Here is a 55,671-nt window from a genome sequence, read left to right as displayed (position 1 = left end):
ATTTCGCAATCACCCGCATGCTCTCGCTGGAAAACACCATCGGTGGCAAAGTGCTCTCACTGGACTACCAGCACCAGGCCCGCGCCTTTTGCGACGACCACGGGCTGCTGCTGCATCTTGATGGCGCCCGGATATTCAATGCAGCAGTAAAATCCAACTGTGACGTGACCGAGATAACCAAACATTACGATTCGGTCAGCGTCTGCCTCTCGAAAGGACTGGGCGCGCCGGTCGGGTCTCTGCTGTTGGGCTCAAAAGCCTTTATCCATCGAGCAACACGCCTGCGCAAAATGGTGGGTGGCGGTATGCGCCAAGCTGGCATACTAGCCGCAGCCGGGCGAATCGCCTTGGAGCAGGGGCCGCTCCGGCTGTTTGAGGATCATGATAACGCCGACTACCTGAGTGCTGGCTTGGCCGTGATTCCGCAACTGGAAATCAACCCCGCCAGCACCCAGACCAACATCGTCTATGCCCGCTGCCGATCCGGTAAGGCCCCGCAACTGCGCGACTACCTGGCTGACCAGGGCATCCTTATCACAGCAGGAAACCCCATCCGCTTCGTGACTCATCTGGATGTGAACCGGGTGGATGTGGACCAGTTGCTAGACGCCATTCGGCGGTTCTACCAATCGTGAACTGGGTATGATCGAGCCCACCTTCCACATGAATCCACGAAAGAACGTCGCTGGACTAGGACTGAAAACCGGAAGCAGAGATGTCTGCTAAGCGAAGGAACACATGACACTTTTTGAAATTATCGCCATCCTACTGAGCCTCTCCGCGTTGTTCAGTTATATCAATGCTAGGTTTATCGGCCTACCAACGAGTATCGCCGTGATGGCGTTTTCGCTAGCGTTCTCGCTGGTTTTGGTCGGAATTAACCACCTAGGCGGGCAGGATCTGACCCGCTGGGCAGAGCAGCTGATCGCGCAGGTTGATCTGAGTGAAACATTACTGAACGGCTTATTGTGCTTTTTGTTATTTGCCGGTGCCCTGCACGTAAATCTCGACGATTTGGCCGACCAGAAATGGCTGGTGGCGCTGCTAGCTACCCTGGGTGTTGTGGTCACCACATTTTTAGTGGGATGGGCCATGTGGCTGGTGCTGGGCTGGCTCACTATTCCGCTGCCGTTTATCTACTGCTTGCTCTTCGGCGCCGTGGTGGCGCCCACCGACCCGGTGGCGGTGTTGGCCATTCTTAAATCGGTGGACACACCGAAAGCGTTGTCTACCAAAATTGCGGGTGAGTCCCTGTTTAATGATGGCGTCGCGGTGGTCATGTTTATCGCTATTCTGGGCGTTGCACAGGGCGATAGAGAGGCTACGTTTCAGAGCATCGGCCTGCTGTTTCTGGAAGAAGTGGTGGGTGGATTGGTGTTGGGCTTTGTACTGGGGTGGGTGGGCTATAAACTGCTGCGAGGGCTCGACAATTACCAGGTCGAAATTCTGGTTACCCTTGCGTTGGTGGCGGGCGGCTACGCGCTCGCCAGCCGGTTGCATATGTCTGGCCCGTTGGCGGTGGTGGTCGCGGGGCTGATGATCGGAAACCATGGCCGACGGTATGCGATGTCGGAAAAAACCGAGCGCAACCTGGATACGTTCTGGGAGCTGATCGACGAGGTGCTGAACGCGGTCCTGTTTTTGCTGATTGGTCTTGAAGTTCTGATCGTAACCTTTGAGTTGCCGGTACTGTTGGCCGGGCTTGCCGCAATTCCGCTGGTGCTTTTGGCGCGGCTGGTGGCGGTGGGCATGCCGGTGATGGCGTTAAAACCGTTCCAAGAAGATACCTCTCATTCGATTCTCGCGTTAACGTGGGGTGGACTCAAAGGCGGCATCTCCGTTGCGTTGGCATTGGCGCTACCCGCAGGGCCAGAGCGGGATCTGATACTGCCGATGGCCTACGTAGTGGTGGTATTTTCCATCCTGTTTCAGGGCCTGACGGTAAAGCGGTTTTTGGGACGTGCGGCGGCAGAATAACGGGCTGCCGGTGCTCACTCTATTCCCTGTACTCTTCACACATTAACGAACAACTCACACAATAACGAACAACAAGGCAACGGTTATGGATTTCGTCAGAACCCCAGATGCACGCTTTGAACGGCTGCTCGACTACCCCTTTGAGCCGCATTACGTGGATGTGGCCGGCCTGCAGGTGCATTACGTAGATGAGGGGCCAGCTGATGCCAGCCCGATTCTCATGCTGCACGGGGAACCCTCTTGGTCCTACCTCTATCGCCACATGATTCCCGTATGCGCGGCGGCTGGCCATCGGGTGATTGCGCCGGACCTTATTGGCTTTGGCAAGTCCGATAAACCTACCGCCATCGAGGATTACAGCTACCAACAGCACATGGAATGGATGCAGCGGTTTATTGATAAGCTCGATCTGAACAACATCACCCTGGTATGCCAGGATTGGGGCTCACTACTGGGCCTGCGGCTCGCCGCCGAAAATCCGGATCGCTTCCGAGCCATTGTGATCGGTAACGGCATGCTGCCCACCGGAGACCAGAAAACGCCGCCGGCATTCAACCTCTGGAAGAACTTTGCGCTTTACAGCCCCTGGTTCCCTATTGGCCGAATCATCAACGCGGGCTCATTCCGCAAACTGGGCCCGGACGAACTGCGGGCATACGACGCTCCGTTCCCGAGCAAAAACCACAAAGCCGGCGCCCGTGCTTTTCCGCGCCTGGTGCCGGTTCGCCCGAACGACCCGGCGAGCGAGGCTAACCGCAAAGCGTGGACCATTCTAGAGCGCTGGGAGAAACCGTTTCTCACCACCTTCAGCAATGGCGACCCGATTACCCGTGGCGGTGCCGCTTATATGCAAAAACGGATTCCAGGTGCGAAGGCACAGCCCCATGTAACCCTTAAAGGCGGCCACTTTCTCCAGGAAGATTCGCCAGTGCCCTTTGCCCGGGCTATTAACGATCTGCTCAAGACGATGCGTGTTACTAAGTAGGTTAACCCCCGGACCAGACAGCACAGTTATGATCTTCGTCAAAACTCGCCCCGCCATTCAATGAGCTGAATCTTGCGCTGTTTTCAGCAGGGGCTTGCAAGGACAGATAGCCCTGATCATTGAATGAAGCCCACAACGGCAGAGTGCCATCACTGGGATTAGGATCACCGTTACGAGCAAACGAAGCCCAGTGACGTAACATGGCGCCAGCGAGACTTGCTGAATCCGCAGAAAAATCTTCCGTCACTGACTCCGCTGAGGCCAAAATATAAGGAATCTCGGTTGCGTGGGCAGCACCGAGTGCCGGTTCCACGCTTGCAAAAAGAGGGGACGGTAGCGGTGCATTTCGATCCGCAAACTCATACGCATAGACTGGAACATGCAGCGCCGCAGCCCTCAAGCACTTGATCGGCGGTAAATTGACCGCTCGCCAGAGCTGTTGCGACTGTCTGTTCTAGCACGCCGGGGCGCTGAATGATCGAGGCGTTGAAATCGGGCGTCCCAACCTGGGCGCTGAGCAATTCCGGAAGCGTAAGATTTCGCAGGCAGTTAGCCGCCTGTTCACTGGCGTCATTGAGACAGACGCCGGACATAAAGTTGCCCCTCGCGTCTCTGCTTGCTAGAGCGTCTCCTGGTTCGAAGATGGACCGCTTTGAATGATAGCGCGGTGGAAGAGACCCTCAGTGCGCGAGTGGAGGCCATGTTGACGATAGATCCCAGAGTTCGGCGCAAGTGCTATACCGCGTGTTTCGCCATAGATTGCTCACAAGGCGCTATCATCATGATCGATTTCAGCAGCCTTACACCAACGAAAAACCCACATCGGCGGGATATTCCGCATTTCCAGCGCACAGCTGGCAGGTGTTCCCATGATCGGGTTGGTAATCCGGGCTACATCCCGGCGGAACTGATAGGCAACGAAGCGCCCACCCTCCGTTAGGTTGTCCTTCACCGCATGCGCCACCCGGGAAGCAACGGCTTTCGGCATTTTCGAGAAGGGGATGCCGGAGATAATCACATCCGGTTTGCCCATATGGTACAACGCCAGAATCTCTGCGAGATCCTCAGCGCTGCCCAGGTGATTGGTGTAGCGCGGGTCTGCGATCTCGTCGAGAAACTCATGAAAAAAGGGACTCAACTCGATTGAAAGCAGTTGTGCATCCTGACTCAGGTGCCGCAGAAACGCTCGCGTGGTGCCGCCAGTACCGGGGCCCAGCTCCACTACCCGCCTGGCGGCGGACAGGTCCGACGCGTCGACGATCCGCTGCTCCAGGAATCGCGAACTGGGGATGACCGAGCCCACCTGACACGGTTTCCGCAAGAATTCACGGAAGAACGCCGCTGGACTCGTTCTCCGGTTTGAATCGTACTTCTGGCCATCAATTTCCCCGTCCATAGCGTTCTCTCGATCTTGCCGTCTGGATTGTCAACTGTTGATGCCAGTGAGACCTGTATACACAGCCGTCAAACACTACCCGCCCTCACGAACCGGGCGGCATCTCCGTTTCGTTGGCATTGGAGCTACCCGCAGGGCCTGACGGTAAAGCGGTTTTTAGGACGCGCGGCCTGAAATACTTTATTGCGCCCGGTTTCCTTGGCTTCGTAAAGTGCATTATCTGCTTGTTGTATCAGTAGTTCAGATGACATTTTCTTGGTTGGAACCAAGCTACAAACGCCTGCGCTGATGGTAACGACCGTCGCCACATCTGAGAATTCATGCACAATGCCAAGCGCTTGAATGGCGACCCGGCAGGCCTCAACAACCGCGGCAGCATCCTGGGTGTCTGGCAGCACCAGAGCGAACTCCTCACCGCCATAACGAGCGACCAGATCGGTGGGCCGTTGCACCACCTTTTCTAATGCTTGCGCAACCTGTTTCAGACACTGATCACCCCACGGGTGACCATAAGCATCATTAAATGCTTTAAAGTAATCGATATCCACCATAACCATCGAAATCGGATGACTCTGGCGTAAAGCCCTCGACCACTCCTGATCAAAATAAAGATCAAAATGCCGGCGATTGGCAAGCCCTGTCAAAGCATCGGTTAGGGAAATTTTCTCCAGCTCGCGCTTGGTTGTGTTCAGTTCGGCATTCTGCCGCAGGCTTCGCACCGCAAAGAACACCAGCAATGCGATGAAGGAAAAACCGAACCCGATGACAAGCCAAGGAAGATAGCCCCGCCTGGCACTCACAAATGTCTTCCCAGGCATGGCCTGAACCACCCAATTTCGGCCTGCTACGGGCGCAAGGGGTACTTCATGAACCATGTTTCTCAGCCAACGCGCGTCGCTGGAGCGGCCAGTGCTGTATATCACATCCCGCCCTCCCTCGGTGCGATCCACAACCTGAATCAGGATGTTGCTGTCGACCGCCGTCGGAATCGACTTGCTCACCAACTCACCTATCCGAAATACACCGTTCAGAAAGCCATAATGGCGCACCGCCCGGTCTTCCGCTGTGGTATCGGACGCCCCACTGTACAAAGGCGCAAAAACCAGCAAGCCGTTCCGGTTGTGCTGTTCCTGTACCAGCTCGATGGCAGCCGTCGCGACCATTCGCCCGGTTTCTCCCGCAGTTAACAGTGCCGCCCGCCGCTTTTCCTCGCTCGACAAGTCAAAACCAATAGCAGGCCGATTATCCGCTATAGGCTCGATGAACTGCACAGGAACGAGCCAGTGCCGATCTTCCTGTCTCACAACTGGAGCCCAGGCAAACGCCTTGATGGCCGGAGAGCGCTCAAGTACCGGCCCGGTCAGCTTGCCAAAAAGCTCTGCATCCATCTCCGGCATCATGCCCACAGAGGTCTTTAAGGCGAACAGGATTTCAAGGTTCAGCAGTACTTCACGTTCAAAGGCGGTCGCAAGCAGGGTGACATCCGCACGAAACTCTCCGGTGATGGTTTCGCTTTCCTCGAGGTACAAGCTACGGCTGAGAGCGGCACTAAACACCAAACCAATCAGCGCTAACAGAATCACCGCGAATGAAGGGTGCTGCTTCATGGTATCCGAGTCACTATAGGTGTGAGCTCATTCGTCGTTGTATTCAAAACACCGATCCCCATTTCCTTCTAAATTCTGCGGGCGGGCCAGGTTCGGCGCTCACACAAATCAAGATATTACCAAATGTAACCAAGCGGAACACGGTATCATTTACGTTTTTGATGATTTGTAACAACAACGAATCTAGTCGCACGTTACTGCGGTATCGCCCTGATACTGTACCCGTATCTGGTGACCAGCACCCTCGCCATGGTTGCTGTTGGCATTGTGCTAATGCTAATCCCCCGGTTTATTGAAATCTGAAGCGTTGTGGTTTGGTCGCAATTTGCATTGGAGGCCTAATAAAAAATTCCGAAGAATTTGATCTTTACACTCGCGATAATTATTGCTTCCTGGCTTACGGAAAAACGCACTTAATTCATGCTTACTCAAACGAAAGTCTATCAGTTTAAAAATATCTAAAATGTCATCAGCTTTTAAATCTAGAGCAATCCGAAGCTTCTGGAACACCATGTTATTATTCAAACTTTCTTCCGTTTTTGGCAGCTGGCCGTCGCGTTTTCCACGCTTAAAATTGATAAAACCATTAAGAAACGCTGCTAGCTCTGTGTCATTTAGTTTGAGAAAAGCATCATCCTCTTCCTTTTTCAACCAAGCCGAAACTTGCTCTTCGGTTGCGCTAAAATCTGCCAAAGAGAAGACCTCAACCATGGTTGGGTCTTTTAGATCAAAGGCATAACGTATACGGCGCAAAACATCATTATTGGTCAAAATTTAGTCCCTAGTTTTAAGTAAACCCACTACATGCCCGAAACGAAAAGCTAGCCTGCCAATAGGCTTTCAAGCAGTTCATCTATTTCCGTTTTAAATTCCTTATCGTCAATTTTATTCGCGTTAACTTTTGCATCTTGAAGATTCTTTATAGCCGCATCAGTTCGGCCTAACTCAACTTGCAATGTCGCCATGGAGAATGCGATCGATGACATATGATCTTTCGCATTGATGGCGATGGCCTTCTCTAGGGCTTTTTCGTAGCCCGCCAAAGCCTCTTCTGAATCTTCTGTAAAATCAGCAAGTGTTTCCCATTGCTCTGGATGGTCTTTATCGGTGTTCTCGTTGTCAGTGCAAATGGCTTTCAACTCTGCATAGCGCGAATCAAATGCCTCTTGATCCTCTTTTTTGTCCGCCTCCATGAGCTGTTCAGCCAAGCTATAGACAGACTTATATATTTTGGTATTAATCATTACTCGTTACCTTTTTTCATTAAAAATTAAATATTGTTCAATCTGTACCAGCCTCTTGCAGCGCCTGCACCAAGGTGTCGGGCTCCTGGGCACCGGAGATAAGGTACTTGCTGTTAATAATGAACGCCGGCACAGCCGTGACACCCGCTTGCTGATAAGTGGCCTCGTCTTCCCGCACCACACGAGCGTACTGATCCGATTCCAGCACACCTTTGGCTTTTGCTGGGTCCAGCCCCAGGACTTCAGCGCATCTGACGAGAACATCGTGGTCAGATACATCCTCTGCTCTGCCAAAATAGGCTTCGAACAGTGTTTGCTTCATCTGGGTTTGGCGGCCTTGCTCGCCAGCCCATTTGACCAACCGATGGGCATCGAAGGTATTGCAGGTTAATCGCTCCTGTAATTTTTCGAAGTTGACGCCGAGCTCCTTGGCGATCGTCATCATCTCGCTCTGACTCGATCGCATCTCCTCCTCGCTCCGTCCATACTTTCTGGCCAATGCTGGCAGAATCGGCTCACCTGCCCCGCTGTGATCCGGGTTCAGCTCAAACGCATGCCATTCAACAATGAACTCATACACTGGCGCCAACCGCGCCATGGCGAGCTCCAGGCGCGCATAGCCGATAGCGCACCATGGGCAGGCGATGTCGGAAACGATATCAATCTGTATCGTTTTCATAGTGGTCTCCAAATTAAAAGGCTGCAGCGCTTGGCATGGATAGCACCATGATCCAGCAATTTGTGCCGATTGTAATGGGTTTCTTGGGAGACCGGGGGTTGGCTCTTCATTACTAGGTCAGCTGCAAGGTCTATGGGCGCCTGCCAGTTGAGCTATAGCGTATGTGCCATTACCAGATAAGCGGCTGCAATGATTTCGTTGAATTCAGGCTCATATTAATTGGAGAAATCGGGACACTAGGGCCCCGATTTCTCATGCTGCTCCCCAAAATTTCAGGAGAGCGGGTATGGTTATCGATCAGAAGTTGTAACCGATACCTGCGCTGTATGCGAAGGCGCCATCATCAAAGTTGTCGTCGGCGCTGCTGGCGCTATCAAAGAAAACCTGATATTCCATCTGAACGGTGATGTAGGTTTTGTCCCTAACATAATACTTTACGCCGGCCTCAGGGCCTGCGAAGAAAGTTTCATCCACTTCATCGCCATAGATACCACCGAGGTTGGCACCGACAAAGGGCTGCCAACTACCTGCGTCAAAGTGGTAATCGACAAAGGCTCGTGAGGCGCCGGACCAACTCGAATTATTTTCCGAATCCGCAAAACCAAAGCTTTGGCCCTGGATTCAAGTAATAAGTGCAGCACCGCTCGTATCCAAGCCTCCTGAGTATTCGCCCCAGAAAACTTCTGCCGGTGTGCGATAACCCAGCCGTTTTCGTGGTCGGTTATTCAGTCTGTTCACCGCTTGCCTGGTTGCCTTTCTGGACACCTTGGCGAAGTCAGTGCCTTTCGGAAAGTATTGCCTCAATAGGCCATTCGTATTCTCGTTGGAGCCACGCTGACTGGACCGGTAAGGGTCACAGAAATACGACGTCAGCGACAACGCTTTGCTAAATGTTTGGTGGTCCGAAAATTCAGAACCGTTGTCCAGTGTCATCGTCTGTACGGCCCCTCTGATCGGCCTTAACTCACGGATGATGACATCTGTAACTAAGTGGGCTTTCAGCTTCGGCACACAGCCTGCGAGCAGGTAGCCGGACCGTCTTTCAACCAGAGTGACCGCGCCTGAATTCTTATGCCCGTGAAGGATTGTATCTCCTTCCCAGTGGCCTATATGCAGGCGATCATCGACGGCTTTAGGGCGGCACTCAATGCCTACGCGATCCGGGATCTTGCCTAACCCCGCTCGCTTGGCAAGATGGCGCTGATAACGTCTCTGGTAAGGCAAGCGACAATACCTCCAGAGGTCGCCACCTGCTATTTTGTCCCGGTAAATCAGATTGTAAATCCACTGATGGCTGACTTGGATACTGCCAACTCGCCTCATAAAACCGGCTATCTGATCAGGACTCCATTCACTCTGAATCTGCTTGGCCACCCAATCTATCAATGAGGGCGCTCGTTTATGAGATTTGCGAGCTCCTTTGCGCCGATGTATGGACAAACGACTGGCTTCCATCGGCTCGTATTCAGTCAGGCTTCGATTACGACGTAGCTCCCGACTGATGGTCGAGCTGTGGCAGTTGATCTCCCGGGCTATTTTCCGCTGGCTCCAGCCTACTCTCAAGAAGGCCGAAATCTGGTATCGTTGTGCCTGGGTCAGTTGTCGGTATCCCATGATTCTCTTCACTTTGGTAGGTAAAGCGAATGAGGGTACCGGCAAGGGCCCTCCTACCTCTACCTGTTCATCCAAAGTGCTGCACTTATTCTATGAATCCAAGGCGTAAGCCAGCGGCTAGGCGGTCGGTGAAGAACTTGCCCACGTCAAAGCTGACGGCAGCGGTGTTGCTGTCGAACCCTTTATCACTTGAATCCAGGAGCAAAGAGGCCGTCACCGGACTCGGGTTCAGCCGTAACCAGTGCGGGTGAAAGTGCCAAACAAATGATTGCCGCAGAGTGCATAAGTTTCATGGGTTTTTCCTCATATATTCCCGTTTTTATTCAAAATGCTACTGGTTTGCGAGCGACTACTGGCGTTTGCTCTCACACTCCCGGTACCAAATGGCACTAAATGCCGAATCAGTGCCGGGGAGAGCATTGCGACTGCGTTACAAAAAGCATAAGCCACATAATTGATTTGCAGAAGGCTAACGAAAATTTGTAATATTTCAGCGGTCTGGCGTCGAAATCAAATTCCGTGAATTAAGTACAGCAAACAGGTTCGATCAAACGAAGCAGTATAGACGAATTCGCTATCAAAACTTCAAGTTATATGTGATAAAATATGTATCTACTTATTTACTATTTTTTATACTTTATTATATTTACTCAACTTTTTTGGCATTTATACCACCACAATTTTATATCTTTACGGCATTAACCCAAAAATAGAGACATCTAGCCAACCATGCTAGACGGGCCGTTCGGCACGGATAAAATCCTGCGCGACATTAATAAATATTAATCAATGGCGAACAAAAACCGCCTAACCGAGTTGTTTCTTGAGTGATGACTCTGCCATTTTTTAACCCTAGTTCTAAATATTAAGGGGACTAACTTCGAATCAATCGAAAAGGTAGGTGTAACGAGTTCCGCTCTTCCTGAATCGACCTTACCAAAGTAAGATGCGGCAGATAAACTCAATAGAACAAGCCCGCTAGACCCGCGAAAAACACCAGCACAAAAAAGCAGCCTTCCGGCTGCTTCTAGTGTTAAGCAACTTGAATCAGTCAGTTGCTTTATCAATCGTTTTCTTGATTTTACCTTTAGTCTCTTCGGCGTGGCCCTTGGTGTTCTGGCCCTTACCCTCAGCTTCTGTCTTTTCATTGCCTGTGACTTTGCCAACGGTCTCTTTTACTTTGCCTACCGCTTTATCCTTCGTGCCTTCTGCTTTATCCGTGTTTGCGTCTTTCATAGTAACCTCTTTGCTCTATGTACATTGGACTAGCCTATAAAACATAGCGATTTGTCTAACGCCTGCGTACTTAAAATGATTTAACGTTCGGGCCAATGCCGGCAGAATCGGCTCACCCGCCCCGCTGTGATCCGGGGCCAGCTCAAACGCATGCTATTCAACAATGAACTCATACTCTGGCGCCAGCTGCGCCATGGCGTGCTCCAGGCGCGGCATAGCCGATAGCGCACCATGCTGAGTTATAACGTATTTGCGCTGACCGAATATACGCTTCAGTCATTTCCAGGCGACCTGCTTTTGTCGGTTACCCGGTTAAAAGGTGACAACGGCCTCTGTTTTTATGCACGGACACAGGTAGAGTCTGAGGTCTGGGTTGAGCCTGTACCGAAGGGATTATTCCTAAGCTATGGCTTTGAATAAATGCAAATTTCAGGGAAAGATACAATGATGAGTTTCAGGTCACCTGCGCCCGCAATGATGTTATCCCTTGGGTTAATTACATTCCTGATGTTTGCAGGCTGTGCGCCGCTGCCAGGAACCATCACCACGGTAGTTGGTACAGGTACGGTTTACAGCCAGGAGCAGAAGCACAAGTATCAGCGTGAGGTTGGAAAGGCTGTCGATCGTTACATCGCCGACCATGCCGAATCGCCCTGTGCCCATAACGAGGACAAAGTTCTTGAGTCAGCGGTCGACGTTCTGAAGCGTCATCACCTTAGTGGCTATGAAGAGGTCATGGCACGGCTTGAGGTGATCTATCAGGATCCAGCCCAGGAAGATAGTGTCCGTGCGGCGGCGCTTTACAATATGGCCGTTCTGAACTCGCGAAAGCTAGAGCCGAACAAACCCCGGGCGCGCGAATATTTCGAGCGACTGTATATTGAATTCCCGAACCACTATCGCTGCATTTTCGAGGCGTCCGCATGGCGTGACTCAATGATTGAGCAGCAGCTGCTTTATCCGGGCGAAACCGTCGAATCCTTTCTGGAGGATGCCAAGAAAGATGTTCAACGGCGCAGCGAAAGCGAGCCTTCCACCCGGGCTGATGAATGAAAACCTGAGCGCAGAGGGCTCAAACTTTTTCCGGCAGCTGTAACAGCTGGGTTTGATCACAATGACTGGCGCATAATCTGCTCAATGGTTGCCGCTGGCAAAACAACGGGGTTGGCCTTCATGGAGGAAGAGCTAACCGCTGCCTGGGAGGCCGCACTCATGTGTTCATCAGTCACACCGATTGAGGCGAGCCCGGGCAATCCACTCTGAATGATCCATTCACGAAAACGGGGCAGCGCCAGGTCGGCGGACGTCTCAAATACCTCAGCAATCCAGCCAATCACATGATCGATACGAGCCTTCTGGTCAGCGTCGACCACGCTATCACGGTTAGCGGCAATGCCCGCTGGTAACAAGGCGCCGCAAATAGCGCCGTGGGGCGCACCGCATAATCCACCTAAAGGGCCCGCAAGGCCGTGCACCACACCCAACCCCGAGTTGGCAAGCGCAAGCCCGCCGAAGAGGCTCACCTGAGCCAGAGCATCACGCGCCTCTTTAGACTCCGCGTCCATCAGTTGCTTTAGCGCCAGGAGCCCCTTGGGAATCGCCTCTTTACACAACATATCCGTGAATAGATTGGCGCGCGACGACAGGTAGGGTTCGATAACCTGGGTTATCGCATCCAGCCCAGAGTGTAAGCTGACCCGCCTGGGACAGTTATCAGTCATTGCCGGGTCTACCAGGGCAAGGTCGGGGAGCAACTGGTTATCCCGAAGGCTCACCTTGCGCTGGGCCTCCGGAATATCGATAACGGCGTTTCGAGTCACTTCTGCACCTGTGCCGGACGTGGTGGGAACCAGGATCAACGGCAGCCGCTTGGCTGATAATGGCAACCCGCTTCCTACTACCTCCAGATGGCTCAACAAACTTGTCTGGCTGGGCAGCATAGCCGCAAGTACTTTCGCTGAATCCATAACAGAGCCACCGCCGATCCCGAGTACCAGATCGATACCCAGTGCTTTACCCTCCTCAATAGCAACGGTCAGTGTGTTCAGGTCTGGTTCTTTTCCAACTGACAGGGTTTGGACGATATCGACGGTTTTCAAGGATTCGAAGACATCCGCGAGCCTGCCCGGACTTCTACCGTGCACAATCAGTGCTCGCGACCCCAGCTTTGTCGCCCGATCATTCAGTTGGGCTATCTGGCCCCGCCCGAAAACGATCTCGGCCGGGGTTACCAAGCTAAAAGTGCCTAACATAGAAAATATCGTCCTGAAGATAAATGGGCATCAACTCATCCCTATTTTTAAACTACAGAGGGCTATAAAGGGAAGCTTTCACGGAAATTAAAGACTGGAGCTCGCGGCTAGCCGCGATTTGAGATTGTACCGATCCGGAAGCCATAGAAAATAAATCTGTCTTGGTTTTACCCCTCGAACAAAGCCCCCGATTTCTGAAATAATGCAGTGAAACCCTTCAGAAGAGCAACTCCATGCCCTACCAGTTTGAAGACCTCAAAAAGAACTGCCCAACCGAATGGCGTGACTACATCGAGCACAGCTTTGTTCGGCAACTGGGTAATGCCTCACTGGCCCCGGAGGCGTTCCAGCATTACCTCAAACAGGACTATCTGTTCCTGATTCAGTTTGCTCGCGCCTTTGCCCTGGCCGCCTACAAAAGCCCGACCCTATCTGACCTTCGGCAAGCCAAAGACGGGTTGCAGGCCATCCTGGATACTGAACTGGACCTGCACATCCGTTACTGTAACGAGTGGGGGATTTCAGAGGACGAACTGGCGAACCTGCCGGAAGCCCGTGCCACCCTCGCCTATACCCGCTATGTACTCGACACCGGCAACCGCGGCGATCTTCTGGATCTGCACGTAGCCCTATCCCCCTGTATGGTGGGCTATGGCGAGATTGCCAACTGGCTGGACCGCGCGGAAACCATCCGGGGTGGTGCCAACCCCTACGATGCCTGGATCGCCATGTATGAAAGCGACGAGTTCCAGGACGCCATGCAGGCGGAGATTCGCTGGCTGGATGAACGACTGGCTGACGTGTCCCCTGCGCGGTTCGAACAACTGACCCGAATTTTCCGGGACGCAACCCGTCTGGAAATCGACTTCTGGGACATGGGATTGAACCTGAGAGACTGAACGCCTATGCCCGCAGATACGCCTGTCACTATGCCCATTGTCACATCGCACGAGCACAGCGTCTCCGAAGTTGAGATAGAGCAAGCAATCCGCTCAGGCATCGAGCACTACTTTGACGACTGCCGATATCACCAACAGTATTTCTTGCACGGTGTCGGGCGCGTTCGCGTTCCAAAAGTTCACCCCGGGTGGCATTGGGCTCGGGGTGGTACTACAGCTGGTTTCCACCGGAGCCTTTTCCGGCGTTATCAGTGCTGGGGACATAGGCCTCTTTAAATTCTCGCCCTCCGCGCGCACAATTGAAGGGCAACTTACTTCCAAGCGAACACGTACACGATGTCATTAAACGTAAAAACCCGGATTCTCTTCTACTCCAAACGCCTGAGCATTTACCTGGTGCGTTATCCAGAGGGCCACAAAGTGGTTCCCCACGTGGACATGGTATCCGAAGGCCGGCTGTACAAGCTCAACTGCGTACTGGTTAGGCCCAAAGCCGGCGGCGAGTTCATCTGCGAAAAAAACATATTCAATCTGTTTGGGAGAGTCATACTCTTCCGGCCGGATCTTCACCAACACCAGGTTTCGAAGATTGAGCGCGGCAACCGCTGGCTAATCAGTTTTGCGTTGACCCAAAGCTGAACGAAAACGAGGAACTATGGAATTCACCTTTCTGGGCACGTCTGCCGGGGCTGCTCGCCAGTGCCTCCATGCTGGGCCGCACAGAACCTCTGGACGTTATCGCCCCCGTCCAGACTCAGCGTTTCATCACCGCGACGCTCGAAAACAGCGACTCCAGCCCCGGCTATACCCTGAACTTCATCGATTCCGAAGCACCGGACTTTTGCTGGCAGGATCAAAACTTCGAGGTGACCAACGTGGCGCTGTCTCATCGAGTACCCTGCCGTGCCTACGTGTTTACTGAACACAACATCGAGCGACAACTGTTGCAGGACAAACTAAAGGAAGATGGCATCGAACCCGGGCCTAATTGGGGCAGCCATGTGCTGATTCACGAAGCCACCTACACCCAGGATGTGGCCGACCGGGTTGGGCCCTGACCACATAAGGGCCTACTACTCTTCAAAATGCCTTACGATAGTTACCCTGATAATCAAAGATCCGTTCCTGCACCTGCCAGTAGTGCTTTTGTTTGCGGGCAATGACAAAATCCGGTGCAGGCAACAAGGCTTGTATCTCAAGCACCTCCTCAATCCTGCTGAACGCTTGCGGGGCCTGGCTATTCGCTAAACGCCGTCCAAACAGTCTATTAAAGACGTTGCGCTGTGCCGGCTTGCTGAAATCAAAAGACTCGCTGAGTTCTTCCCCATCTTCACCGTGATAGGTAATTTTCAGTTTGCTCTCGTTTTTGCTGTCGGTTTTGCCTTTATGGGCGCTTAACGTGATCCCAGCGCAACGGATCACCATGGCATCTTTAAGTTTCAGAGCATCTTTTAGCTGATCATCCGGGTCGATGATCGCTTTTTTACACTGGTGACAGTTACGAGCCGCGATATCATTCTCGCCACCGCAGTGTGGGCACTCCTTGAAACGAAAGCGGAAATCGCACTGTTCAGGGCGCCCGTTCTGCGCTGCAGGCTCATCCTCTTCAGCAAGCCCTAACAGCCCGTGACAACGGCGTCCGTAGTGCTCGATAACATGGCCTTCACTATCTGTTTTGCCCCAAAAGATATTGGCAAAACCACAGCCTGGGCAGAATACCTGCACCGGCTCACTGTCGGGGTTCGGTTTCTTCTCCCCCACTTCCGGGTGGTAAAGATTGACTCTGTTGCCCGCGTAATCAATCACCAGACAATCCTGCTTACCTTCGTCCAGGCGAAGACCGCGACCCACGATCTGCTGATACAGGCTGACCGACTGGGTCGGGCGAAGAATGGCGATAAAGTCCACATGGGGCGCATCAAAGCCCGTGGTGAGTACGGATACATTCACCAGATACTTTAACTGCCGCTGTTTAAAGCGCTGAATCAGTGAGTCCCTTTCATTCTGATCGGTAGCGCCGGTAATCAAGGCTGTTTGGTGTTCCGGCAGATAGCCGGTGATCTCCCGCGCATGATCCACCGTTGCAGCAAAGATCATCACCGCCTTACGCTCAACGGCCAGCTCCATCACCTGTTCAATAATGGCACGGGTTACACGCTGATGTTTGCTCAGCAGCTGGTTAACATCTTTTTCGGTGTATTCGCCAAAGCGGTTCTGAGACAGCGCGGAGAAATCGTATTGCGCCACCGCCGCGTTAACCAACTCCGGCTTGGTGAGATACCCCCGATTAATCATATAGCTCAACGGCAGTTCATAAATGCAATGCCCAAAGGGCTTATTCTGCTCGTCACTCTCATCACTACAGCTACGGACAAAGCCCCGGTAGTGATAGCGATAGATCCAGCCCATGCCCAGGCGATAGGGTGTGGCGGTTAGCCCCAGCACTTTAAGGGAGGCATTCTGTTGCCGCAGCAGCTCGATGATTGTTTGATACTGACTGCTGTCATCACCACTCACCCGATGGCACTCATCGATGATGATCAATGAGTATTCATCCCTGAACTGATCCAGATTAGCCGATACAGACTGCACACTGGCGAAGGTTACCTGATACCGATGTTCCTTACGTTTTAACCCGGCAGAGAAGACGCCGGCCGTTAACCCATAGCTCTGGTATTTGGCGTGATTCTGCTCAACAAGCTCTTTTACGTGGGTCAGCACCAGAATTTTACGCCGAGCAAGGCGGGCCAACTCGGCAATGACCAGACTTTTCCCCGCACCGGTCGGCAGCACAATAACGGCAGAATCATCCGATTTGCGAAAATGTTTCAAAGTGGCGTCAACGGCTTCCTGTTGGTAAGGCCGCAGCTTAAAAGGAGCATTCATTTTGCAGTGTTTGACCGTTATCAGGATGAAAAGTCAGTCATACGTTTATGCCCTGTGCCCAATTTCTGACACAGAGTTCCACGGACGAATATTTTTCAACTGGTCCTCAAGAGCCTCTTCCGCAATCTCTGTGTCGTAGGCTGCCTGAGCCCGCAGCCAATACCCATTAGACAAACCAAAGAAGCGGCACAGTCGCAGGTCAGTGTCTGCGGTTATCGAACGCTTACCCGCAATAATCTGGCCTATTCTCTGGGCAGGCACGCCAATTTCTTTAGCGAGGCGATATTGAGAAATGCCCATCGGCCCAAGAAACTCTTCTTTCAGTAACTCGCCTGGCGTTACGGGATCAATGTTGCGCATGAATCACCTCCTAATGGTAATCAACAATTTCGACCTCTTCCGCACCGGCCCTGGTCCAGCGGAAGCAAACCCGGAACTGCCTGTTGATTCGAATGCTGTGCTGACCTTGGCGGTCACCATGCAACGGCTCCAACATATTGCCGGGCGGAACTTTAAGATCGTCCAGATGGCTTGCAGCCTGGAGTTGCCGAATTTTCCTCAAAGCAACGCGCTCGAAATTAGCAAAGCGCCTGACGCGGCGACCGCTTGCCAGCTTCTCGGTGTCCTTACGCTTGAACGATATGATCATGGGTCAATAGTGACGCAACACATTAATAACGTCAAGCGTTACTATGTGGGGAAGCTGATTGGAAGAAAGGCATAGCGCCAATAGACGCTCTTCTTCCACGTCGCCAAGGAACAGTAAGATGATGTGCATCTGCTCAACACTTTGCCATTTGGCACCTGACACCTGCCCTCACTAGGTGGCCTTTGATCTAAGCGGGAATCCCCAGTCCGAAGAATATTCTGCGCATGGCTTTATTCCCCATAACTCAAAAATAAATCTGTCCCGGTTTTCTATTATCCCCGGAAACCACCGCCGCAGATAAGGCGTGTTAACATTCAATCTCGCCATCCGAGCCAGTGAATTATTCGAGATGAGCGTTCGGGATAAGAACGTTTTTTACATCAAAAGCCCCGAGAAATAGGTCTGGCTGGGGCATGCGTCATTCCTGTTCCAGTATCGGGGCCTGAACGTACTTACCGACCCCGTGTTATCGGACCGTGCCAGCCCCTTCCGCTTGGTCGGGCCGAGGCGGTTCACGCCACCAGCCCTGACCGTGGCGGAAACGCCGCCGATTCACCTGGTACTGATTTCCCACAATCACTACGGCCATCTCGACGAAGCAACAGTGCGCCAGTTGCACCGGCGTTTTGGGGATAACCATTAAAAAATTCATTTGGCCCCACCGCCCAGGCAAAACATCTTCGACGTAGAAATAGAGCACGCCATCCGAGCGGGCATTGTACGAGTCCCTGGACCTCGTTGGCGTCCGCCGCCTCATGGTGGAGTTTGCGTATCCGGACCAGATTCTCCAGTGCTTCTTCATTCATTAACGCTTCCTTTCAACAATATGTACTGTCCTTCCAGGACTTTCCTCAAAAAAGGGCTTTTCTTAGCTCGACGTTTTTTAAACTCTTCGTGCTTGTAGAGGGTTGGGTTAATGGTCCGGGAAAGATTGATCTCTGCCGGCTCCAATGCTTCAAAGACTTCTTCCAGGGTAAGGGTATCTGATACCAACATGAGGTCGATATCACTATTGGCATGATCGGTCCTTTTGGCCACCGAACCATAAATCAGGGCCAGATCGATTCTATCGCTAATCGGCTTGAGAGCATCTTCAACTTGTTGTTCCGGACCGAGCAGCTTGGAGGCAAGAGAAGACAATTCCGGATAAACGGGCGAACCCAGGTTGGCTTTATAGCGTTTCTGGCGCCCCTGCAGGTTAACCTGCACTAGCCCACTATCAACCAGGCGGGCGAGTTCCCGTTGCACAGCACCCGAACCTGCTTCCGCCTGCTCAATGAGTTCTTTCATCGAAAAGTCCCTACCCGGCCGTGCGAAGAACAGGCGCAAGACCTTCTGGCGGGTTGCTGAGAATAGAGCATCCGCCAACCCAGTGCGATTTGACGTTGTGACTGCGGACATATTACCAGTGCCTTTCGAAACCCATTTTGGGTAATTATATACCCACAATGGGTATCATGAAACCGCAGACCCTGGTGAAACGAATGATTTCACCAGCCACACAGCCTTCGTTCACCTCCAGCGCTTCCAGAACCTCATCGCGCCCGACGTCACCGGCGTGAAGGACAAGTCCGAGCCTTTCAATCCGTCAGTGATGCCTACCCGGCCCATGCGCATGGGCGTGCGCTATCTCTTCCAGATTCGCGGCGCGTACTTCAAGGATTTCGATATCGAAGGTCAGGGTTTTACCCGCCATCGGATGGTTGGTGTCGACATCGGCAAACTTGAGGCCGACCTTCGCGACGATTACATGGCGCGGGCCCTGCTCGGTTTTCACCTGCGCGATCATGCCCGGCTTCCAGCGTTTGGCGCCAATCAAATTTTTGATCGGCACACGCTGCATGGCATCGGCCTTGCGCGGGCCGTAGGCTTTTCCCGGAGTGATGGTGACGCTGAAGCTTTCGCCAGCGTCGCGACCTTCCAGGGCATCTTCTAGGCCTCGGACAATGCCGCCGTGGCCATGCAGGTAGGCGTTCGGTTCGCCGCCACGGGAGTTTTCAACGACGTTGCCTTGGTCATCACTGACGCTGTAGTGAAACAAGACCACTTGATTCTTTTCGATTGGCATAGATAAGGTTCTCTGCGATGGTTCGAGGTACGCCATTATAACCAGCGGCGGCGCTGACTCCAAAGGAGGAAAACCGGGGCGCTGTTCGCTCTCAGGCGCTTACGGTTTACTTTAGTTACCGGAGTTTCCGCATGATTACGAGGAGTGCTTCAAGCTTATGAATGAAAACCTCAAAACCCAAGGCCCCGCGGTCCGTGCGGAACATTTGATCGATGTGTATCAGGCCAGTCAGGATGTACATTCGCCCTGGACCGTGATCAGCGATCAGGTGATGGGTGGCGTTTCCAGTGCCGAACTGCGACAGGACGACCGTCATAGCTCGCCCTGCACCTGTTTGGCTGGCCGCACCCGTCTCGAGAACAACGGTGGGTTCGTGCAGATGAAGCTTGAGATCGAACCGAGCCAATCGCGTGCTGACTATAAGGGCCTATTCATCGAGCTGTGCGGCGCGGCGCACGACTATAATCTGCACGTAAAAACGAATCAGCTGAACAAGCCTTGGCAATCCTTTCGCTGCACCTTGCCGGTGGAGCCGCAATGGACCCGTTTCATCGTGCCCTATGCGCAACTGCACGCCCACCGTACCGACGCTGAGCTGCAACCTGCGGAAATCAGAAGCGTTGCCGTGGTGGCCATTGGCACGGCATTCGATGTCGACGCCTGCGTGCGGCGATTCGGCTTTTTTCGCTGAATCTGTCCCGGTTTTCCCATTACCGCGAAACGAGGAACTATGGAATTCACCTTCTTGGGCACGTCTGCCGGGACACCGACACGTTCACGTAACGTAACCGCGCTGGCTCTGTCGCACTCTGGCCACAAACCCTGGTACTTGGTGGACTGTGGCGAAGGCACCCAGCATCAACTGTTGCAGGACAAACTGAAGGAAGATGGCATCGAACCCGGGCCTGATTGGGGCGAGTTGCAGAAAGGCATTAACGTGACGCTGGAGGATGGCCGCTTACTAAGGAGCCACGATTACACACAAATTCCGCGCGTTGCCCGCCGCCTGATCGTTGCCGGTGACAATGACGACCCTACTCTGCTGGCCGGTGCCTGCAAAGGCAGCCATGTGCTGATTCACGAAGCCACCTACACCCAGGATGTGGCCGACCGGGTTGGGCCCTGACCACATAAGGGCCTACTACTCTTCAATACGCCTTACGATAGCTACCCTGATAATCAAAGATCCGTTCCTGCACCTGCCAGTAGTGCTTTTGTTTGCGGGCAATGACAAAATCCGGTGCCGGCAACAAGGCTTGCATCTCAAGCACCTCTTCAACCCTGCTGAACGCTTTCGGGGCCTGGCCATTCGCCAAACGACGCCCGAACAATTTGTTAAAGACGTTGCGCTGTGCCGGCTTGCTGAAATCAAAAGACTCTCTGAGTTCTTCCCCATCTTCAGCGTGATAGGTAATTCTCAGTTTGTTGTCATTGCCGTTCAAGGTGACCCCGGCACAACGGATCACCATGGTATCTTTAAGTTTCAGAGCATCTTTTAGCTGATCATCCGGGTCGATGATCGCTTTTTTACACTGGTGACAGTTACGAGCCGCGATATCATTCTCGCCACCGCAGTGTGGGCACTCCTTGAAACGAAAACGGTAATCGCACTGCTCAGGGCGTGCGCGCCGCACCTCCGGCTCACCCTCTTCAGCGGCCTCCAGCAGGCCCTGGCAGCGGCGGCCGTAGTGCTCGATCACACGCCCGTCGTCGTCTGTCTTGCCCCAGAATATATTGGCGAAACCACAGCCCGGGCAGAATACCTGCACCGGCTCACTATCGGGGTTTGGCTTCTTCTCCCCGACTTCCGGGTGATACAGATTGATACGGTTGCCCGCGTAATCAATCACCAGACAATTCTCTTTACCTTCGTCCAAACGAAGACCACGACCCACGATCTGCTGATACAAACTGACCGATTGGGTAGGGCGAAGAATGGCGATAAAGTCCACATGGGGCGCATCAAAGCCCGTGGTGAGTACGGACACATTCACCAGATACTTTAACTGCCGCTGTTTAAAGCGCTGAATCAGTGAATCCCGTTCATTCTGATCGGTCGCGCCGGTAATTAGGGCTGTTTGGTTTTCCGGCAGATAGCCGGTGATCTCCCGCGCATGGTCCACCGTTGCAGCAAAAATCATCACCGCCTTGCGCTTAACGGCCAGCTCCATCACCTGCTCAATAATGGCCCGGGTCACACGCTGATGTTTGCCCAGCAGCTGGTTAACGTCTTTTTCGGCATATTCGCCAAAGCGGTTCTGAGACAGCGCGGAGAAATCGTATTGCGCCACCGCCGCGTTAACCAACTCAGGCCTGGTGAGATACCCCCGATTAATCATATAGCTCAACGGCAGTTCATAAATGCAGTGCTGAAAAGGCCTATCCTGTTCGCTGCGGACAAAGCCCCGGTAGTGATAGCGATAGATCCAGCCCATGGCCAGGCGATAGGGTGTGGCGGTTAGCCCCAGCACTTTAAGGGAGGCATTCTGTTGCCGCAGCAGCTCGATGATTGTTTGATACTGACTGCTGTCATCACCACTCACCCGATGGCACTCATCGATGATGATCAATGAGTATTCATCCCTGAACTGATCCAGATTAGCCGATACAGACTGCACACTGGCGAAGGTTACCTGATACCGATGTTCCTTACGTTTTAACCCGGCAGAGAAGACGCCGGCCGTTAACCCATAGCTCTGGTATTTGGCGTGATTCTGCTCAACAAGCTCTTTTACGTGAGTCAGCACCAGAATTTTACGCCGAGCAAGGCGGGCCAACTCGGCAATGACCAGACTTTTCCCCGCACCGGTCGGCAGCACAATAACGGCAGAATCATCCGATTTGCGAAAATGTTTCAAAGTGGCGTCAACGGCTTCCTGTTGGTAAGGCCGCAGCTTAAAAGGAGCATTCATTTTGCAGTGCTTGATCGTTATCAGGATGAAAGGGCGGTCATACTAGCAAATACCGATGCCGTCACCGGAGTTTCTGCGTGCGGCGATTCGGGTTTTTCCTTTAAAATCGGGACTGATTCATCCTGAAGGACCCTCAGAAAATAAATCTGTCCCGATTGTCTCACTTCGATACTGTTTGGTTAAGTCCGACAGGCTGCTAGACTGGGGCTTATGAAACAGCCCATCGCCGGCTACCATAAAGACCAAGAAAACCATTGGGTCGCTCAGCTGGCATGTGGTCACAATCAACACGTGCGTCATACGCCGCCGTGGGTGAACCGCCCTTGGGTCACTACGGCGGAGGGCCGGGAGTCGATGGTGGGGTTTGAGCTCGATTGCAGGAAATGTGAAGAGGGTTTGCCGTCGGATGAAAGGCCTTGACCATGTCACCCTTGGGGCTGAAAGCAAAAGGAGGTGACCTTGCGGGTTGCCATTACCGATCAACTTAAATGCGGCCTGGGACTGCTACGGTCCTTTGTCATCTATCGACGTCCCGGGCGCCAGAGAGCTTTACGCCGGCTCTACAGTGAATTCATCCGCCCCGGCAATCTGGTATTCGACATCGGCGCCCATCTGGGGGACCGCAGCTCCGCGTTTGCCGCGCTGGGGGCACGGGTGGTGGCGTTGGAGCCGCAGCCACGACTGCTGCGCTGGCTGCAGCGCCTGACCCGGCATCAGCCCGAGATAGTGTGCCTGCCACTGGCGGTGGGGCGGGCCCCGGGCAAAGCCGAACTGGCGCTGAGCTTGCGTAATCCGACGGTGGCCTCACTGGACAGCCGCTGGCGCGAACACCTGCGCACAACCAGTCCCGGTTTCCGGCATGTGCGCTGGGAAGACTCGGTCACCGTGACGGTCACCACGCTGGACGAGCTGATACGACAGTATGGCCAGCCCAGCTTCTGCAAGATTGATGTGGAAGGCTTTGAGGTGGAAGTGCTGGCGGGGCTGAGCCAGCCGCTGCCGGCACTGTCCTTTGAATTCGTGAACGGCACCCTGGATCAGGCATTGCTATGCCTGCAGGAGCTGGAGCGGCTGGGCCTGCACGAATTCAATGTTGTTGCCGGTGAGCAACGCCGTTTTATCTGGCCTTCATGGCAGGGTCCTGAGTCACTCCGGCAATGGCTTGATGCGGGAGCTGACGGGATCGCCTCGGGGGATATTTATGCCCGGCTTGTTACCTGAGTCTCAGTCACCGCCCGGCAGAACCGATCACCACTACGATCAGGCCCAGGATCAAAAAAATAAATCTATCCCGGATTCCCGCCCTGTTTGGGAATCCGGAGTACAGCGGTATAATGCAGCCATGAATTATCCCCAACGCGTTGTATGAACACACCCTGCCCCTGTGGCAGCAATGCCCCCTATGCAGAATGCTGCCAGCCTCTGCATCATGGCGAAGCCGCCTCAACGCCTGAGGCTCTGATGCGTTCGCGGTACGCCGCATTTATTGAGAATCTGCCGGACTACCTTCGGGCAACCTGGCACCCCAGCACCCGGCCGGGCTCACTTAGCCTGGAAGACTCTCCGGACTGGACGGCATTGCAGATTCTGGACAGTACCGAAAACCAGGCACAGGGCACCGTCCACTTCCGAGCCGTGTATCGTCTTGCCCAGGGTTTCAGGTTTCTCGAAGAACGTTCGGATTTCTTGAAGGAGGACGACCGTTGGTATTACCTGCAAGGCGAGACCAGCGAGGGTCAGTTCAAGCCCGGCCGCAACGAGCCCTGCCCCTGTGGCAGTGGGAAGAAATATAAAGCGTGTTGCCTGTAATCAGGAAATAGATCTGTCCCGCTTTTATGGAAGACATCATCCTGGTCTGGCTATTCGGCCTCCAGTTTTCTGAGCAACTTGGCTACTGGAACCTCCCTAGTTTTCCTGTTGAACAAAAGTGCCCAGAATACTCCGAATACGACGAATATCGATAAAGTCCAGGCAAGATTCTCGGCTCTCTCCGGGTTGCCGAGTACGAAACCATCGAAAGCCCGGACAAACTGAACCACACCAAAAGCAATGAAACCAGCAGCCATTATTCTCAACGGTGTGCCCGTGCGGCAACCTTCAAATATCTTAGCCTTCGGCTGCTTAATCACCAGTTGCTGCAACAGCGCCGAGGCTGCCAACCGGCATTGGCTCACTGGTTTAGGGTGATAGGATCGGCTCAATGCGTGAAAGGCAAACCCTTCCCCGTTCGTGTTGATTATTTCAACCTGGACCCGCTCCGAAGCCGTGGCAGCGTGAATGACCTTCAGATAGACCTTTGCGACTTCGGCGAAGGGGATAAAAACGGGCTCATCGAGGCGGAAGATCGCAAAGCCAGTATCGGTGATTTCGATCCGATAATCTCGTCCAAAATCCAGGTCTTCCCAGGCGTATTTTCCGGTTCCCAGATTTGAGGTGGTTTCGTTGCAGTTATCCATGTTCTGGCCACATTCCATCCATCACCCCCGGCGGCGCAACGAAGCGGCCCTGTTCCAGAACTGACTCAGCTTTCTGCCAGTCATCCTTGATGTTCATGCTTATTCCTTTTGGGTGACGCCGTTATGTTCGCGTTCAGGAGTTGAGCGCCATGCAAAAAATAGATCTGTCCCGGTTTTCCTTCAAGCCGCGCGAGGAGATCCGTTATCCTCACCAGCCTGCAAAGTCCAAGTCATACCCAAAGCACGCCCCGCTTTGACAAGCGTTGTGATGGTTACACCGGTGTGTCCCATTGCCTGCTGAATCTGCCAGACGATTACCCGCTTCAGCGCCTCAGCTTCTGCCTGCTCAAGTGTGCCGTCGGATTCAAGCAGATCATCGAGAGAGCTGCCAACGTGTTTATGCTGTGTCATTTCCTTGCTCCCATTCAGACAAGATTCTTCTTTCGATCTCTCGCCTTCGCCAACTCGTGATCTGGTGTTTTCTGAGTATTCTCTCCCAAAAACCAGAGTTGGCTTTGCCAGAAAACCCCCTGACCAGAGGCATGCCCGAGCGTACTTATATCGGTACATCTTGGCAGCCGGAAAACCGGCTGGCTATTTTGACCGCGCTGGACAATGTTATGGGGAAAACCGGGCACAATTACCCGGGCCTGTCTGGGCATTAGCGTCTCCTTGCTTGAGGAACACAGAATCCGTTCTGTGCTTTCGCCGACAATCTTAGCCGAATGGTTGGGCACTTTACACCGGCAACTCTGCCTCAGTCAGATTCAACCCGGAAGACGCTCAGAAAATAGATCTGCCCCGGTTTTTCCGCACTTGACTGGTGCAATGTTCCATCGGAAAATCAAACGCGATAACGTCATGAAGCGCATGAGTATGTTCGATTAAGGGTGATGAACTGCCCTGGTGGTGCTGCCGGGGTGCAGGATTTTTGAAGCATTGGCCGGAGGTTGATATTTTAAAACACTTGCAATGGCGCAACGACACGCCGCAGACCGCAGTTACGGGCTACCTCATGAGGATCGCCCTTACGGGACTGATCGGCTTTAGCGGAGCCCCGGCGATGGTTTCAGGTGACACCCACGCTGGGACCCCATTTGCCGACACCTGGGAAACACTCCTGACCGAGGCCAGAGCGCAGGCACGGCGGTGCGGCGGCGACACATACGCCAAGGGCTCACCGCTCACTTGGAACGCTCGCCTGGGCGCTGCGGCGCAAGCACACAGTGAGGACATGGCGCACATGAGCCAGTTGAGCCATGAGGGAAGCGAGGGTGAAGTCCTCGCTGACCGCCTCGGCGCCACGGGATATGAGGCGTCCGCCTGGGCCGAGAACGTAGCCGCCGGCCAACAGGACGCCACCACCGTGGTCGCCGCCTGGCTCGACAGCCCGGGCCACTGCGCCAATATCATGTTCGCGGATTACACAGAGTTCGGCGCAGGTATCGATCGGAACACCAGCGGCACACCTTACTGGACGCTGGTTCTGGCTGCTCCACTTGACTAGCTTCGCACGCACCAAAAGGTCTGAAACCAGAACGAGCTACGTGGCAACAGGTTGGGCTGCACTTATTGCTTGAATTCAGGGCTAGACTAGAGTTGAAACCCGACACTTTGAGCTGATTACTATGCTTCACGACAGCACTATTATTTCACTGAAGACGGTGCCCTGATACTGTGCGCGGCTGCTGGTCAGATCCTGACCACTCGCGTGTCATGATAAACGCAAGTGCCTATAACCATAACGAAAAGGACGTATCCATGCTGGCTTTGATAATCGGTCTGTTATTATTTCTTGGGGTGCATTCCACCCGACTGTTTGCCCCTGAGTGGCGCTTGAAGCGGATCGCTAAGCTGGGTCTGCTGCCCTATAAAGGCGTCTACGCGCTTATTTCGCTACTGGGGTTGCTGTTGATTATCTGGGGTTATGTTCAGACACGGCTTGACCCTACCTGGCTGTGGATGTCACCCGTCTGGACTCGCCATTTGGCGGCGTTGTTGACGGTGCCCGCTTTTATTCTTCTGGCCGCTACCTATATCCCCGGCACGCACATCAAGGCCAGTGTTGGCCACCCGATGTTGTTGGCAGTCAAATTCTGGGCTATCGCCCACTTGTTCGCCAATGGCACCTTGGCGGATCTGTTGCTATTTGGCAGCTTCCTGGCCTGGGCTATTGCGCTGTATGCGGTATCGCGGCGCCGTGATCGGCTCGCCGGTGTTACTTACCCGACAGGTCGTGTCGCTATGGATGCAGCAGCAGTGGGTGCTGGATTGCTAGGGTGGCTGATTTTTGCCATGTGGTTGCACAGCGTGCTGATCGGCGTTAAGCCTTTCGGCTAGAGCTGCGCTAGTATCCGGGCTTTATCACTGGCTGCCTTACTCCCAAGTCAGCCGGTGCCCGACTGTTTTTCGATAAACGTGAGCGCGACCGCATCACCCCGAATGAGCTCAATGAAGCATTGGATGGAGTGGCAGCAGCCAACGGCGCTGGCAGCTGGCATCTTTTGTTCCCCGACCCTTCGGATCAACACCTGCTCGACGCGCCGGATCGGCTGGGCTGTCTGTTCCATTGGTTCAATCGTGATTATGAGGATTTCGAGGCCTTTCTGGCGACGCTGCCCTCTCGTAAACGCAAATCCACACGCAAGGAGCGACGCGATGTAGCTGCCCAGAGCATCGAATTCCGACAATTCCCCGGCGCCAGCCTCCCCAACCACGTACTGTCTGCGTGTTATATGTTCTATCAGGCCACCTACCTAAAGCGCGGACAACGCCCTTACCTGAACCTCGAGTTCTTTCAGGCACTGCGAAAGAACCAGCCAGACCAACTCCACATCATTATGGCTATTAAGGACAACGAGATGATCGCCGGAGCGCTGTTCCTGACCGGCGCAAGCACACTCTATGGACGCTACTGGGGGTGTCAGGAAGAGTATAATCACCTGCACTTCGAGACCTGTTACTACCAGGGTATCGAGCTGGCCATTGCGCAGGGTCTCCAAAGTTTTGACGCCGGCGCCCAGGGCGAACACAAACTGGCAAGGGGGTTCGAGCCGGTGTTGACGCACTCCTGGCATTGGATCGCCAACCCTGCTTTTGCCGATGCCATTGCCCAGTTCACCCGGGAAGAAGCCCGCGAAGTAGAAGCTTACCGGCAAGCAGCGCAAGCGGCACTACCTTACCGGGAACAGGGATAGCCATAAACAAATACGGTCTGGGAGCTGGTTCCTGTTTGAGCCGCCGGAAGCCATAATAATAGCTGTCGGTAATGCTTCGCATTGATACCTGAGATTATACGAGACGTATACTGATTGGGTTTTAATCACCAACCAATGCATGCAGTCCGAGGTACCCCTGGAATGATTAAACCCCTTCGATGGCTCATCAGAACCACAGTATTTTTGTTGGTTCTGCTGGCAGGCCCCGCACTGATTGCGGCCTGCAGTAGTCAGTCTGGCCAGAGCTGGCGTAACGCCGATCGCTCCAGCGCAGGCATTGCGCCGCTACCCGGCCAGACGGAAGAAGCCATTGTGCAGGTTTATGGTGCCCGAGCTTATAACTGGCGCGGCAATTTTGCGGTCCATACCTGGATTGCGACCAAGGTGCGCGGGGCACCCACCTACGAGGTTCACGATGTTATTGGCTGGGGTTATAAGGCGGTGCGGTCACGCCCCGGTGAGCCGGATACCGCTTGGTATGGCAACCCGCCGATGTTGCTGGCAGATCTCCGTGGCGAGAAAGCGGATGCCGCCATCATCAATATCCGGACCGCTATCGACGCCTACCCCTTCGCGAATGAATACAAAGCCTGGCCCGGGCCCAACAGCAATACCTTTGTAGCCTGGGTAATCCGGCAGGTACCCGAACTGAATGTTGCGCTGCCCAACATTGCCATCGGAAAAGACTATCTCGCTGACGGAGTATTTGCGAAAGCTCCCAGCGGTTCGGGCTACCAGTTCTCCCTCAATGGTTATTTTGGCCTCATGGCGAGTATCCGGGAAGGTGTTGAACTGAACATCCTCGGCCTCAACATCGGTATTGACCCTCTGGCCTTGGCCGTCAAATTGCCCGGGATCGGGCACATTGGCCTGCGCGACCCCTGGATGGATCGCTCGACGTGGCGCAAAGCCCCGGTTATGGAGCAGGTTTCAGATGCCAATTGACGGAAAGCGTTCAATCACTGTGTATACCGAACCACCGGAGCCTTGTTTGCTCTCAAAGAGTACAAACTGGTCCACCTGAAACGACCCGAAAGCCGTTTCCCCATACTCGGCCAGCAAGCTCTGAACCGAACCGGGCTGGCGCTTGAATCTGGCCAGGGTGATATGGGGACGAAATGCCCGACTTTCAGTTGTTAATCCGAGGTTCTCCATTTGGCCTTTAATCGCGCTATGTAGGCTGGCAACGGGAGCCGCCGGCTGGACTCCCGCCCAGAGATTTCGGGGGGCACGAGGCTGACCGAAACACCCCATACCCGCAACATTCAGCTCAAAAGCCGCCAGGGGAATATGGCGGGCAGCCTCGCACGCCGCCAATAGACGTTCTTCTTCCACGTCGCCAAGGAACAGCAAGGTGATGTGCATCTGCTCAACACTTTGCCATTTGGCACCTGACACCTCTGCCCTCACCTTCAACAGGCGACCTTTGATCTGAGCGGGAATCTCCAGTCCGAAGAATATTCTGCGCATGGCTTTATTCCTCATAACTCAAAAATAAATCTGTCCCGGTTCTTTCATCGGCGTTTACTGTTTACTTTAGTTACCGGAGTTTCTGCATGATTACCAGGAGTGCTTCAAGCTTATGAATGAAAACCTCAAAACCCGAGGCCCCGCCGTCCGTGCGGAACAACTGATCGATGTTTATCATGCCCGCCTGGATGTACCTTCGCCCTGGACCGTGATCAGCGATCAGGTCATGGGTGGCGTTTCCAGTGCTGCACTGCAACAGGACGACCGTCATAACTCGACCTGCACCTGTTTGACTGGCCGCACCCGTCTCGAGAACAACGGCGGGTTCGTGCAGATGAAGCTTGAGATCGGGCCGGGTTGGTTGCGCGCTGACTACAGGGGCCTATTCATCGAGCTGTGCGGCGCGGCGCACGACTATAATCTGCACGTAAAAACGAATCAGCTGGACAGGCCCTGGCAATCCTTTCGCTGCACCTTGCCGGTGAAGCCGCAATGGACTCGATTCATTGTGCCCTTCGAGCAACTTCGCGCCCACCGTACCGACGCTGAGCTACAACCTGCGGATATCAGAAGCGTTGCCGTGGTCGCCATTGGCACGGCGTTCGATGTCGACGTCTGCGTGCGGCGGTTTGGCTTTTTCCTTTAAAACCGGGGCATACGTTATCGCGATCGCTGCTACACTGGCGACAAATCCTACACGTTGGCACAATTCCAGAGGGGCTGCGCCTGGCAGGGAAATGGAAACACAGGATAAAAACATGGAGTCCGTATGAACAAGCCTTCGGCAAATCAGAACCCGGAACAAAAGGCTCGTGACCGGATAGACAAGCAGCTTATTGCAGTTGGCTGGCTGGTACAGGATAAGACATCGATCAACCTGAACGCTGGCCCCGGAATAGCCGTTCGTGAATACCAGACCGACGTTGGCCCAGCGGACTATGTATTGTTTGTGGCTAAACAAGCCGCTGGCGTGATCGAGGCCAAGCCGGAAGACTGGGGCCATAAGATTACGATGGTGGAGGATCAGTCGCAGGGTTATGCTAATGCGACCCTGAAATGGGTCAACAACCCAACAGCCCTGCGTTTTGTATACGAAAGCACCGGTGTGATTACCCGGTTCACCGACGGCGGAGATCCTGCCCCTCGCTCACGCGAAGTCTTCAACTTCCACCGACCAGACACCCTGGCCGAATGGTTGAGCCAGCCAGCAACCTTGCGCGCCAGCGTGCAACAGCTTCCGCCACTGGTTCATGACGGCCTGCGCGACTGTCAGATTACCGCCATCACCAATCTGGAAAAATCCTTCAAGCAGGACAAGCCCCGCGCCCTGGTACAAATGGCCACCGGTTCCGGCAAAACCTTTACCGCCATCACCGCGACCTACCGGCTGCTGAAACACGCAGGCGCCAAACGCATCCTGTTTCTGGTGGACACCAGAAACCTGGGCGAACAGGCCGAGCAGGAATTCATGGCCTTCCTGCCCAATGACGACAACCGCAAGTTCACCGAGCTATACAGCTTGCAGCGGCTCAAATCATCTTTTATGGCCACCGACACCCAGGTCAGCATCAGCACCATCCAGCGCATGTACTCTCTGCTCAAGGGTGAAGAGCTGGATGAAGCCACAGAGGAAAGTCCGCCGACCGGCGCCAACCTTTTGAGCAAAACCCCATTGCCGGTGGTGTATAACCACAAGATTCCCCCGGAGTTCTTCGATTTTATCGTCATAGACGAATGCCACCGCTCGATCTACAACCTGTGGCGCCAGGTGATCGAATACTTTGATGCCTACCTGATTGGCCTCACCGCCACACCGGACAACCGCACCTACGGCTTCTTCAACAAGAACGTCGTCAGCGAATACGACCACGAAAAAGCCGTAGCCGATGGCGTCAACGTGGGTAATGAAATCTATGTCATCGAAACTGAAAAGACTAAACAGGGTGGCGTGCTGACCGCCAAGCAGCAGATAGAAAAGCGCGAGCGCCTGACCCGCAAAAAACGGTGGGAGATTCAGGATGAAGACGAAGCCTACACCGGCAAGCAGCTCGACCGGGATATCGTCAACCCGGACCAGATCCGCACCGTGATCCGCACCTTCAAGGAAAAACTGCCGGACATTTTCCCCGGACGGAAAGAAATACCGAAAACCCTCATCTTCGCCAAAACGGACAGCCACGCCGACGACATCATCCACTCCGTGCGCGAGGAGTTTGGCGAGGGCAATCAGTTCTGTAAAAAGATCACCTACAAGATCAAGGAAGACCCGAAATCTTTGCTCGCCCAGTTCCGCAACGATTACTACCCGCGCATCGCCGTCACCGTAGACATGATTGCCACTGGCACCGACGTCAAACCACTGGAATGCTTGCTGTTCATGCGCGACGTCAAAAGCCGCAACTACTTTGAACAGATGAAAGGCCGAGGCACCCGCACCCTGGATGCCGACAGCCTGAAAAAGGTCACGCCCTCCGCCACCAGCGCCAAAACCCATTACGTGATTGTCGACGCCATCGGTGTGACCAAATCCCTGAAAACCGCCAGCCAGCCACTGATCACCAAACCCGGCGTCTCCCTGAAGAATCTCGCCATGGGCGTAATGATGGGCCAGCACGACGAAGACACCGTCAGCTCGCTGGCCGCCCGTCTGGCGAGGCTCGACAAGCAACTGGACGACAACGAGCGCGCCCGCATCAGTGAAAAGGCGGAAGGCAAACCGCTGCTGCTGATTGTTGGCGAACTCTTCAGCGCCATCAACCCGGACACCATCGAGCAAACAGCCCTGACCATTACTGGCCAATTGCAAGGCACCAATCCCGGCGACAGCGCCCGCGATCAGGCCCGCGAACAACTGGTCGGCCAGGCCGCCAACGTATTCAACGGCGAACTGGTGGAACTGATCGACAGTATCCGCCGCGATAAAGAACAAACCCTCGTCCACGACGACCTAGACAGTGTTATCACCGCAGAGTGGGCAGGCGACACCGAAGACAACGCCAAAGCCCTCACCCAGGAATTTGCAGACTACCTGCAAGAGCACCGCGACGACATAGAAGCCCTGAGCATCTACTTCCAGACCCCGGCCCGTCGCAGCGACATCACCTATCAGATGATCCGTGAACTGCTCGAACGCCTGCGCAGCGACCGTCCCAAGCTGGCGCCACTGCGCGTCTGGCAAGCCTACGCTCATCTGGACAACTACAAGGGCGACAGCCCCATCGGCGACCTGACTGCGCTCGTCGCTCTACTCCGCCGCGTCACCGGGCTGGACAACACCCTTTCGACCTACGCCGCCACCGTGCGGCGCAACTTCCAAAGCTGGATCATGCAACACCACAGCGGCGCCGGTGAAAAATTCAATGAGGAACAAATGGCTTGGCTACAAATGGTCCGCGACCACATCATCAGCTCCTTCCATATCGAGCGCGATGATCTGGAAATGGCACCGTTTGACAGCAAAGGGGGTATGGGAAGGATGTATCAGTTGTTTGGCGACGGGATGGATGAAGTGATTACAGAATTGAATCGGGAGTTGGTGGCGTGATCATTACAGACTCTACAAATGGAGAAGCTACAACAGAAAGTTGGACGCCAGAATCATTCCCTATCCCTAATCACTGGGTATATGCAGATTTTGAACAAGTATTTGAAAACATTCCGCTAACCGGTTTGAAGATTCCGCAGAAGGAGTATCAGAAATCAGGTGAGCACGCCGTGGTTGATCAGGGCGCTGATTTGATCGGTGGTTATACCAACGATTCGAACAAGGTGTTAAGCATCTCGCGCCCTGTCATAGTATTTGGAGACCATACCAAATGCTTCAAGTACATATCGTTTCCATTTGCCCCCGGCGCAGATGGTGTGAAAGTTCTTATGCCTAGAGATGTTGTCTCGGAAAAGTATGCTTTTTATGCGAGCAAATCATTGCGGCTGCCTGACCGTGGTTATTCCCGACATTTTTCTTTTCTGAGGAAAAGTAAATTTCCGTTACCCCCTCTCAACGAACAACACCGCATCGTCGCAAAAATCGAGACCCTGTTCTCCGAATTGGACAATGGCACCGAATCCCTGAAAACCGCCCGCGAGCAACTCAAAATCTACCGCCAGACCGTGCTCAAACACGCCTTCGAAGGCAAGCTCACCGCCCAATGGCGCGAACAAAACAAGGACAAACTAGAAACATCCCAACAACTCCTCGCCCGCATCCAGCAGGAACGCCAGGCTCGCTACCAGCGGCAACTAAAAAACTGGCAGACCACCGTCAAGGTGTGGGAAGAAAATGATAAAGAAGGAAAAAAACCAGCTAAGCCCATGACTCCTTCAGGCATTCGTTATCCTGCAGAATTGGAGCTGACGGATTTGCCGGGCGGCTGGTGCTGGGTTGAATACGCAGGGCTTTGTGAGCAGATTCGAAATGGAATTTCTGCAAAGCCAGAAGGAGATTCAGGTACTAAGATTTTCAGAATTAGCGCGGTAAGAGCAATGGAATTTGCTCTTGATGATGTCAGATACATCCAGAACATAGGTGGCATTTACGATCAATACCTTCTCGCGCAAGGGGACCTAGTTTTTACCCGGTATAACGGATCGAGGAACTATGTTGGAGTTTGCGCTGAATATAAAGGAGATGGGACTCATCTTTACCCTGATAAGCTTATACAAACTCGCATTGGCGTGCCGTCCCTGAGCTCTAAATTTTTGGAAGGTGCGATAAATTGCGGTGATTCTAGGCGGTTCATTGAGTCTAGGATCAGGACTACCGCTGGTCAATCGGGTATATCTGGCGGTGATATAAAATCGATACCGATTCCGGTGTGCGGCACTGAAGAGCAGGAGCAAATAGCGATTTATTTGTCTGAACAAACTTCAGAAATTGATAAAATGGTCGAAGAAGTTGAAGCTGGAGTTCGTCGTGCCGAAACTCTCCGCCAATCCATCCTGAAAAAAGCCTTCTCCGGCCAACTCGTCCCGCAAGACGCCAACGACGAACCCGCCAGCGCCCTGCTGGCCCGTATTCAGTCAGAAAATGCCACACATGCCGTTAGCGCTAACAAGACGACCAATAAAAAGCTGGCAAAACCTCGAAACAAGGAAGTTAGAGATGATTGAATCCCTGTCTATTTCCCAAGTGGCAACCTACGGTAACCAATCGGAGGTGCTGAATGGGCTATCGAAGTTAAACTTTATATTTGGTTCAAATGGTTCGGGGAAAACCACGATCAGCCGGGTGATCGCAGAAGCTGATGGGCATCAGCATTGCCGGATACTCTGGAAGGATGGCACAAAGCTGCAAGCGATGGTTTACAACAGTGACTTCGTTGACGCCAACTTCAATCAGTCGGGGGACATCAAGGGGGTGTTTACTCTGGGTGAGGAACAGGTTGAAACTCTAGAGAAAATTACAGCGTCAAAATCAGAGCTGGAAGCGCTGGAAGATCAGAGACAAGGCTTGCGAAAGACCTTGAATGGTGGCAATGAATCAAGCGGTAAGAATGGGGATCTGAAGACGCTTGATGATTCGTTTAAACACAAATGCTGGGAGCAAAAGCAACGATACGATGCCAATCTGAAAGGCGCATTTGAAGGCTGTCGTAATAGTGCTGACAAATTCAAAAGTAGAGTGCTTCAGGAATCGGTCACTAATACTGCAGCATTAGTTCCGCTAGCTGCTCTGGAAAGACGCGCTGAGACGGTATTCGACAAGACTCCAAGCAGGGAGGCCTTGGTCATATCCATCAATGTGAACAGCTTGATAGCACCCGAAACTGACTCTGTGCTCGGAAGGCGAATTCTTGGCAAGGCAGATGTCGATATTGCGGGCATGATTAATAAATTGGGTAATAGCGACTGGGTGCGCCAAGGCCGCAGATTTTATGATGTGACTGAAGGTGTCTGTCCCTTCTGCCAGCAAGATACAGAAGATGATTTTGCGAAGAGTTTGGCCGAGTACTTTGACGAAACCTTTGAGGCGGACAGTCAGGTAATCAGTGCCTTGGAAGTCAGTTACAAAACCGATTCTGTTCGACTCCAGGAATCTGTTGCATCAATTATTTCCAGCCCTTCTCGTTTCCTCGATATCGATAAATTGAAGTTAGAAAAACAGTTATTAGATTCCGTGATTGCCGGCAACCTCCAAATACTTGCGAGTAAAAAGAAGGAGCCAAGTCAGGTTGTGGAGATGAAAACTACTGCCAATGTACTCATAGCGATTAAGTCGTTAATTGATCAAGCTAATGCTGCAATTTCTGAGCATAACGCCACAGTTGATAATATTACTCAAGAGCATCGGACTTTAACGGCACAGTCTTGGCAATTTATTCTGGCGGAAATGAAATCTGATCTGGCGGACTATAACAAAAGGAAAAGTGGGCTCGATTCCGCAATTGGGTCGCTGAATGGGCAAATTGCAACTAAAGACAAGAAGATAAATAAGAAGGAACAGAAGATCCGGGAGCTGGAGAAGCAAATCACCAGTATTCAGCCGACAGTTGACGAGATCAACGCATTATTAAAGTCATTCGGATTTCATGGGTTTTCTCTTGCTAGCACGAGTGGTGATCGTTACTACAAGCTGGTTCGGGCGGATGGTTCAGATGCAAAGAACACGTTGAGCGAAGGCGAGCGCACCTTTGTAACATTCCTATACTTTTACCATTTGCTGAAAGGGAGCAACTCCGAAAGCGGTATTACCGATAACCGTGTAGTGGTTTTCGATGATCCGGTATCCAGCCTTGATAGCGATATTCTTTTCATTGTCAGCACTTTGATAAGGGGGCTGTTTGATGATGTTAAGTGCGGAAACGGTTATATCAAGCAAATTTTTTTACTCACCCATAATGTCTACTTCCACAAAGAAGTTAGTTTTAGTTTAAAGCGCGCCAGTGATCGAGCTTTAACTGAAGAAACATTCTGGATTGTACGGAAAGAGGGGCTGCTGTCTAAACTAATCAATCATCGATCAAATCCGGTCAAAACATCCTATGAGTTATTGTGGGCGGACGTGAAAGCTCCGCCTAAATCCAGCCTGACCATTCAGAACACGCTACGCCGTATCCTTGAAAACTATTTCAAGATTCTCGGCGGTATTAACCCAGATGACATCTGTGCAAAATTCGAAGGACACAATAAGTTTGTCTGCAAATCTCTTTTTGCATGGGTTAATGACGGTTCTCACTCAGTACATGATGATATTTATGTCTCGAATGGTGACACGACTGTAGAAACCTATCTGGCTATATTTAAAAAAATATTTTATGAGTCTGGCCATAGTGCTCATTACCAGATGATGATGGGTGAAAATTCAGAGCTGGAAGTGGCATGAACCCGACCAAACCCCAATCGCTCGAACTCTTTTTCATAGATGGTAAACCGGACGGCATGCTAACTGCCGAAGTTTTCAACTGGACCGGCCATGTCCTGATGACGCCCCGCACCCAGCTGAGCGCAGCCTTGAAGCGCAGCAAATCAAACCAGACTGGTACTACTGATAATGGAGGAGGCCAAGATGATCGAATACAAAACCGGCGACATCCTGCGTGAGGACGCCGACGCCATTATCAATACCGTAAATTGTGTCGGTGTCATGGGCCGTGGGATTGCGCTGCAATTCAAAAAAGCCTTCCCAGATAATTTCAAGGCCTACGCCGCCGCGTGTAAAAATCGACAGGTTGAGCCGGGACGTATGTTTGTCTTTGAGACCGGGCAACTGACGGCGCCGCGCTACATCGTCAACTTCCCTACCAAGAGCCACTGGCGGGGTGCCAGCCGTATGGAAGACATCGATGCCGGACTCAAGGCTCTGGTCGACACGATCCACCAGTATCAGATTCAATCTATTGCTATTCCGCCTTTGGGCAGCGGCCTTGGGGGTCTGAACTGGGCAGAGGTGAAACCGCGCATTGAGTCGGCACTGCAACCACTCCGCGATGTGCAGGTGATTGTCTATGAGCCCAAGGGCGCACCGCCTGCATAAAAGATGGTGCATAAGCTGATGTACTTCATGCAAGAGGCAGGCGAGCCACTGCGGCTAAAATATCAAAAAGCGGGCTATGGCCCGTATGCGGAGAACAATGCCAGCCGTTTTCTCCTGCAACACCCGGACACCCTGTCGCGGTTTGATAAAGTGGCGCAGCTGGTTGAGGGCTTTGAATCGCCCTTTGGTCTGGGGCTGCTATCCACTGTGCACTGGGTCATCAACAAGGAGTCAGCTTCTACTCGGGAACAGGCCATCCGCCAGGTGTATGACTGGAACGATCGCAAACATCAGTTCTCAGAGCGTCAGATTGATTTGGCTGCCCGGGTATTAGAAACGAAGGGATGGACAGAAGCCGTCTAGGGAAGCGCCATTCAACAAAGTCATGTGCTATGTGCCCTGGTGAGCCTAATCTGGATTTGCTTGACCAGTGCTTGACCAATACTTGAGGGAGATCCCCCTGAACAAGTCAGCTTAATGCTGTTCACATATACAGTGTTTTGTTATTCTTCGGCTAACCGTTATGCCAAGTGGCGCGCCGCAAGGAGACACCCATGAGCAACAAACTCATCCGCAACAGCACCGCCGAGTTTTTAATCTTCACCGGCCAGGCTGGTGAGCAAAGCATTGAGGCACGGTATGAAGATGAGTCCATCTGGCTGACACAGAAGCTGATTGCTGAATTGTTTGGCGTTGATGTCCGCACTATCAATGAGCACCTAAGAAACATATTTAAATCCAATGAATTGGATGAGCGTTCAGTTATCCGGAAATTCCGGACAACTGCCGCAGATGGGAAAAACTACAACACCCAACACTACAGCCTCGATGCCATCATCTCTGTCGGCTACCGCGTCAACTCCCTACGAGCCACCCAGTTCCGCCAATGGGCCACTAGGGTGCTGCATGAATTTTCGATCAAGGGCTATGTGATTGACCGTGAGCGCATGGAAAACGGCAGCTTTCTGGGTGAGGATTACTTTGAGCGTTTGCTGGAAGAAATCCGTGAAATCCGGCTTTCGGAGCGGCGCTTCTATCAGAAAATCACCGACATCTATGCCACCAGTTTGGATTACAACGGTGAGGCGCCAACCACTAAGACCTTCTTTGCCAAGGTGCAGAACAAACTGCATTACGCCATCCATGGCCATACCGCGGCCGAACTGGTAAAGCTGCGTGCCGACAGCAGCAAGCCGAATATGGGGCTGACCAGTTGGACCAAGGCGCCTGAGGGCAAGATTCTCAAGACCGATGTGAGTACGGCGAAAAATTATCTGAGCAAGGATGAGCTAGATTCCCTGGGCAGAATCGTGAACGCCTACCTTGAGCTGGCGGAAGACCGCGCCAAGCGTAAAATTCCGATGACGATGGAAGATTGGGCGAAACGCATGGATGCCTTTTTACAGTTTGATGAACGCGATATTCTGCAGGACAACGGCAGCATCAGCGCCGCGTTGGCCCGCCAATACGCCGAAAGTGAATTCGAAAAGTACCGTATCATCCAGGACCGCTTGTTCGAGAGCGACTTCGATAAGCTGATCAAAAACAGCGATAACACGGCAGATAACGACTTAACCGATAAGGATTCAGCTGAATGAGCCCGGCAAGTGCCCCGATTATTTCCAAAGTATGGAGTTTCTGCACCACTCTGCGTGACGACGGCGTTGGCTATGGAGATTATCTGGAACAGCTGACTTACCTGATCTTCCTGAAGATGGCAGATGAGTACGCCAAGCCACCTTACAACCGTGATGTCGGCATTCCGGAACAGTACCGCTGGCATACGCTGAAAACCAAAAAGGGTGCGGAGCTTGAAGTGCTCTACGTGGAGCTGCTACGGGCACTGGGTACCCAAAAGGGAATGCTCGGCCAAATTTTTACCAAGGCGCAGAACAAGATCCAGGACCCAGCCAAACTCTATCGCCTGATTGATATGGTCGACAGCACCCAGTGGGTGGTCATGGGTGCGGACGTCAAGGGCGATATCTACGAGGGTCTGCTGGAAAAAAATGCCGAAGATACCAAGTCGGGTGCTGGCCAATACTTCACCCCGCGCGCTTTGATCCGGGCGATGGTGGACTGTTTACGCCCAGAGCCAAGCAAGACTATCGCCGACCCGGCCTGTGGCACGGGTGGATTTTTTCTTGCAGCATACGATTTTCTGACCGACCCACAGAATTACCAGCTGGACAAGGCGCAGAAGAGCTTTATCAAGCATGACACCTTCTTCGGCAACGAGATTGTCGCCAACACTCGCCGCATGTGCCTGATGAACATGTTCCTGCACAACATTGGAGAGATTGACGGTGATAGCCTGGTGTCGCCTAACGACGCCCTGGTGGCCGCTAGCCCTCGAAGTTTCGACTATGTGCTGGCCAACCCGCCCTTCGGCAAGAAAAGCTCCATGAGCTTTACCAATGAGGAAGGCGAACAGGAAACCGATGACCTGACCTACAACCGCCAGGATTTCTGGGCCACTACTTCGAACAAGCAGCTCAACTTTGTACAGCATATCCGGAGCATGCTGAAAACCACCGGCAAGGCCGCAGTGGTAGTACCGGATAACGTGCTGTTTGAAGGCGGTGCCGGTGAAACCATCCGCAGGAAGCTGCTGGAGAATACTGACCTGCACACCATTTTACGCCTGCCCACCGGAATCTTTTACGCCCAAGGCGTGAAGGCAAACATTCTGTTTTTTGATAACCAGACGGCCAGCCCAAGCCCTTGGACGAAAGAGGTCTGGTTTTACGATTACCGCACCAATGTGCATCACACGCTGAAGAAAAAGCCCCTGCGCTACGAGGATATGGTCGACTTTATCGCCTGTTACAATCCGGCGAACCGGCAGAAACGCGCTGAAACCTGGCATCCAGACACCAACCCTGATGGCCGTTGGCGCAAGTACAGTTACGAGGAACTGGTTGCCCGCGACAAAACCAGCCTGGATGTGTTCTGGCTAAAAGACAAAAGCCTGACCGACCTGGACAACCTGCCAGAGCCGGACGAACTGGCTGAAGAAATCATTGAGAATCTGGAGGCCGGGCTGAATAGTTTTCGGGAGGTTTTGGCAGGGCTGGGAGAGAAGGCTTGATATGAACACAACAACCAAGCCCCCATCCAGGGAAGAAGTTAAAAGCAACGATTGTAACCATCTCACGGTCACAAACCGCCCGGTTTACCCAGCGAACATTACGCCCGCGCCTACCAACACAGCGCCAATGGCGCGGGTGATCCGGCTGTCGGATTTCAGCAACAATGCCCCAAACCCACATCCAGCAAAGGTAAGCGCCAGCGTCGCAACGGAGAACCCAGCAAAGTAAGCCACCAACGTCGCTCCTGCCGGCATCTCAGCCCCATGGGCAAAACCATGAAACACCATAAACGCCGCAACCAGTGAGCCACCCACTGCGGTCGGCAGCTTGGCCATGGTGGCAATCAGAATACCCGCCAGCAGCACCGAGAGTGCAATACCGGTTTCCACGCCGGGCAGGCTCAGGCCACCCCAGGCGATACCGGCACCGAGGATCATGCCGCCGATGACGAACAGCGGTGTGCTGTTTTTCAGGGTGGCGCTCTGGCGCACGCTCCAGAAGCCGATGGCAACCATGGCCAGTAAATGGTCTAGGCCCAGCATGGGGTGTAACAGGCCGCTGGTGAAGCCGGTGCCTGCGTCGTGGCCTGCGTCGTGGCCTGCGTGGGCGGAGGCGGCTGTGGCGGTAACCATCAGGCCGGTGGCCATCAGTAGTCGTGTGAGTTTTGTCATGGTCGTTCTCCTTTGTCTTAAGTTTGTCTCAAGCGATTTCGGCGACTTTGTTCGGGCGTCTTTCGGGCAACATGCCCCTTTCCAAAATAAAGCTGATAATGGTCTCCAGCCCTACCCCGTCGTAAAGGTTGGCAAACACAAACGGCCGTTCGCCCCGCATCATTTTGGAGTCCCGCTCCATCACGCCCAGCGAGGCGTGGACGTATTCGGCGATGTCGATCTTGTTGATGATCAGCAGGTCGGATTTGGTGATGCCGGGGCCGCCTTTGCGGGGAATTTTGTCGCCTGCGGATACGTCGATCACGTACAGGGTGAGGTCAGACAGTTCCGGGCTGAAGGTGGCCGATAGGTTGTCGCCGCCGGATTCCACCATCACCAGTTCCAGGTTGGGGTGTCGGCTTTGCAGGTCGTCGATGGCTGCCAGGTTCATGGAGGCATCTTCCCGGATGGCGGTGTGCGGGCAGCCGCCGGTTTCCACGCCGAGGATGCGGTCGGCCGGCAGGGCGTCGTGCTTCAGCAGGAAGTCGGCGTCCTCTCTTGTGTAGATGTCGTTGGTGACCACGGCGATGTCGTAGTGGTCTTTCAGGGCACTGCACAGCTGGCGCAACAGGGCGGTTTTGCCGGAGCCAACCGGGCCACCCACTCCAACTCTCAAACAATGTTTCATGGCGTGTTCTCCGTTTCTCTTGTAATCAGCGTTTGTTCTTCAGCTTCTGAAAAGCCGTGAATACTGGGTTTCGTGTAAGGCGCTGCCGAGGGCCAGGCCGGGCAGGATCGGGCCAAGTTCCTCGTCGTCCCGCTGAAGAGCTGTCTCTACAGCGGTTACCAATAACGGGCGCATGTGTTCGGTGATGCGTTGGGCGGCGGTATGGCCAAGAGGCAGCGCCTTGCAGGCAGCCGCCAGCTGGTTTTCCAGCCAGGCCCAGGCGAAGCCGAGTAAGGTCTGGCGCTCGGGCACCTTCCGGTGGTGCGCCACCCAGGCGAACATGGTGATGTAACCGGGTTCGTGCGGGATCAGGCTGGCATCCGGCAGCAGGCCCAGGTTGCGCAGCAGGGTTACCAGAGCAGCGCCAAGGCGGGTGTCTTCGTCGCTCAGTTCGGCGGTTTCCCGGGTGGCGTGCAGCCAGTTGTTCCACTGTGCAATCGCCTCCGCATCATCGGCGGCCCAGGCCGTTTGCAAGCGCATCAGCAGGGGCAGTTCGCAACGGCTCAGGCCATCTTCCAGAACGCCCTCCAGCCATTGCTGCAAGTCCGTTTCGCTATCTACCCAACCGAGCTCAAAGGCGCTTTCCAGCCCTTGGGACCAGGCAAAGGCGCCGATGGGCAGCGCCGGGCTCACCAATTGCATCAGGCCCAGCAATGCCAGGTCGTTGGCTGCGCTTAGTTGGCTGTCAGTGGCTGTGAGCATGATCATGGTTGTGCCCATGGTGGTTATCGGGCTGCCCGGCCTTGGAGTAAGCGCCTGGCTCGGGGTCGAACTTGGCGCTGTGGTGCACAAGAGTGGCACCCAGGCGTTCTGCCAGCTCTTCCAGTACATGGTCTGGTGGAAAGCGAATCCAGCCGCCCTGATCGTCCTCGCCAATGGCGAGGGACACGTGGCGATTGCCCAGGTGGTAGCACAGGCGAGCCAGCGGCAGGCCAGCGGCAAGGCGTGCGGTAACCACCGGCTCCTCGGCGGCGCGAATGCGAATAACTTCGCCGGATCGAGCTTGCAGCAGGTCGCCATCACGCAGTACCGGGCCACGATCCAGAAACAGCCCAACGTCCTGGCTGGTTTCTGTGGTGGTTCGCAACCGGCCTCGCATGCGCAGCTCGTAAGGCAGGGTGAGGTTATCGTAGATTTCGGCGGCTTCCGCGTTGGCGATGCGTTTAGTTAGTTCCAACATAAAATTCTCCGGGTTTCGGCTCAGAACAGGTGGTAGCGCTGAGCCAGCGGCAATTCAGAGGCCGGCTCGCAGGTGAGCAGTTCGCCGTCTGCGTACACTTCGTAGGTTTGCGGGTCTACGGTGATGTGCGGGCAGGCGTCGTTCAGTTTCATGTCGGCTTTACGCACCTGCCGCACGTTTTTGCAGGCCGCCAGCGGGCTGTCCAGGCCCAGTGCTTTGCCAACGCCGGCATCTAACGCAGCCTGGCTGACGAACGTCAGGCGCGTGGCGCTGGCCGCTTTGCCGAAAGCGCCAAACATCAGGCGGTAGTGCACGGGCTGGGGCGTGGGGATAGAAGCGTTAGGGTCACCCATGGGCGCGGCTGCAATCATGCCGCCTTTCACGATAAGGGCCGGCTTTACGCCGAAAAACGCTGGGTTCCAAAGCACCAGGTCCGCCAGCTTGCCCACTTCTACCGAGCCCACTTCGTGGCCAATGCCGTGGGTGATGGCGGGGTTGATGGTGTACTTGGCGATGTAGCGTTTGGCGCGGAAGTTGTCGGCGCCCAGGCTTTCGTCTTCCGGCAGCAGGCCGCGCTGAACTTTCATCTTGTGGGCGGTTTGCCAGGTGCGGCACACCACTTCGCCCACCCGGCCCATGGCCTGGGAATCAGAGACGATCATCGAGATAACGCCCATGTCGTGCAGGATGTCTTCCGCGGCGATGGTCTCGCGACGAATGCGTGAATCGGCGAAGGCGACGTCTTCGGGGATATTCGGGTCCAGGTGGTGGCACACCATCAGCATGTCGAGGTGTTCGTCGATGGTGTTCACGGTGTAGGGCCGCGTGGGGTTGGTAGACGACGGCAGCACGTAGGGTTTGGAGCAGGCGGTGATGATGTCCGGCGCGTGGCCGCCTCCGGCACCTTCGGTGTGGTAGGTGTGGATGCAGCGTTCTTTGAACGCGGCCAGGGTATCTTCCACAAACCCGGATTCGTTCAGGGTGTCGGTGTGGATGGCCACCTGTACGTCGTATTTGTCCGCCACCGTCAGGCAGTTGTCGATGCTGGCCGGGGTGGTGCCCCAGTCTTCGTGCAGTTTCAGGCCGATGGCGCCGGCTTTTATTTGCAGTTCCAGGGCTTCGGGCAGGCTGGCGTTGCCTTTGCCCAGAAAGCCGATGTTCATGGGCTGGCTGTCGACGGCCTGGAGCATTTTGCCCATGTGCCAGGCACCGGGTGTGCAGGTGGTGGCGTTGGTGCCGGTGGCCGGGCCGGTGCCGCCGCCGAGCATGGTGGTAATGCCGCTCATGAGGGCTTCTTCAATCTGCTGCGGGCAGATGAAGTGGATGTGGGAGTCGATGCCACCGGCGGTAAGGATTTTGCCTTCGCCGGCGATGATTTCGGTGCCGGGGCCGATAACGATGGTTACATCTGGCTGGGTGTCGGGGTTGCCAGCTTTGCCGATGGCGGCGATGCGGCCGTTCTGGAGGCCAACGTCGGCTTTTACGATGCCCCACCAATCGAGAATCAGGGCGTTGGTGATAACGGTGTCCATCACGGTGTCGTCGGCGCGCTGGCTTTGGCCCATGCCATCGCGGATGACTTTGCCGCCGCCGAATTTTACTTCGTCGCCGTAGTGGGTGTGGTCTTTTTCGACCTCAATCCAGAGTTCGGTATCGCCCAGCCGCACGCGATCACCCACGGTGGGGCCGTACATGTCGGCGTAAGCCTGCCTTGTGATTTTCATTTCTGGCCCTCCCGTTTGCCCACCACGTCGAGTTTGCCCATAACGTCGCCCCGGAAACCGTAGATCTCGCGGTGGCCGGCAAAGGGAATCAGGGTGACCTGCCGCGACTGGCCCGGCTCGAAACGAATGGCCGTGCCAGCGGCTACGTCCAGCCGGTAGCCTTTTACTTTAACCCGATCGAAAATCAGAACGGGATTCGCCTCGGCGAAGTGATAGTGGGAGCCGATCTGAACCGGGCGATCGCCAGTGTTAGCGACGTCGATGGTGATGCGTTCGCGGCCTTCGCAGAGTTCGATGTCGCCGTCTTTGAGCTTGTACTCTCCGGGAATCATGGCGAGGTCCTCATACAATCGGGTTGTGAACGGTGACGAGTTTGGTGCCGTCCGGGAAGGTGGCTTCTACCTGCACTTCCGGGATCATGTTGGCGATGCCGTCCATCACGTCGGCCCGGGTCAGAATCTCTGCTCCGCTGCTCATCAGCTCCGCGACGGATTGGCCGGCTCTGGCGCCTTCCATGATTTCAGCGCTGATCAGGGCGATGGCTTCGGGGTAGTTCAGTTTCAGACCACGGGCTTTGCGGCGTTCGGCCAGCAGACCGGCGGTGAACAGCATCAGTTTGTCTTTGTCTCTGGGCGTCAATTCCATGGTCTGTCACTCCGTTTATCAATCTGCTATTCGCGCAGTTTGCGGGTAAGGGTGTTCGGGTAAGCGTGCTCAGGTCAGCCAGATTCGGGGAACGCTGGCCTGCTGGCCGGTGAGTCTTGGCCTGAGCAGTTCCCAGGCTTGCTGGCATAACGCCCAGGCTTCGTTTCTTTCCTGCCCCAAATAACGCAGCAGCACCACGCCACGGCGACGGGTAACGGCCCAGCGGTGGTTGGCGGGCAGGGTTTCCCTGAGCTCTTCGATGGCGGCGGCTTCGTCTTCCAGCCCAACAACCCACAGGGTGGCCTGCACGGTGGCGCCGCCCTGCCCCCAGTGGCCTTTGAATCGGGGATGTGTGGGGTCCATCAGCTGGCGTTCGAGCCATAACGGGCGACCATCCATCAGCAATCGAAAGCGCTGTTCCAGGTGGCCGGAGACGAACGGCAGCTTGCTGGCCGGGCGGCCGAGGGCGAGGATTTCCCAGCCGATGCATTTGGCACCGGTTTCCAGTTCGATGGTGGTGGTCTGCTCGCCTCGGGAGCCGTCAAACGCGAGGGTTTCCTGGGGCAGGTATTCAAGGATGCCGTTTTTTGCCACCTGCAAACGGGTGTGCTGCCCCCAGGCAACGCCGTGGCTGTCGGCTTTATAGAGCTTGGCAGCCGCCGGCGTGGTTAGCAGCACGTGGGCACCCTCACCGACGCTGGCCTCGATGCGAAGCTCGTCACCGCTGACCAGCCCACCGGGCGGATGCAACAGGTAAACGTGGCAGCAGCCATGTCGCCCTTCCGGGTAGAACGGCCGCTGAACCCTTAACGGGCCATGGTGTTTTCGGCGCACCAGGCGGGAAACAGGCTTCTCCTTGCCTTCGAGTCTTGCTTCATCTCTTGCTTCAAAGCGCAGAGACAAGCTGGCCGCCCAGCGCCGCTCCGAATCGAAGCGGTGGCCAGAATCCTGGCTTGGCTGATGGAAAACCGTCATACCGTCAGGTGCTTCTTGATCAGTTCATCGGTCAGGCCGGCGATTTCGCCTTCGGCCACGCGACGGCCCCGATCCAGAATGGCGAAGCGGTCGGCGTATTTTCGGGCAAACGGCAGCTTTTGCTCGACCAGCAACACGGTAAGGCCGTCTTCCTCAATCAGCTTGCGGATAACCTCACCAATCTGGGCGACGATGTTGGGCTGAATGCCCTCACCCGGCTCATCCAGAATCAGCAGGCGGGGTTCAATCACCAGCGCCCGGCCAATGGTGAGCTGCTGTTGCTGGCCGCCGGAAAGGTCGCCGCCCCGGCGGTGGCGCATTTCTTTCAGCACCGGGAACAATTCGTACACCCGTGCGGGGATTACCTTGCTGCCGTCTTTGCGCACGGCCAGGCCGGTGCGGAGGTTTTCTTCCACGGTCAGCAGCGGGAAGATCTGCCGACCCTGGGGCACGTAACCTATGCCGAGGCGTGCGCGGTCTTCTATTTTCTTTTTGGTGAGCTCCACGCCCTTGGCGAACGCGAGGGAGCCGCTTTTCACGCTTTCCTCGCCCATAATGCATTTCATCAGAGTGGTCTTGCCCACGCCGTTTCGCCCCATCACGCAGGTGCACTGGCCCTGGGGTACGTCCAGCTCCAGATCCCAGAGGGTGTGGCTTTCGCCGTAATACTGGTTGAGCTTGTTGATCTTGAGCATCAGGCTTTCCATTGGCATCAGGCTTCCTCCCCGAGATACACCTTGATCACTTCCGGGTCGTTGGAGACCTGGTCCATGGAGCCTTCCGCCAGCACACTGCCCTGGTGCAGAACGGTGACTTTGCGGGCGATGGAGCGCACAAAACCCATGTCGTGCTCCACCACCACCACCGATTGTTTGCCGGCCAGGCTGGTGAGCAGTTCGGCGGTGCGTTCCATTTCCTGTTCGGTCATGCCGGCGACCGGCTCATCCACCAGCAGCAGGCGCGGCTTCTGCATCAACAGCATGCCGATCTCCAGCCACTGCTTCTGGCCGTGGGAGAGGATGCCGGCCAGGGCTTGGCGCAGCTGCTTGAGGCCGATCATTTCCAGCACTTCATCGATGCGATCCCGGTATTCGGGTTTCATCTGGGCGGTGAGCGTGGGAAACACCCGCTTGTCTGTGGCCATGGCCAGCTCGAGATTTTCAAATACCGTCAGCGCTTCAAATACCGTGGGCTTCTGGAACTTGCGACCAATACCGAGAGAAGCGATGTCTGGCTCGCTCAGGGTGAGCAGGTTGTGACGGCTGCCAAACCACACCGAGCCGGTATCCGGTCGGGTTTTTCCGGTGATTATGTCCATCATGGTGGTTTTGCCTGCACCGTTAGGGCCGATGATGCAGCGCAGTTCGCCGTCGTCGATGGTGAGGTTGAGATTGTTGATGGCCCTGAAGCCGTCAAAACTGACGTTCACGTCTTCCAGGTAAAGAATGGGGCCGTGCCGCACATCCACGGGGGACTGTGCCGGCGCGAGAAATTCAAATACCTTATCCCGATTGGTCAGTTCCTGAAGAAGGCTCATGCGGTAGCCTCCTGTTCTGGAAGGGTGTTACCGGCGTCCTTGGCTTTCTTCGGCTTGAACAGCAGGCCGGCGATGCCTTTGGGCAGAAACACGGTCACCAGAACAAACAACCCGCCGAGCGCAAACAACCAGGCGTCCGGCATGATGCCGGTGAACACTGTTTTGCCATAATTCACCAATATTGCACCAATGACGGCGCCGTATAGCGTAGCGCGGCCACCGAGTGCCACCCAAACCACCACCTCGATGGAGAACAGCGGCGAGAATTCGCTGGGGTTGATGATGCCTACTTGAGGCACATAGAGCGCACCCGCCACACCGGCCAGCATGGCGGAGACCACAAACACAAAGAGCTGCACCCGCTCTACCCGGTAACCGAGGAACCGTGTGCGCGCCTCGGCATCCCGGCAGGCAATACTCACACGGCCGAGCTTGCTGGTAACAATGCCGCGGCAGATCAGGTAGCCAATGGCCAAGGCAATGCCGGTGGCGATGAACAGGCCAAGCCGGGTGGCATCGGTGCGCAGATCAAAGCCGAGGATGTCCTTGAAGTCGGTCAGTCCGTTATTGCCGCCAAAACCCATCTCGTTGCGGAAGAAGGCCAGCATCAGTGCGAAGGTCAGCGCCTGAGTGATGATGGAGAGGTAGACCCCGGTCACCCGTGAGCGAAAGGCCAGGAAGCCAAACACCAGAGCCAGGATGCCTGGCGCCAGCAGCACCATGATGAAGGCAAACCAGGCCATGTCGAAGCCGAGCCAGTACCAGGGCAGCTCCTGCCAGTTCAGGAACACCATGAAGTCCGGCAGCATCGGGTCGCCGTAAATGCCGCGATCACCAATCTGGCGCATCAGGTACATGCCCATGGCGTAGCCACCCAAAGCGAAGAAGGCGCCGTGGCCCAGGCTGAGGATACCGAGGTAGCCCCACACCAGATCCACCGCCACCGCCAGCAGCGCGTAACACAGGTACTTGCCCAGCAGCGTGATGGTGTAGGAGCTTACATACAGGGCGCTGTCCTGCGGCATGAACACATGTAGCACACTGACAATCACCAGGGAGGCGAAGAGCACACCCAGGAAAATTCGAGTGGAACGTTCCTGCAAGGGTCTTGTTAACCACATACCTTAACCCTCCGCCGCACGGCCCTTCTGGGGAAAGAGTCCCCGGGGGCGTTTCTGAATGAACAGGATGATGAAAACCAGCACCATGATTTTGGCGAGTACTGCGCCGACCCAGGGTTCCAGAAGCTGGTTGATAGTGCCCAGCGTCATACCCGCCAGCAGGGTGCCCCAGAGGTTACCCACGCCGCCGAACACCACCACCATGAAGGAGTCGATGATGTAGCTCTGGCCCAGATTGGGGCCAACGTTGGTGATCTGGGAGAGTGCAACACCGGCCAGGCCGGCCACGCCGGAACCAAGAGCGAAGGTGAGGATGTCCACTCTCGTAGCCTTGATACCCATGGAGCGGGCCATGGCCCGGTTCTGGGTGACTGCGCGTACTTCCAGGCCTAGACGAGTCTTGCGCATGATCAGCATCAGGCCCGCGAACACCACCAGCGCAAAGCCGATCACGTACAGGCGGTTAAGTGTTAACGACAGCGCTTCGTTGATCATCACCGAGCCGCTCATCCAGTCCGGCGTTATCACGGTGCGATTGAGCGGTGAAATAACCGTGCGCACAAATTGCTGCAGGATCAGGCTGACACCAAAGGTCGCCAGCAGGGTTTCCAGCGGGCGGCCCTTCAGGTGCTGGATCACAGTGCGCTCTATCGCGATACCCGCCAGTGCCGCCACCAGAAAACCGGCAGGGATGGACAGGATCAGCGCCAGGCCGGGCTGGCCCGGGAGCAATTGCTGCATGCCCCAGGTGGTGTAGGCACCCAGCATCATAAGTTCGCCGTGGGCCATGTTGATGACGCCCATCACGCCGAAGGTGATGGCAAGGCCAATGGCGGCCAGCACCAGTACCGACCCAAGAGACAATCCAAAATACAGGGTCTCGGCGGCACGGTTCAGTGTCAGTTTCTGTTCGATACTGGCCATGGCCTCGGTGGCTGCAGCTACCAGCGCAGCATCGTCGCTGCGCATAGCTTGTTGCAGGGCAGCGCGGGCTTGTGAGTTGAGGCTGCCGGAGAGGGTTGCCACGGCAGCGACATTGCCCTGCTCTTCCACTTTATAGATGGCCAGGGCTTCGGTGAGTGCCGCCTGAACCGACGTACTCTCTTCGGTTTCAATCAGCTCAGGGATGCGCTCAGCCAGAGTGCCGTCCACGCTGCCTTTGAGGGCACGGGCGGCGGATAAACGGTTGTCCTCATCAGGACTCTTCAGATCAATCACCGATAGGATGCTTTCCAGCTCATTACGCAGAGCGTTGTTGACGCGAAGGGTATCGATATCGCGGCGGGACATTTCACCGAGGTTTTCGCCGGTAAGTGCGCTTTCAACGGTCCAGTCCCGGCCCCGGTTTTCCAGCACTATGATGAATTGGCCGCTGGATTCAATGCGGCCCAGCTTGTTGCTGGCGTAGGATTCGAGCCAGCCTCGGGCGCGCTCATCGCCGCTGCCGGCGATCTGGTTGACCACCTCTTTCGTTTCCGCGAATGAGGATTCCGCCAGTGCGGTAAGCAGTTGCTGCGCTTCCGAATCTTCTACCTGTGCCTGCGAAAGGCCGGGACAAAGTATAATGAAGGCGAACAGCAGATGGCTGAGCAGTCGAGAGATGCCCATGGTTGCGTCCTGTCCTGGTGAATAAGCGGTTAAACGAGAAATGCTGTGTTAAAAAAGCGGACGAGGAAAAAGCCCCCGCCCGCAAAACGGTGCTAACCGTTTGAAACGTTACTCAGCAGCGACTTTCGCCTTACCACCGCAGGTGCCGGAAACCACGTTGAAGTTTCCGCAGAACAGCGGCTTGCGCCAGTCACTGATCAGGTCTTTGGAACCCGGCAGGAAGTCAGACCAGGCGTCACCCGCCACGGTAGACGGCGTTTCCCAGACTACGGAAAACTGACCGTTGTCCTGAATCTCGCCAATCAGCACGGGCTTTGTGATGTGGTGGTTCGGCATCATGGTGGCGTAACCACCGGTGAGGTTGGGAACGGATACGCCGATGATGGCGTCTTTCACGGCGTCTACGTCAGCCGTTCCAGCTTTCTTAACCGCTTCAATGTACATATTGAAGCCGATGTAGTGTGCTTCCATGGGGTCGTTGGTGACGGCGTCTTCGTTACCGGAATAGGCAGCCCAGGCATCGATGAAATCGTAGTTGGCGTCACTTTCCACGCTCATGAAGTAGTTCCAGGCCGCCAGATGTCCCACCAGAGGGCCCGTGTCTATGCCAGACAATTCCTGCTCGCCCACGGAGAAGGCGACCACCGGAATGTCGGCGGCGTCGACACCTTGGTTGCCCAGTTCGCGGTAAAACGGAACGTTGGCATCGCCGTTGATGGTTGAAACCACGGCGGTCTTTTTACCGGCGCTTCCAAATGCCTTGATATCGGAAACGATGGCCTGCCAGTTGGAATGACCAAACGGCGTGTAGTTGATCATGATGTCTTCAGCGGCCACGCCCTTATCCTTGAGATAGGTCTCGAGGATCTTGTTGGTGGTGCGCGGGTAAACGTAGTCGGTACCTGCCAGAACCCAGCGCTCAACGCCGATGTCGTTCATCAGGTAGTCAACCGCCGGAATGGCCTGCTGGTTGGGCGCTGCACCGGTGTAGAACACGTTCTCGGAGGATTCCTCACCCTCGTACTGAACCGGGTAAAACAAAAGGCCATTCAGCTCTTCTATCACCGGCAGTACGGATTTACGGGAAACCGAGGTCCAGTTACCGAAGATCACGTCCACTTTTTCTTTAGCCAGCAGCTCACGGGCTTTTTCGGCGAACAGCGGCCAGTTGGAGGCGGGGTCCACAACCACCGGTTCAAGCTGACGACCCAGCACACCGCCGGCTTTGTTCTGCTTTTCGATCAGCATCAGCATGGTGTCTTTCAGGGTGGATTCACTGATCGCCATGGTGCCGGAGAGGGAGTGCAGGATACCGACCTTGATAGGATCTTCAGCGGCAACGGCGTTAAAAGAGATGGAAAGTGCCAGGGCGGAGAGGCTCAGCTTAAGGTGTTTTTTGATGCTCATTTCGTCATCCTTTGCATTCTAGTGGATTGCGCAGTTCGTCAGTAACGCAAACCTCTACTGCATGAGCCGTTCCAGACTCAAAAAACTCCTTTATATTTCAGGCAGTTACTTTCGAAAAGGGAAGCACTGCGCGACTTATGCCGCACAGCATCGGGGCCAAAAACGTGCAACCGAAAGCGGTGCGCTCAGTTATGGTGCAATATGGCTGGAAGGTGTTTTCAGGCTGCGGCCACACACTGAAGCCCCGGCTAAACACCAAACCAATGAACACCGGAGTAAGGCCTTTAACCTTTTGTTCAGCGGCAGCCTTGGCAGAGCGAAGCGGCGAGAAGGCTGCCCGGTGGAGGGCCCACCAGGCCCGGAACGAACTGGAGCTATTTATTGGGCGACAACGGAACGGGGCCTAGATGGAAGTCTTGATAGCCGATATATCAAACGGCTTAGGTGTTCCGCTTGATTCACCCTCAGAAAGGGCTTGCCTAAGCGTGGCAAGACGTACTTGGGCTTGCTGGTCTCGCCGGATGAGATGGCGGATATACTCACTATCATTGCCGAACTGACCGCTTTCAATCTGACCTTTCACCCAACCGTCCTGTTGCTCAGTCAGCGTAATAGTTTTCCGGTGCATGCTCATAGCTGGTGCTCCTAACACAGATAAAGTATGACAATATCATACCATTTACTTGCACCGAATCAATGCACCACTTATTGGCGCCCGACTAGCGTGTCCGGTGGGCAGCCGCCACTTGGCTTACCGTATTCAGTCATGAAGAAGCGATGTCGGTGTGCGGGCAGCCGAAAGCGGGGCTCTCAGTTATGGTGCAGTCTGGCTGGAGGGAAGGAGAGAGGATGCGAGGCGATCAAAGCCGCGCCGCATCCATAGCCTCTTGATAAGGCAACGGCCGGGCAAGCAGAAAGCCTTGGGCCTGGTCGCAGCCGCGCTCGTGCAGCATGGTTAGTTGCTCTTCGGTTTCCACGCCTTCAGCGATAACCTTAAGCCCCAGGCTATGAGCCATGGCGATGATGGTGTTAACGATCGCCTTACTGCCCGGGTCTGTGGTCACTTCTGCGATGAAGGATTTGTCGATTTTGAGCGTGTCTATCGGGAAGCGCTTCAGGTAGCTCAAGCTGGAATAGCCGGTGCCAAAGTCGTCCAGTGAAATATTCACGCCCAAATCGTTCAGCTCCACCATCGTGACAATGGCCGATTCAACGTCGTAAATCAGGGCGCTTTCAGTGATCTCCAGTTCCAGGTCGGCCGGCCTCGCGCAGCACCCATTCGCCGATAGGTATAATTAATCCGGTCTTTTCGGCCAAGGGAATGAAACGATCCGGAGCAATCATGTCCTGCGTGGGATGATGCCAGCGCAGGAGGGCCTCCAGCCCTACAACCTGACGAGTCGCGATGTCGACCTGGTGCTGATAATACAACTGGAGCTGCCCCTGCCCCAGCGCATGTCTCAATGATGTTTCCAGAGCCAGTCCATCATCAGCATCCCCGTCGATTCGCGAAACGAAATGCCGGTAATCATTGCCCCCATGTTCCTTAATGGCGGCCATAGCGCTTCTGGCGCTGTTGATCATTACATCCATGTCCCTGCCGTTGCGCGGGTACTCTGCGATGCCCATGCTGCACGAGACGAACAGCTCCTGGCCGTCGTCCAACACAATCAACGAGTGCAGTTCGCCGGCTATACAGTTAGCGATTTCGGCAGCGTTCGCTGCACTCTGGCCAGGACGCAGCACAATGAATTCGTCGCCCCCCCAGCGGGATACCGTATCGGCCTTGCCCACACATGAGCTGATCCGCTTCGCCACCTGTCGGAGCACGTCATCACCGCCGCTGTGCCCAAGGCTGTTGTTAACCTGTTTGAAGCGGTCGATGTCCATATACACAATGCTGACGATGCCCTGATAGCTGTCGGCCAGGAACATCGCCTGCTGCAGCCGATCCGTCAGCAGCAGGCGATTTGGCAGATCCGTGACACTGTCGAAATGCGTCAGGAACTTCAGCCGCTGGCTCTTATCCAGATTAGCGATTGCAAACGAGATATCGCCGGCAACCTCATGCAGAAGCTTCATTTCGGCCTGATCAAAAGAAAACGGCTCGCGCCGATAGAGTACCAACGCCACTTCCAGGGATTCGTCCTGCGACGTCAATGGGAAAGCCACCAGCGCCCGTATCCCAAGATCGACTAGGCCCCTCAAATCAACGTTGCCATGGTGCTCCGCCAGATCGTTGCGCACGACAACGTGATGGCTGTTCAGGCAATCGCGGATGGTATCCGTCTCGTAGTCGGACAATCGCCGAGCTTCAAGCCGTTTGTCGGCAGCGTGCGCGTGCAGGATCTTGCACTGACCTGACTTCCTGTCGCGCTCCACGACCAGTGCGGCGGGCAGATCACCTTCCTCCACCGTAATTCGCGTCGCCTCCTCGCAAAGCGCGTCACGGGTCTGTGCACGCACGATCAGCGTGTTGATACCGCTTAGTACTTTGTGAATGCGGTTGAGACGCAGAATTTTCAACTCGGCTTCCGCGCGCTCCGTGATGTCCACGATCGCCGCCATGACATAGCGACCATCGGCTGTCTGCACGGGATTCAGAGCGATCTCGGCGCGGAACTCCGTGCCGTCCTCACGCAAGGCGAACAAATCTCGACCTTACCCTATCATCCGCTGCTCTGGGCTGCGCTGGTACTCGCTGCGAAAGCCGGTGTGCCCCTTGCGAAACCGATCAGGCATCAGATGTTCTACCGACCTGCCTACCAACTGACCTGCCGGGCTGAGCCAGCCCGCCAGTACCGGCGTCACAATAATGAACGGCAACAGGCGCCGCAGGGAGCGACCACCAATGTAAGAACTCGCGGCGGAGTACATCAAGCCGTCGCCAGGCCGAACGAAAAGCATGCCTGCACCACAGAGCACGAACAGCACCGCCGTGTGCAGAGCCATGGTGGAAAAAACCGACAGCCTAAACTGCTGCACGCCGAACACATAACCGATCAGCGCCGCGCCGCTAATCATGATCACTGCCAGGGCGAGGATTTGCAGTATCATTGTTGAGCGGTGTAACGGCGTCGCGATGGCCAGCCACGCGGCACCGATCATGGTGAAACACAACGCCGCAGCCCCCGACATCCGCCCGGGCCAGTCCTCTGGAGCCGTCGCCGTGTCCAAAATCACCAAATTATCGATGCCCAGCTGCCAACCTGACCCATATTCGAAAAGCGTGAGACCCGACACCACGAGTATGAACAAAGCCAGAAGCGCCGCAACCGGATCACTGGCCGAAGCCGCAGCAGGCGCCTTACGCTTCAGAATGAAGCCGCAAGCGATGAAGCAAAGTGCCGTGTTGAACTTCATTGACTGGAAAGTGGGCAGTATGCGTTTGCCAGCCTCGATATCGAAGACCCATGACACCAACACAACGGCGCCGATGGCGATGATCACCCAGCCGATATGGCTGGCGATACGTCTGCACATTC

General features: G+C 54.7%; 62 protein-coding genes and 3 pseudogenes (2 of these 65 running past the window's edge). 28 read left to right on the top strand and 37 right to left on the bottom strand.

What is annotated here, in order from left to right:
* From ltaE to CPH80_RS19625, 3 genes are all read left to right on the top strand, one after another.
* Window positions 1-635: the 3' portion of a low-specificity L-threonine aldolase gene (gene ltaE / locus CPH80_RS19635; RefSeq protein ID WP_096280583.1), read on the top strand. The gene continues 376 nt to the left of window position 1, outside the view; only the last 635 of its 1,011 coding nucleotides appear in the window; the start codon falls outside the window, past its left edge; its stop codon occupies window positions 633-635.
* A 103-nt stretch (window positions 636-738) separates the two neighbouring features.
* Window positions 739-1,977, top strand: a complete 1,239-nt coding sequence (locus CPH80_RS19630; RefSeq protein WP_096280580.1) for a cation:proton antiporter — start codon at window positions 739-741, stop codon at window positions 1,975-1,977.
* An 85-nt stretch (window positions 1,978-2,062) separates the two neighbouring features.
* On the top strand, window positions 2,063-2,962 hold the full coding sequence (locus tag CPH80_RS19625) for a haloalkane dehalogenase (RefSeq protein ID WP_096280577.1): 900 nt from the start codon (window positions 2,063-2,065) through the stop codon (window positions 2,960-2,962).
* Window position 2,963: 1 nt separating this feature from the next.
* Here CPH80_RS19625 and CPH80_RS23430 read toward each other — a convergent pair whose 3' ends face one another.
* From CPH80_RS23430 to CPH80_RS19580, 10 genes are all read right to left on the bottom strand, one after another.
* Window positions 2,964-3,362: a carboxylesterase family protein gene (locus CPH80_RS23430; protein WP_157746921.1), complete on the bottom strand. Its 399-nt coding sequence runs from the start codon at window positions 3,360-3,362 to the stop codon at window positions 2,964-2,966.
* Complete coding sequence (locus CPH80_RS21780) at window positions 3,322-3,555, bottom strand: hypothetical protein (protein WP_143752937.1); 234 nt, start codon at window positions 3,553-3,555, stop codon at window positions 3,322-3,324. Before CPH80_RS21780 ends, CPH80_RS23430 begins: the two co-directional genes overlap by 41 nt.
* Before the next feature lie 170 nt (window positions 3,556-3,725).
* A complete protein-coding gene (locus tag CPH80_RS19615; RefSeq protein WP_096280571.1) occupies window positions 3,726-4,358 on the bottom strand; it encodes a class I SAM-dependent methyltransferase in 633 nt (210 codons plus the stop codon).
* 125 nt (window positions 4,359-4,483) lie between these two features.
* On the bottom strand, window positions 4,484-5,965 hold the full coding sequence (locus tag CPH80_RS19610; protein WP_096280568.1) for a diguanylate cyclase domain-containing protein: 1,482 nt from the start codon (window positions 5,963-5,965) through the stop codon (window positions 4,484-4,486).
* A 276-nt stretch (window positions 5,966-6,241) separates the two neighbouring features.
* Entirely contained in the window at window positions 6,242-6,736 is a 495-nt protein-coding gene (locus CPH80_RS19605) for a DUF1456 family protein (protein ID WP_096280565.1), read from the bottom strand.
* Window positions 6,737-6,786: 50 nt separating this feature from the next.
* On the bottom strand, window positions 6,787-7,209 hold the full coding sequence (locus CPH80_RS19600; RefSeq protein WP_096280563.1) for a Replicative DNA helicase: 423 nt from the start codon (window positions 7,207-7,209) through the stop codon (window positions 6,787-6,789).
* Between the two features lie 37 nt (window positions 7,210-7,246).
* Window positions 7,247-7,888 carry a DsbA family oxidoreductase gene (locus tag CPH80_RS19595; RefSeq protein WP_096280561.1) on the bottom strand — a complete coding sequence of 214 codons (642 nt, stop codon included), beginning with the start codon at window positions 7,886-7,888 and terminating at the stop codon, window positions 7,247-7,249.
* Between the two features lie 297 nt (window positions 7,889-8,185).
* Window positions 8,186-8,362, bottom strand: coding sequence for a hypothetical protein (locus CPH80_RS22090; protein WP_180326121.1), 177 nt, complete (start codon window positions 8,360-8,362; stop codon window positions 8,186-8,188).
* Window positions 8,363-8,509: 147 nt separating this feature from the next.
* On the bottom strand, window positions 8,510-9,502 hold the full coding sequence (locus CPH80_RS19585; protein ID WP_096281813.1) for an IS30 family transposase: 993 nt from the start codon (window positions 9,500-9,502) through the stop codon (window positions 8,510-8,512).
* A gap of 1,047 nt (window positions 9,503-10,549) precedes the next feature.
* Complete coding sequence (locus CPH80_RS19580; protein WP_096280558.1) at window positions 10,550-10,738, bottom strand: CsbD family protein; 189 nt, start codon at window positions 10,736-10,738, stop codon at window positions 10,550-10,552.
* Between the two features lie 231 nt (window positions 10,739-10,969).
* Here CPH80_RS19580 and CPH80_RS21900 point away from each other — a divergent pair, with 231 nt between their 5' ends.
* Together CPH80_RS21900 and CPH80_RS19570 are read left to right on the top strand one after the other, a co-directional pair.
* On the top strand, window positions 10,970-11,158 hold the full coding sequence (locus CPH80_RS21900; RefSeq protein ID WP_172898625.1) for a hypothetical protein: 189 nt from the start codon (window positions 10,970-10,972) through the stop codon (window positions 11,156-11,158).
* 24 nt (window positions 11,159-11,182) lie between these two features.
* Window positions 11,183-11,791 (top strand): hypothetical protein, encoded by a 609-nt coding sequence (locus CPH80_RS19570; RefSeq protein WP_227520266.1) that lies wholly within the window; start codon window positions 11,183-11,185, stop codon window positions 11,789-11,791.
* A 56-nt stretch (window positions 11,792-11,847) separates the two neighbouring features.
* Here the strand turns inward: CPH80_RS19570 and CPH80_RS19565 are convergent, their stop codons facing one another.
* Window positions 11,848-12,990, bottom strand: coding sequence for an iron-containing alcohol dehydrogenase (locus CPH80_RS19565; RefSeq protein WP_096280555.1), 1,143 nt, complete (start codon window positions 12,988-12,990; stop codon window positions 11,848-11,850).
* 233 nt (window positions 12,991-13,223) lie between these two features.
* On the opposite strand from CPH80_RS19565, the gene tenA reads away from it, so the two are divergent.
* From tenA to CPH80_RS19545, 3 genes and pseudogenes are all read left to right on the top strand, one after another.
* A complete protein-coding gene (gene tenA, locus CPH80_RS19560) occupies window positions 13,224-13,889 on the top strand; it encodes a thiaminase II (protein ID WP_096280552.1) in 666 nt (221 codons plus the stop codon).
* A 336-nt stretch (window positions 13,890-14,225) separates the two neighbouring features.
* A complete protein-coding gene (locus CPH80_RS19550) occupies window positions 14,226-14,528 on the top strand; it encodes a 2OG-Fe(II) oxygenase (protein ID WP_096280546.1) in 303 nt (100 codons plus the stop codon).
* Between the two features lie 41 nt (window positions 14,529-14,569).
* Window positions 14,570-14,944 (top strand): annotated as a pseudogene (locus CPH80_RS19545) (MBL fold metallo-hydrolase); the annotation flags it as partial.
* A gap of 25 nt (window positions 14,945-14,969) precedes the next feature.
* Here CPH80_RS19545 and CPH80_RS19540 read toward each other — a convergent pair.
* From CPH80_RS19540 to CPH80_RS23060, 4 genes are read right to left on the bottom strand one after another with little or no spacing between them, the layout of a single operon-like run.
* The gene (locus CPH80_RS19540; protein ID WP_096280543.1) at window positions 14,970-16,775 is read right to left on the bottom strand and encodes a DEAD/DEAH box helicase; all 1,806 of its coding nucleotides are present in this window, start codon (window positions 16,773-16,775) and stop codon (window positions 14,970-14,972) included.
* Between the two features lie 45 nt (window positions 16,776-16,820).
* On the bottom strand, window positions 16,821-17,135 hold the full coding sequence (locus tag CPH80_RS19535) for a HigA family addiction module antitoxin (protein ID WP_096280541.1): 315 nt from the start codon (window positions 17,133-17,135) through the stop codon (window positions 16,821-16,823).
* Window positions 17,136-17,145: 10 nt separating this feature from the next.
* Complete coding sequence (locus CPH80_RS19530; protein WP_096280538.1) at window positions 17,146-17,424, bottom strand: type II toxin-antitoxin system RelE/ParE family toxin; 279 nt, start codon at window positions 17,422-17,424, stop codon at window positions 17,146-17,148.
* A 3-nt stretch (window positions 17,425-17,427) separates the two neighbouring features.
* A complete protein-coding gene (locus tag CPH80_RS23060; RefSeq protein WP_264754803.1) occupies window positions 17,428-17,553 on the bottom strand; it encodes a hypothetical protein in 126 nt (41 codons plus the stop codon).
* A gap of 277 nt (window positions 17,554-17,830) precedes the next feature.
* Here CPH80_RS23060 and CPH80_RS19525 point away from each other — a divergent pair, with 277 nt between their 5' ends.
* Entirely contained in the window at window positions 17,831-18,067 is a 237-nt protein-coding gene (locus CPH80_RS19525; protein WP_227520531.1) for an MBL fold metallo-hydrolase, read from the top strand.
* 155 nt (window positions 18,068-18,222) lie between these two features.
* Here the strand turns inward: CPH80_RS19525 and CPH80_RS19520 are convergent, their stop codons facing one another.
* Together CPH80_RS19520 and CPH80_RS19515 are read right to left on the bottom strand one after the other, a co-directional pair.
* Window positions 18,223-18,714 (bottom strand): nucleotidyltransferase domain-containing protein, encoded by a 492-nt coding sequence (locus CPH80_RS19520; protein ID WP_227520264.1) that lies wholly within the window; start codon window positions 18,712-18,714, stop codon window positions 18,223-18,225.
* Window positions 18,715-19,012: 298 nt separating this feature from the next.
* Window positions 19,013-19,492: an FKBP-type peptidyl-prolyl cis-trans isomerase gene (locus tag CPH80_RS19515; protein WP_096280533.1), complete on the bottom strand. Its 480-nt coding sequence runs from the start codon at window positions 19,490-19,492 to the stop codon at window positions 19,013-19,015.
* Window positions 19,493-19,649: 157 nt separating this feature from the next.
* Here CPH80_RS19515 and CPH80_RS19510 point away from each other — a divergent pair, with 157 nt between their 5' ends.
* Window positions 19,650-20,183 (top strand): CIA30 family protein, encoded by a 534-nt coding sequence (locus CPH80_RS19510; protein WP_096280531.1) that lies wholly within the window; start codon window positions 19,650-19,652, stop codon window positions 20,181-20,183.
* A 39-nt stretch (window positions 20,184-20,222) separates the two neighbouring features.
* A pseudogene (locus tag CPH80_RS23210) lies at window positions 20,223-20,615 on the top strand (MBL fold metallo-hydrolase); the annotation flags it as partial.
* A 25-nt stretch (window positions 20,616-20,640) separates the two neighbouring features.
* Here CPH80_RS23210 and CPH80_RS19500 read toward each other — a convergent pair.
* Window positions 20,641-22,404 (bottom strand): DEAD/DEAH box helicase, encoded by a 1,764-nt coding sequence (locus CPH80_RS19500; RefSeq protein ID WP_096280528.1) that lies wholly within the window; start codon window positions 22,402-22,404, stop codon window positions 20,641-20,643.
* Window positions 22,405-22,614: 210 nt separating this feature from the next.
* Between CPH80_RS19500 and CPH80_RS19495 the strand changes: the two genes are divergently transcribed.
* The 3 genes from CPH80_RS19495 (at window position 22,615) to CPH80_RS19485 (ending at window position 24,213) form a co-directional block, all read left to right on the top strand.
* Complete coding sequence (locus CPH80_RS19495) at window positions 22,615-22,824, top strand: DUF3565 domain-containing protein (protein ID WP_096280525.1); 210 nt, start codon at window positions 22,615-22,617, stop codon at window positions 22,822-22,824.
* A gap of 39 nt (window positions 22,825-22,863) precedes the next feature.
* Complete coding sequence (locus tag CPH80_RS19490; protein WP_172898624.1) at window positions 22,864-23,625, top strand: FkbM family methyltransferase; 762 nt, start codon at window positions 22,864-22,866, stop codon at window positions 23,623-23,625.
* A 144-nt stretch (window positions 23,626-23,769) separates the two neighbouring features.
* The gene (locus CPH80_RS19485) at window positions 23,770-24,213 is read left to right on the top strand and encodes a YchJ family protein (RefSeq protein WP_096280519.1); all 444 of its coding nucleotides are present in this window, start codon (window positions 23,770-23,772) and stop codon (window positions 24,211-24,213) included.
* 50 nt (window positions 24,214-24,263) lie between these two features.
* Here the strand turns inward: CPH80_RS19485 and CPH80_RS19480 are convergent, their stop codons facing one another.
* Together CPH80_RS19480 and CPH80_RS19475 are read right to left on the bottom strand one after the other, a co-directional pair.
* A complete protein-coding gene (locus CPH80_RS19480; protein WP_096280516.1) occupies window positions 24,264-24,860 on the bottom strand; it encodes a hypothetical protein in 597 nt (198 codons plus the stop codon).
* 180 nt (window positions 24,861-25,040) lie between these two features.
* Window positions 25,041-25,271: a Fis family transcriptional regulator gene (locus CPH80_RS19475; protein ID WP_096280513.1), complete on the bottom strand. Its 231-nt coding sequence runs from the start codon at window positions 25,269-25,271 to the stop codon at window positions 25,041-25,043.
* A gap of 104 nt (window positions 25,272-25,375) precedes the next feature.
* Between CPH80_RS19475 and CPH80_RS21765 the strand changes: the two genes are divergently transcribed.
* From CPH80_RS21765 to CPH80_RS19450, 5 genes are all read left to right on the top strand, one after another.
* Entirely contained in the window at window positions 25,376-25,525 is a 150-nt protein-coding gene (locus CPH80_RS21765; RefSeq protein WP_157746920.1) for a hypothetical protein, read from the top strand.
* Between the two features lie 266 nt (window positions 25,526-25,791).
* Window positions 25,792-26,367 (top strand): CAP domain-containing protein, encoded by a 576-nt coding sequence (locus CPH80_RS19465; protein WP_096280507.1) that lies wholly within the window; start codon window positions 25,792-25,794, stop codon window positions 26,365-26,367.
* Between the two features lie 254 nt (window positions 26,368-26,621).
* Window positions 26,622-27,200: an NnrU family protein gene (locus CPH80_RS19460; protein WP_096280505.1), complete on the top strand. Its 579-nt coding sequence runs from the start codon at window positions 26,622-26,624 to the stop codon at window positions 27,198-27,200.
* Window positions 27,201-27,223: 23 nt separating this feature from the next.
* Window positions 27,224-28,057, top strand: coding sequence for a GNAT family N-acetyltransferase (locus CPH80_RS19455; RefSeq protein WP_096280503.1), 834 nt, complete (start codon window positions 27,224-27,226; stop codon window positions 28,055-28,057).
* Between the two features lie 162 nt (window positions 28,058-28,219).
* Window positions 28,220-29,023, top strand: a complete 804-nt coding sequence (locus tag CPH80_RS19450) for a DUF3750 domain-containing protein (protein WP_096280501.1) — start codon at window positions 28,220-28,222, stop codon at window positions 29,021-29,023.
* On the opposite strand, the gene thpR is transcribed toward CPH80_RS19450, so the two are convergent.
* Window positions 29,009-29,548 (bottom strand): RNA 2',3'-cyclic phosphodiesterase, encoded by a 540-nt coding sequence (gene thpR / locus CPH80_RS19445; RefSeq protein ID WP_096280499.1) that lies wholly within the window; start codon window positions 29,546-29,548, stop codon window positions 29,009-29,011. The two genes, CPH80_RS19450 and thpR, sit on opposite strands and share 15 nt — an antisense overlap.
* Window positions 29,549-29,660: 112 nt before the next feature.
* On the opposite strand from thpR, the gene CPH80_RS19440 reads away from it, so the two are divergent.
* The 9 genes from CPH80_RS19440 (at window position 29,661) to CPH80_RS19405 (ending at window position 40,611) form a co-directional block, all read left to right on the top strand.
* The gene (locus CPH80_RS19440; protein ID WP_096280496.1) at window positions 29,661-30,194 is read left to right on the top strand and encodes a CIA30 family protein; all 534 of its coding nucleotides are present in this window, start codon (window positions 29,661-29,663) and stop codon (window positions 30,192-30,194) included.
* 123 nt (window positions 30,195-30,317) lie between these two features.
* On the top strand, window positions 30,318-33,092 hold the full coding sequence (locus CPH80_RS19435; RefSeq protein WP_096280494.1) for a type I restriction-modification enzyme R subunit C-terminal domain-containing protein: 2,775 nt from the start codon (window positions 30,318-30,320) through the stop codon (window positions 33,090-33,092).
* Window positions 33,089-34,657 (top strand): restriction endonuclease subunit S, encoded by a 1,569-nt coding sequence (locus CPH80_RS22085; protein WP_197703575.1) that lies wholly within the window; start codon window positions 33,089-33,091, stop codon window positions 34,655-34,657. The genes CPH80_RS19435 and CPH80_RS22085 overlap by 4 nt, the downstream gene beginning before the upstream one ends.
* Window positions 34,650-36,869 (top strand): AAA family ATPase, encoded by a 2,220-nt coding sequence (locus CPH80_RS19425; protein WP_096280491.1) that lies wholly within the window; start codon window positions 34,650-34,652, stop codon window positions 36,867-36,869. Before CPH80_RS22085 ends, CPH80_RS19425 begins: the two co-directional genes overlap by 8 nt.
* The gene (locus CPH80_RS19420; RefSeq protein WP_096280488.1) at window positions 36,866-37,087 is read left to right on the top strand and encodes a hypothetical protein; all 222 of its coding nucleotides are present in this window, start codon (window positions 36,866-36,868) and stop codon (window positions 37,085-37,087) included. Before CPH80_RS19425 ends, CPH80_RS19420 begins: the two co-directional genes overlap by 4 nt.
* Window positions 37,053-37,520: a macro domain-containing protein gene (locus tag CPH80_RS22760; protein WP_227520263.1), complete on the top strand. Its 468-nt coding sequence runs from the start codon at window positions 37,053-37,055 to the stop codon at window positions 37,518-37,520. The genes CPH80_RS19420 and CPH80_RS22760 overlap by 35 nt, the downstream gene beginning before the upstream one ends.
* 18 nt (window positions 37,521-37,538) lie before the next feature.
* Window positions 37,539-37,883 (top strand): hypothetical protein, encoded by a 345-nt coding sequence (locus CPH80_RS22755; RefSeq protein ID WP_227520262.1) that lies wholly within the window; start codon window positions 37,539-37,541, stop codon window positions 37,881-37,883.
* A gap of 191 nt (window positions 37,884-38,074) precedes the next feature.
* Window positions 38,075-39,118, top strand: a complete 1,044-nt coding sequence (locus tag CPH80_RS19410) for a virulence RhuM family protein (protein WP_096280485.1) — start codon at window positions 38,075-38,077, stop codon at window positions 39,116-39,118.
* On the top strand, window positions 39,115-40,611 hold the full coding sequence (locus CPH80_RS19405; protein WP_096280482.1) for a type I restriction-modification system subunit M: 1,497 nt from the start codon (window positions 39,115-39,117) through the stop codon (window positions 40,609-40,611). Before CPH80_RS19410 ends, CPH80_RS19405 begins: the two co-directional genes overlap by 4 nt.
* An 84-nt stretch (window positions 40,612-40,695) precedes the next feature.
* On the opposite strand, the gene CPH80_RS19400 is transcribed toward CPH80_RS19405, so the two are convergent.
* The 16 genes and pseudogenes from CPH80_RS19400 to CPH80_RS22740 form a co-directional block, all read right to left on the bottom strand.
* Entirely contained in the window at window positions 40,696-41,283 is a 588-nt protein-coding gene (locus tag CPH80_RS19400; protein WP_096280479.1) for a HupE/UreJ family protein, read from the bottom strand.
* Between the two features lie 28 nt (window positions 41,284-41,311).
* Window positions 41,312-41,950: an urease accessory protein UreG gene (gene ureG, locus CPH80_RS19395; protein ID WP_096280476.1), complete on the bottom strand. Its 639-nt coding sequence runs from the start codon at window positions 41,948-41,950 to the stop codon at window positions 41,312-41,314.
* 39 nt (window positions 41,951-41,989) lie between these two features.
* Window positions 41,990-42,697 (bottom strand): urease accessory protein UreF, encoded by a 708-nt coding sequence (locus CPH80_RS19390; RefSeq protein ID WP_096281809.1) that lies wholly within the window; start codon window positions 42,695-42,697, stop codon window positions 41,990-41,992.
* Window positions 42,675-43,169 (bottom strand): urease accessory protein UreE, encoded by a 495-nt coding sequence (ureE, locus tag CPH80_RS19385; protein WP_096280473.1) that lies wholly within the window; start codon window positions 43,167-43,169, stop codon window positions 42,675-42,677. Before ureE ends, CPH80_RS19390 begins: the two co-directional genes overlap by 23 nt.
* Window positions 43,170-43,189: 20 nt before the next feature.
* Complete coding sequence (gene ureC / locus CPH80_RS19380) at window positions 43,190-44,893, bottom strand: urease subunit alpha (protein WP_096280470.1); 1,704 nt, start codon at window positions 44,891-44,893, stop codon at window positions 43,190-43,192.
* Window positions 44,890-45,225: an urease subunit beta gene (locus CPH80_RS19375; RefSeq protein WP_096280468.1), complete on the bottom strand. Its 336-nt coding sequence runs from the start codon at window positions 45,223-45,225 to the stop codon at window positions 44,890-44,892. The genes ureC and CPH80_RS19375 overlap by 4 nt, the downstream gene beginning before the upstream one ends.
* Before the next feature lie 10 nt (window positions 45,226-45,235).
* Window positions 45,236-45,538: an urease subunit gamma gene (gene ureA, locus CPH80_RS19370; RefSeq protein WP_096280465.1), complete on the bottom strand. Its 303-nt coding sequence runs from the start codon at window positions 45,536-45,538 to the stop codon at window positions 45,236-45,238.
* Between the two features lie 69 nt (window positions 45,539-45,607).
* Window positions 45,608-46,513, bottom strand: a complete 906-nt coding sequence (locus tag CPH80_RS19365; RefSeq protein ID WP_096280462.1) for an urease accessory protein UreD — start codon at window positions 46,511-46,513, stop codon at window positions 45,608-45,610.
* Window positions 46,510-47,208: an urea ABC transporter ATP-binding subunit UrtE gene (gene urtE / locus CPH80_RS19360; protein ID WP_096281807.1), complete on the bottom strand. Its 699-nt coding sequence runs from the start codon at window positions 47,206-47,208 to the stop codon at window positions 46,510-46,512. The genes CPH80_RS19365 and urtE overlap by 4 nt, the downstream gene beginning before the upstream one ends.
* 17 nt (window positions 47,209-47,225) lie before the next feature.
* Window positions 47,226-48,050, bottom strand: coding sequence for an urea ABC transporter ATP-binding protein UrtD (gene urtD, locus CPH80_RS19355; protein WP_096280459.1), 825 nt, complete (start codon window positions 48,048-48,050; stop codon window positions 47,226-47,228).
* Window positions 48,047-49,171, bottom strand: coding sequence for an urea ABC transporter permease subunit UrtC (gene urtC, locus CPH80_RS19350; protein WP_096280456.1), 1,125 nt, complete (start codon window positions 49,169-49,171; stop codon window positions 48,047-48,049). Before urtC ends, urtD begins: the two co-directional genes overlap by 4 nt.
* Window positions 49,172-49,174: 3 nt before the next feature.
* Window positions 49,175-50,779: an urea ABC transporter permease subunit UrtB gene (gene urtB, locus CPH80_RS19345; RefSeq protein WP_096280453.1), complete on the bottom strand. Its 1,605-nt coding sequence runs from the start codon at window positions 50,777-50,779 to the stop codon at window positions 49,175-49,177.
* 108 nt (window positions 50,780-50,887) lie between these two features.
* Complete coding sequence (urtA, locus tag CPH80_RS19340) at window positions 50,888-52,186, bottom strand: urea ABC transporter substrate-binding protein (protein ID WP_096280450.1); 1,299 nt, start codon at window positions 52,184-52,186, stop codon at window positions 50,888-50,890.
* Window positions 52,187-52,589: 403 nt separating this feature from the next.
* On the bottom strand, window positions 52,590-52,820 hold the full coding sequence (locus CPH80_RS19330; protein ID WP_096280444.1) for a type II toxin-antitoxin system ParD family antitoxin: 231 nt from the start codon (window positions 52,818-52,820) through the stop codon (window positions 52,590-52,592).
* A gap of 226 nt (window positions 52,821-53,046) precedes the next feature.
* Window positions 53,047-54,781, bottom strand: a pseudogene (locus CPH80_RS22745) (putative bifunctional diguanylate cyclase/phosphodiesterase).
* 66 nt (window positions 54,782-54,847) lie between these two features.
* Window positions 54,848-55,671, bottom strand: partial view of a hypothetical protein gene (locus tag CPH80_RS22740; RefSeq protein WP_227520260.1) — the 3' portion only. Its footprint extends 49 nt past the window's final position; 824 of the gene's 873 nt are visible here — the last part of the coding sequence; its start codon lies beyond the right edge, outside the window — the gene reads right to left on this strand; its stop codon occupies window positions 54,848-54,850.

The organism is Marinobacter sp. LV10R510-11A (assembly GCF_900215155.1).
Lineage (GTDB): Bacteria > Pseudomonadota > Gammaproteobacteria > Pseudomonadales > Oleiphilaceae > Marinobacter.
The sequence above is the reverse complement of the archived record's forward strand: the minus strand, read 5'-3'. Positions and strand labels throughout refer to the sequence as shown.

Bases quoted from the DNA above. Each gene is read 5' to 3' on its own strand.
- CPH80_RS19550 (WP_096280546.1), top strand. From the start codon at position 14,226: ATGTCATTAAACGTAAAAACCCGGATTCTCTTCTACTCCAAACGCCTG.
- CPH80_RS19595 (WP_096280561.1), bottom strand. From the start codon at position 7,888: ATGAAAACGATACAGATTGATATCGTTTCCGACATCGCCTGCCCATGG.
- CPH80_RS19570 (WP_227520266.1), top strand. From the start codon at position 11,183: ATGATGAGTTTCAGGTCACCTGCGCCCGCAATGATGTTATCCCTTGGG.
- ureG (WP_096280476.1), bottom strand. From the start codon at position 41,950: ATGAAACATTGTTTGAGAGTTGGAGTGGGTGGCCCGGTTGGCTCCGGC.
- urtB (WP_096280453.1), bottom strand. From the start codon at position 50,779: ATGGGCATCTCTCGACTGCTCAGCCATCTGCTGTTCGCCTTCATTATA.
- CPH80_RS19610 (WP_096280568.1), bottom strand. From the start codon at position 5,965: ATGAAGCAGCACCCTTCATTCGCGGTGATTCTGTTAGCGCTGATTGGT.
- urtC (WP_096280456.1), bottom strand. From the start codon at position 49,171: ATGTGGTTAACAAGACCCTTGCAGGAACGTTCCACTCGAATTTTCCTG.
- CPH80_RS19425 (WP_096280491.1), top strand. From the start codon at position 34,650: ATGATTGAATCCCTGTCTATTTCCCAAGTGGCAACCTACGGTAACCAA.
- CPH80_RS19365 (WP_096280462.1), bottom strand. From the start codon at position 46,513: ATGACGGTTTTCCATCAGCCAAGCCAGGATTCTGGCCACCGCTTCGAT.
- CPH80_RS19475 (WP_096280513.1), bottom strand. From the start codon at position 25,271: ATGACACAGCATAAACACGTTGGCAGCTCTCTCGATGATCTGCTTGAA.
- CPH80_RS19485 (WP_096280519.1), top strand. From the start codon at position 23,770: ATGAACACACCCTGCCCCTGTGGCAGCAATGCCCCCTATGCAGAATGC.
- CPH80_RS19450 (WP_096280501.1), top strand. From the start codon at position 28,220: ATGATTAAACCCCTTCGATGGCTCATCAGAACCACAGTATTTTTGTTG.
- CPH80_RS19530 (WP_096280538.1), bottom strand. From the start codon at position 17,424: ATGATCATATCGTTCAAGCGTAAGGACACCGAGAAGCTGGCAAGCGGT.
- CPH80_RS22755 (WP_227520262.1), top strand. From the start codon at position 37,539: ATGTACTTCATGCAAGAGGCAGGCGAGCCACTGCGGCTAAAATATCAA.
- CPH80_RS19420 (WP_096280488.1), top strand. From the start codon at position 36,866: ATGAACCCGACCAAACCCCAATCGCTCGAACTCTTTTTCATAGATGGT.
- CPH80_RS19410 (WP_096280485.1), top strand. From the start codon at position 38,075: ATGAGCAACAAACTCATCCGCAACAGCACCGCCGAGTTTTTAATCTTC.
- CPH80_RS19515 (WP_096280533.1), bottom strand. From the start codon at position 19,492: ATGCCAATCGAAAAGAATCAAGTGGTCTTGTTTCACTACAGCGTCAGT.
- urtE (WP_096281807.1), bottom strand. From the start codon at position 47,208: ATGCTCAAGATCAACAAGCTCAACCAGTATTACGGCGAAAGCCACACC.
- CPH80_RS19510 (WP_096280531.1), top strand. From the start codon at position 19,650: ATGAATGAAAACCTCAAAACCCAAGGCCCCGCGGTCCGTGCGGAACAT.
- CPH80_RS19375 (WP_096280468.1), bottom strand. From the start codon at position 45,225: ATGATTCCCGGAGAGTACAAGCTCAAAGACGGCGACATCGAACTCTGC.
- CPH80_RS21780 (WP_143752937.1), bottom strand. From the start codon at position 3,555: ATGTCCGGCGTCTGTCTCAATGACGCCAGTGAACAGGCGGCTAACTGC.
- ureC (WP_096280470.1), bottom strand. From the start codon at position 44,893: ATGAAAATCACAAGGCAGGCTTACGCCGACATGTACGGCCCCACCGTG.
- CPH80_RS22760 (WP_227520263.1), top strand. From the start codon at position 37,053: ATGATCGAATACAAAACCGGCGACATCCTGCGTGAGGACGCCGACGCC.
- CPH80_RS19390 (WP_096281809.1), bottom strand. From the start codon at position 42,697: ATGATCATGCTCACAGCCACTGACAGCCAACTAAGCGCAGCCAACGAC.
- CPH80_RS19565 (WP_096280555.1), bottom strand. From the start codon at position 12,990: ATGTTAGGCACTTTTAGCTTGGTAACCCCGGCCGAGATCGTTTTCGGG.
- CPH80_RS19600 (WP_096280563.1), bottom strand. From the start codon at position 7,209: ATGATTAATACCAAAATATATAAGTCTGTCTATAGCTTGGCTGAACAG.
- urtD (WP_096280459.1), bottom strand. From the start codon at position 48,050: ATGAGCCTTCTTCAGGAACTGACCAATCGGGATAAGGTATTTGAATTT.
- CPH80_RS19495 (WP_096280525.1), top strand. From the start codon at position 22,615: ATGAAACAGCCCATCGCCGGCTACCATAAAGACCAAGAAAACCATTGG.
- tenA (WP_096280552.1), top strand. From the start codon at position 13,224: ATGCCCTACCAGTTTGAAGACCTCAAAAAGAACTGCCCAACCGAATGG.
- CPH80_RS23060 (WP_264754803.1), bottom strand. From the start codon at position 17,553: ATGCACATCATCTTACTGTTCCTTGGCGACGTGGAAGAAGAGCGTCTA.
- CPH80_RS19580 (WP_096280558.1), bottom strand. From the start codon at position 10,738: ATGAAAGACGCAAACACGGATAAAGCAGAAGGCACGAAGGATAAAGCG.
- ureA (WP_096280465.1), bottom strand. From the start codon at position 45,538: ATGGAATTGACGCCCAGAGACAAAGACAAACTGATGCTGTTCACCGCC.
- CPH80_RS19500 (WP_096280528.1), bottom strand. From the start codon at position 22,404: ATGAATGCTCCTTTTAAGCTGCGGCCTTACCAACAGGAAGCCGTTGAC.
- CPH80_RS19460 (WP_096280505.1), top strand. From the start codon at position 26,622: ATGCTGGCTTTGATAATCGGTCTGTTATTATTTCTTGGGGTGCATTCC.
- thpR (WP_096280499.1), bottom strand. From the start codon at position 29,548: ATGCGCAGAATATTCTTCGGACTGGAGATTCCCGCTCAGATCAAAGGT.
- CPH80_RS19625 (WP_096280577.1), top strand. From the start codon at position 2,063: ATGGATTTCGTCAGAACCCCAGATGCACGCTTTGAACGGCTGCTCGAC.
- ureE (WP_096280473.1), bottom strand. From the start codon at position 43,169: ATGTTGGAACTAACTAAACGCATCGCCAACGCGGAAGCCGCCGAAATC.
- CPH80_RS19435 (WP_096280494.1), top strand. From the start codon at position 30,318: ATGAACAAGCCTTCGGCAAATCAGAACCCGGAACAAAAGGCTCGTGAC.
- CPH80_RS19585 (WP_096281813.1), bottom strand. From the start codon at position 9,502: ATGGGATACCGACAACTGACCCAGGCACAACGATACCAGATTTCGGCC.
- CPH80_RS19520 (WP_227520264.1), bottom strand. From the start codon at position 18,714: ATGAAAGAACTCATTGAGCAGGCGGAAGCAGGTTCGGGTGCTGTGCAA.
- CPH80_RS19615 (WP_096280571.1), bottom strand. From the start codon at position 4,358: ATGGACGGGGAAATTGATGGCCAGAAGTACGATTCAAACCGGAGAACG.
- urtA (WP_096280450.1), bottom strand. From the start codon at position 52,186: ATGAGCATCAAAAAACACCTTAAGCTGAGCCTCTCCGCCCTGGCACTT.
- CPH80_RS19480 (WP_096280516.1), bottom strand. From the start codon at position 24,860: ATGGATAACTGCAACGAAACCACCTCAAATCTGGGAACCGGAAAATAC.
- CPH80_RS19535 (WP_096280541.1), bottom strand. From the start codon at position 17,135: ATGCGCAACATTGATCCCGTAACGCCAGGCGAGTTACTGAAAGAAGAG.
- CPH80_RS19330 (WP_096280444.1), bottom strand. From the start codon at position 52,820: ATGAGCATGCACCGGAAAACTATTACGCTGACTGAGCAACAGGACGGT.
- CPH80_RS21900 (WP_172898625.1), top strand. From the start codon at position 10,970: ATGCTGAGTTATAACGTATTTGCGCTGACCGAATATACGCTTCAGTCA.
- CPH80_RS19540 (WP_096280543.1), bottom strand. From the start codon at position 16,775: ATGAATGCTCCTTTTAAGCTGCGGCCTTACCAACAGGAAGCCGTTGAC.
- CPH80_RS19630 (WP_096280580.1), top strand. From the start codon at position 739: ATGACACTTTTTGAAATTATCGCCATCCTACTGAGCCTCTCCGCGTTG.
- CPH80_RS19440 (WP_096280496.1), top strand. From the start codon at position 29,661: ATGAATGAAAACCTCAAAACCCGAGGCCCCGCCGTCCGTGCGGAACAA.
- CPH80_RS19405 (WP_096280482.1), top strand. From the start codon at position 39,115: ATGAGCCCGGCAAGTGCCCCGATTATTTCCAAAGTATGGAGTTTCTGC.
- CPH80_RS19400 (WP_096280479.1), bottom strand. From the start codon at position 41,283: ATGACAAAACTCACACGACTACTGATGGCCACCGGCCTGATGGTTACC.